This window comes from Mesorhizobium sp. P3_A10 (assembly GCF_056403175.1).
In genome coordinates, this window is record NZ_JBFUFZ010000012.1 from 1 (window position 1) to 55,573 (window position 55,573).

The window sequence follows — 55,573 nt, forward strand, 5'->3', positions numbered from 1 at the left end:
CCTTGGCCACATCGATGCCGACACGAAGCGCGATTTGTGTCATCTTCTGATCCCTTCCTTGCTGGTGCGGGGTCGAACCCTGGCAACCGTTCGGGCTATGGAAGATGCGGTCGGAGCTCCTTGCTCACCTGCGGACTCAAACCAAGGGGCACGCGGGCTTCCGCCGCAGCGAGTGACCCGGTCGTGACCCGGGTCACTCGCCAACCCGATCCTGCATGATTCGAAAGACACAAGGGGCAGCGCCAACGCCTGGAACTAAGCCGACATGCAGCGGTCCCTCGAAAAAAGCGCGTTGACACCCGTCGCTTGCCCGCTTACATGAGCCCGCACCAGCCCAGATGGCGGAATTGGTAGACGCGCACGGTTCAGGTCCGTGTTCCGCAAGGAGTGGAGGTTCGAGTCCTCTTCTGGGCACCAAATTCTCGTTTCGAGCCATTCGATATGGTTCAGACGCACTAACAAAAAGCCCGGTTCGCCGGGCTTTTTTGTTGCCTGTGGTTCCGTGGCGTCAGCGCTCGGACGAAGGCCGAACCGCCGCCCCGAGAATTGAACCCGTTGGCCCTCTTGCCCATAAGCGCATGTGGCCAGCCAGCGAGGATTTCCGTTGAGACTGTTTGGAAAGCTTCGCGCGCCGTGGCGTTCGTACGGGCAGACGGTCTTCAGCGGCGACTGGGCTTCCCGCCTGGAAGGGCTGTTCGAGAGCGGTATCGATTTCAGCGGCAAGCGCGTACTGGACGCCGGCTGCAATGTCGGGATCGTTGCCTATGAGGTGGCGAAGCAAGCGCCGGCTTTTGTCCACGGCGTCGACTATTTCCCCGAATTCATCGAAACCGCAAAGTCCGTGTTCCAGGGCTATCGCGCTCTCCCGCACAGCTTCGATGTGCTTGACCTCACCAAGCGGCGCCGGGTCGAGCAGACGCTTGCGGCCGACTATGACATCGTCATCTTCATGGCGGTGTGGCAGCACATTTACGAAAGGCATGGCGAAGCCGTCGCCGAGCGGGTAGCGATCGACCTCGCCAGACGGTGCGTGGGAACGTTCATTGCCCGGACGGCGCCCCTGGCGCTCGCCGAGGCGTTCTCCCGCATCATGCGACGGGAGGGCTTCGAACTCGCTCGGGAATGGCGCGGCACCCCGGCGAAAAGCGGTGAGCGTGTTTTGGCGATCTACAGCCGGGTTCATCCGCCGGTTTCGGATGGCGCCACGCAATATCGTTAATCGACCATCGGTACTTGTATTCTCGACTATTCGCCTTGCCCCAGGTCGACGTCACTAGATCAAGTGGACGATGACTTCCGTATGCCAATGAGATCAGAGTCATCGTGCCGGCACGCACTTGGCCGAATCGTCACCAGCGCGTCGACAGTGGTGATTGTGCGAATCGGCATTGGTACGAAGTCTTAAGATGTCTCACCTAGGGTTCGTCTTTGACTTCGAGAGCGTTGCATTAGACAGAAATAACTCTGTTCAGTTTACGTTCGCGGGTCACACAGAGCTACGCACTGGCTTGGATGGCTCAGAATGCGCGACGTCACTGCTTCTCGACCGCACCCGAGAACCTTGGGATGGATTGGCACGACGGCGCTCGCCATGGGTGGCAGCAATCAAAGCCTGTTTCTGATCACCGCTCTTTTTGTCGGCCAGGGGAACATTCCGGGGCAAGGAAGCGCTGCGGTTCCGCTGCTCGTCATTGGTCTGCTGCTTGGCTGGGCAGCCGCGCCGGCGTGGACCGAACTGGTTCTCATGTGGCCAAACCGCGTCGGCGGCATCTCTGCGGCATGCGCGGAAGCTTTCCGACCCTACAGTCCGGTTCTCTCGGCCTTGACGGGCACTTGCTATTGGTGGGGTTGGGTCCCGACCTGCGGACTGACAGCGGTTCTTTCAGCGTCTGCAATCCAGCAATGGTACTTGCCGGACCTCCCCGTGGAGGCGGTCGCCTGCGGGCTCGTCGCATTCTTTGCGGCAGTCAATTTATGCGGAATCAAGTGGGTGGTCCGACTGGCGATACCGGTAGCCACGGCCTCGGCAATGCTGGCGTTTCTCTCGTCCCTTGTCCCGGTCATCAGTGGCGAAGTCGACTGGCGGAAGGCGACGGATTTTACGCTGACCAGCCCGTTTGCCGGCCTGTTCGGCGATATCACGTCAGTGATGGCTGGGCTGTACCTGATCGGATTTGCAGCGCCGGCATTCGAGGCTGCAGCCTGCCATGTTGGCGAAACCATCGATCCCAACCGCAATATTCCCCGGGCGATGTGGGCCAGCGCGGCAATGGCCGGCATCTATTTCCTTGTCCTGCCGGTCGTCTGGCTGGGTGTGCTTGGACCTGAGCCGCTCGGAACGGACCTCGCCATGGCTCTCGGGCCGACATTTGCGCCCCTGTTGGGCAGTTTCGGCAAAGCGGCCGCCATCTGGTTCATCATGTTCAACATGTTCCATGGCACGTTGCAGCCATTGGCAGGCGCCGCGCGGACCCTTGCGCAGCTGAGCGAAGACGGCCTGCTGCCGAGATTTCTGGCCAGCCGCATCTCGACAACGGATTGCCCATGGGCGGCAACACTGCTCACAGCTGCCGCGGCAATCGGTTTCATGCTGTGCGGGTACCCGCTCTGGATGATCGCTGCAGCCAATTTCACCTACCTGATCAGCATCTGCATGCCGAACATCGCAGTCTGGCTCCTGCGCCGTGACAGCCCCGATGCCGAGCGGCCCTTCCGGGCTCCCAGAGGAACGATCATCCTTGGCGTGGGCGCGGCGGCAATCTGGCTGTTGACCGCCGTGCTGGGCTTCCAGCAGTTTGGCCTTCCCACCGTCCTGTTCGGACTGGCGCTGGCCTATTCGGGTGCCGCGCTTTACGCCTGGCGCGCCATGGAGGATCGCCACGCGTTGGGCCTGCCCTTGCTGCCGCATACGCTTCACCTGAAGCTTACGGGAGCCATGCTTTTTGTGCTGGTGCTTGACGGTGCCGGCTATTTCCTGGCGATCGGCAGCGTTCCCAACGCCGATGCTTCCCTGATCGCCGCGTTGGAGGACATTTTTGTCGTTGTCGCGTTGATGACCATCAGCGTCGGCCTGGTCATGCCGGGAATGATCACCCATTCGGCAACCGAGGTGAGCGACGCAGCGAAACGTTTGACATCCGGGACACTGAAAGACTTCTCTCTCGCCATGGCCGCTCTGGGGCGTGGAGACCTCGCTGCGGCGCATGCCTCCGTGAACATCATGCCGGTGAGGGTAAACTCTCGCGACGAACTCGGAGAGATGGCCGAAAGCTTCAACCTGCTTCAGGACAAGGTGAGGGAAGCCGCCCATGGCCTGGACGAAGCGCGCGAGAACATGAACGTAGCGCGCACCGAACTTATGGCACGGCACGAGCAAATCGCGCATCTCGCGCATCACGATCCGCTTACCGGTCTGGCGAACCGAACTGCGCTTGCAGCGCACCTAACCACGACGCTCGAGCGGGCAAAAGCAAAGCATGCCAGCTTTGCCGTGTTCAGCATTGACCTTGATCATTTCAAAGAGACCAACGACGTTTTTGGGCACGCGGCCGGCGACGATCTCCTGTGCACCATCGCCCGGCGTCTTCAAGCGGCGGCGCCGGAGGCCTTTATCGCCCGCATGGGCGGCGACGAATTCACTCTTGTCCTGGCCTTGGATGAACGACCGGCCGGAGCCAGGGAAGTAGCCGATCGTCTGTTCGAATCGGCGGCGGGCGAATTCGAAATCCGGGGACAGCACATTTCAATCGGGCTGAGCATCGGCGCGGCGATCTATCCGAGGGACGGAGACACTGCCGCGTCGCTGATGGCAAATGCCGACGCCGCGCTCTACCGAGCCAAGGCGGACGGTCGCCGAATGCTGCAATTCTTCGACCCGGAAATGGATCGGCGACTAAGAGAGCGCTATGCCTTGCAGCAGGATTTGCGATTGGCGGTCGCCCGTGGCGAACTTGTGCTCCACTATCAGCCGCAAGCCCGCATAGACGGCGAAATCTTTGGTTTTGAGGCACTTGCCCGTTGGCACCATCCAAAACACGGGCTCGTCTCGCCGACCGCGTTTGTCTCCCTTGCCGAGCAGGATGGCACGATCGTTGAAATAGGGGAATGGACGCTCCGGCAGGCCTGCAAGGACGCCGCCTCCTGGGCTTCACCCCTGCAGATCGCGGTCAATCTCTCCCCCGTGCAATTCCGTTTCGGGGATCTGGTCGGCCTCGTTCATTCGATCCTCTACGAGACCGGCCTGACGCCGGGACGCCTGGAACTGGAAATCACGGAAGGGGTCCTGATCCGCGATCGGGCAACCGCCTTGTCGGTCTTGCGGCGATTGAAGGCGTTGGGCGTCAGGGTCTCCATGGATGATTTTGGAACCGGGTATGCCTCGCTTTCCTCGCTGCAGTCGTTTCCATTCGACAAGATCAAGATCGACCGCAGTTTCGTTTCGGGCGTCAGTTCGAATGTCCAGTCGGCCGCCATCGTACGTACGATACTCAGCCTGGGGAATGCACTGACCTTGCCTGTCATCGCAGAGGGCGTTGAAACGGAAGATGAGCGTATCTTCCTGATGAAGGAAGGATGCCGCGAGATTCAGGGTTACCTGGTGGGGCACCCGCATCCGATTGCGCTCTACAAGGATGTGACGAATGGCCTCTTGGCTGGATCTGCCTTGGCGGCGCCCGAGGATTCCGCCCCGGCGGCAACCCAGGCGTTTGGCGTGACGCGGTAGTATTGGGCCGACGTCGTGGCCTGCGCGCTCCGCGCGCAAGAGATCGCTATCAAACGGCCAGCCTGCGCGCGGCCTCGATCGAAGCCTCCGCTATGGTTTCGAGCGCGGCGAACTGCTTGTAGAAATTGAGCCCAAACTGCTCCTGCATCTCGCGCCCGGTCGTTCCGCACAGCATCCAGCTGTTTCCGGATGGATTGATTTCGATCAAATGCAGCTTGCCGGTCGCCTCGTCACGCAGGATGTCCACGCCGAGCGAGGGAATGGTCGGCAGGACGGCATGTGCCTGGACAGCAAGGTCGAGCACGTCCTGGTCCGCGGCAAGTGCGACAGTGCAGCCCTTCGCCGAGGCTATGATCGATTCCCCCTGGCCATGCCGGAACCCGTCGGGTCGCTCCAGCGGGGTGAAATCCTTCCTGCCCTCATACTGGAGGGCCATCAGCGGCCTGCCCAGGTAAGTGAGGACGCGGTAGGCCCTTGGCCAGCGCCCGGTATGGACATAGTGCTGGGCAAGCATAGGCGAACGCCGTCCCGCATGCTCCTCGGGATAATCCGCCGGAGCAGTGTAGCGGACGCGACCGGTCTTGGTGATGCGCACGAAGGCGCCGCGCGCGCCGTGCGACGGCTTGACCACCACATACGGCCCCCAAACCGCCGGATCGAGTTTTGTCCCGGGCACGATCTCCACCCATTTGGGAACCGGCAGTCCCGCGGCCTCGAGAACGGCAAGCTCCCTGATCTTGCCCATATGCTGATGAACGAGCCGCGTTCCGCGCAGCGGCCGCAGCCATTTCAACCTGTCCATCTCGATGGAAAGGGTTGGCCGCATGGCCAGTGCCGCAGTGGGCAACGGGGTCAGCACGGAAGCGGTCGACAGGACACTGACCTTGATCTCCGGCGCGCGCGCCGAGATCAGGGCGCCGACCTTGCGGAAATCGTTGATCGCTTCCTTCTTGGGATAGCAGTAGAAAGCCAAATTGACCTGGACCATGCTGGATTTCGCCCGGAAAAATCGTAGGTTAGATGACGCATCGTGCCTGCTTGAGGTACCAAGGAATAGCTCCGCAGCGCCAACGCAATCTCTGCCAGCCATGAAATAGCAGGACAATCCGTCTTCGAGGGTCGGAAGGAAAAAGCTTTCGCATGATCGTCTATGTCGTCACCGCCCGGTTCAGCACGACAATTCAGCGCCTGATCCACGGCCTCGGCGCCGACGCAAGCGGGCTGTTGTCCTACATCACCTATGAGGAGCTGTTCTTCGAACGGGCGGCACCGCTGGCGCACACCATCTTCACCGACTTCGACCGGCTGTCGCGCTATGAGCTGGACTGCGCGGCGGCGGTAGCCTTGAGGCTGCAGGCGCAAGCGCCGGAGATCCGCATTCTAAACCACCCGCTGCACGCCCTCGAGCGGGTGCCGCTGCTGCACAAGCTCAACGCGCAAGGCATCAACGACTTTGCCGTCCAGCGTCTCGATACCGGGGCGCGACCGGCAAAATACCCGGTTTTCCTGCGCGCAGAGGACGGATATGGCGGACCCGAGACCGCTATCCTGCGATCCGATGCGGAGTTCGACGAGGCGGTCACACAGATGCAACGGAACGGCAGACCGTTGAGGGGACGGATTGCCGTCGGCTATGTCGGCGAGCCCGACGAGAAAGGCTTTTACCGCAAATACGGCGCCTTCAATATCGGCGGCACAATCGTGCCGCAGCACCTGATGTGCAGCGAGCAATGGGTGGTCAAGAAGAACTCCGCTGCGATCGGGCCGGCCGAGGTTGCGGAAGAGCTGGATTTCGTTCGTCGAAATCCGCATGCCGAACCGCTTGCCGAGGCATTCCGCATTGGTGGCCTCGACTTCGGGCGCGTCGACTATGGATTTTATCAAGGGCGGCTGCAGGTCTACGAGATCAACACCAACCCGAGCTTTCCCAAATTCGCCAAGAGCGATGCCCGCAGCGAACGCCGGCAGCTGATCCGAAACCAGTTCGTGACAGCCCTAAGGGCGATCAACACGCCGCATCCGCGCGGACGGATCGGCTTTCCCGAAATCCGGCCGCGGGCTCACGATCTTCGCCTGCCGCGCGTGCGCCTGCCGGTTAGTCTCGGCCGGCGGCTGCTGGACCGCGTCACCGGACGGGCGAAGTCCGCACCTCAGGACGAGCTATGATGGCAAGCGGCAACGCGCTCTCCGATCCCGCCACCTATGGCGAGGATCTGCCCGGAAATCTCCGCCGCGTGCTGGAGATTGCGCCGCGCCATTGCGTCGGTTGCGCGGATTACCACATACGCAGCTGCGCCCATCGCGCGACGGGCGAACGGTTCGGCATCGATACGGATCGCGACGCGCTGGTGGCGGTGCTCGAGGAGCTTGTCGGACGTGGCCTGTCGCGCCAACCGCGTCTCGACATCGTCATCGCCGGCTCGGCCGACACCGGCGTGTTTGCCACGGTCGCGCATGCGGTGGCCCGTCTCGGAGACGAAGCGCTGCGGCGCTGCCATTTCACGGTGCTGGACCTGTGCCCGACGCCGCTGCTTTTGTGCGAGCATTTCGCCGAAGAACACGGTCTCGATTTCAGCTATGCGGCGGTCGATCTCACCGCCCCGGGCCGGAAATTTCCCGCCGACATCATCGTCATGCACAGCGTCTTCCGTTTCATCGACAGAAGCGTGCAGCCAGCCGTGCTGGCGGAGTTGGGGTCGTGGTTGAAGCCGGGCGGCTCGGTGGTCTTTTCGAACCGCATCAAATCGGCGTCCCGAGAGGAGTCAGAAGCCGACCTTGCCAGTCGCGGCGCCCGCGACGAGCGTTTCGCCGCCATGACGGCGCAAGGCGAGCTCGATGTCGCCGATGGCCGTGAAGAGATCATGGTGCGGCTCGATCGCTCGCTGTACGAGCACGAAAGCCGCGCCGGCGAATTCAGGACCGTCGGTGACCTGAAAAAACTGCTCGAAACCGCATCGCTGGCGCTCATCCGCTTCGACGAGGTCGAGTGGGCAGTCGGCGGCAACGGGCGTCCCTACTACATGCGAAAACGCGTGATCGCGGTTCTCACCTCTCCCGTGTGAAGGCTGGTCAGTGAAACAGGCCGGCGCCGAGCAGACCGAACGGCAGCGGCCTGCCCATCAGCCCCTCGATCATCAGGGCTTGCAGGATCGCCACCACAATCAGGATCGCGGGCATCCATGCCCAGCGCCCGGCAAAGGTCTTTCGCACCGACGCGAGAAAGCCGAGCGACGCCGGCACGATGCCGACCACGGGAACGGCTGCCAGCAACAACGACAAGGCAAGACCCATGCGCAGCGAGATCGACGGCGACGGCGCCGGGGGTTCGCGCTGGATGCGCCATAAAGTGAAGAGCGACGCGCCGGTCAGGATCGCGGCGGACAGGATGGGCGCGATCCTGGACGTTCCGGTAAAGCCGGTAGCGGTGATGATGGCCCAAAGGCCGAGCGCGGCCATGCCGGCAAGGGCGCCGAAGGCCACTGGGCGAGAGCGCCTGGTCATGCTTTGCGGACCCTCCTGCGGTCGCCTGAGCCGCCACAGCACGGCCAGCAGCGCGCAGCCGAGCAGCAAGACGCCTGGCCGAAGCAGGGCCGTGGGTCCGAAAATCTGCAACGTCTTGCCCAGTGACTTCTCGACCATCGGGCCGATGACGAAGCCGAGCAGAAAAGGCGCGCGCGGAAGTCCGGCCAGAAAGAGTGCGACGCCGAGCAAGCCGCCGGCCGCGAACTGAACCAGTCCGAGCGAATTGGTCGCCGAGCCCAGAGCCGCGGTGACGACGGCGACCAGCGCGAAGGCCGCGATGGCCTTCGGCCGCAGGCCGGTGAAACGAACCAGCCAGGGAACGACGAGCAGGAACAGCGGGATGGTCAAGAGGTTGGCCAGAATGACCGTCCAGGCGAAGGTCATCGCCGTCGGCAAATGCGTCGTCAGCATGGTCGGCCCGACTTCGAGGCCGAGCATGGCAAAACCGCCGAGCAGAATGGCCATGCTCGAACTGCCGGGAATGCCGAAAAACACCGTGGGAATGAGCGCGCCGCCCTCCTTGGCGTTGTTGGCGGCTTCCGGCGCAACCACGCCGGCGATGGCGCCCTCGCCGAGCGGCACGTCGCCGCTGTGGCGGGCGGACGCGTCGGCATAGGCGATCCACACGGCAACGCTCGATCCGGCGCCCGGCATCATGCCGACGACGATGCCGATGATCGTCGAGCGCAGCATGATCATCTTGTAGCGAAAGGCCTCGGCCATTCCGGAAATCATACGCGGACGCTCGGCGGTCGTCGGCGGCAACGGCTTGCTGTCCGGGCTGCCTGCGAGCGCCAGCATCTCGGGAATGACGAACAGGCCGCCGATCACCGAGATGGTCTCGAGACCGTCCCACAATTCAAGCCTGCCGAAGGTGAAACGGGTTTGGGCGGTCAGCGCGTCCATTCCAACCGTCGAGGCGAGAACACCGAGTGCGGCGACCGCCAGCCCGGCACTCGGCTGCCGGTCGGAAAGCGACGAGACCAGGGCCAGCCCCAGCAGAGCGAGAACCAGGAATTCCGGCGCTCCCAGATTGCTGACGATCGGACGCACGACGGGGGCGGCGAGCATGAACACGATGGCGCCGAGGACGCCGCCCACCGCCGAGGCGGACAGGCTGGCGCCAAGCGCCTCGGCGCCCCGGCCCTTGCGCTGCAGCTGAAACCCGTCGAGCGCGGTTGCGGCCTCGGAAGCAGACGTCGGCAGGCCATAGGCGATGGGGGTTATCGACCCCGACGTGTGGACCACGGCGTGCAGCGAAATCAAAAACACCGCGCCCCCCAGCGGCCCGAACAGAAGCGCAAGCGGCAGGGCAAGCAACAGCCCGATGCGGCCGCCAATGCCCGGCACAATTCCTGCGATGAAGCCAAGCGCTACGCCGAGAAGCAGCCCGGGCAGAAGACCGGGATCGAACAGGGCCCGCAAAGCATCTAGAATCAAGCGATCACTCTGGTCCTGGCCTTTAAGAGGGGAAAATGATCGCTGCCTCGATCAGCAAGACCGGTCACCGTCGGCGCGGCGGCGGCCGCACTCCAGCGCGGCGACCATGCCGCCACGCAGCTCCAGCTTGCGGGCAAGCAAGGCGGTGACCTTCTCCTGAACCTCGGCCCCGCCCGCCGGATCGATCTGCAGCCTCTGGGCCTTGGCGTCGGCCAGGAAAGCGGGATCGGCAACGACCTTGTCGAAAGCCCCGCGCAGCACCGCCAGATCGCCCCCGTCAATGGAGGGTGGCGCTGCTATCCAGCGGCCCAGATTGTTGATCAGTTCGATCATGTCGATGAGCGATGCGAAACCGGCCGGCGCGATATCGCGCAGCAGCGGCACCGATGTCGGGACGGAGGGATGCGGCACCTCGTTCAGGCGAAGCAGCGCGACGGCTTCGTTGTTGTCGAGCATCTTCGCCTGGCTCGGATAGGAGCCGACGATCACCTGACCCTCGCCGCTCAGGAAGGCCAAAGCGCGCTGGCCGCCATCGTAGCCCGGTACCGGCTTTATCGGCAGGCCCAGCATGGCATTGAGCAGAAAACATTCCGAAGCACTGCGCGAAACGATGCTGCTCGCCGGAAAGATCGCCGGTTCGACCCGCTGCGACAAGTCCTCGACCGACTTTATGCCGCTTCGCGTGCTGGCGATGACGATCCGCTCATCGACCGCCATCTTGCCGATCCACTTGAAGGCGGCAAGGCTTTTGGTCGCGGGGTCGTCCTTCTCGATCTCCGAAGTGAGCAACGCACCCTCGAACAAGCCGATCGTCAACTCACCTGGCGCGGCCTCGGCGATGTGCTTTGCCGCAAGCCTGCCGTCGGCAGCCGGAACAACCTCGACCGTGAGCCGCGCATTGGGCAGAGCCATAGCGAGATGTTTTGCGAAAAGCCGGGCATAGAGTTCATAGCCGCCGGCTCCCTCGTTGCCGATCAGGAACGAAATCCTGCGGCCATCGAGCGCTTGCGTGCGGCCTATGGCAGGCGCCACCAGCAGCCCCGCGCCAACCGCCATAAAGGCACGGCGAGACAGCCGGCTAAATTCTCTTTTCTCAGACAAAGATTTCCTCCAAACCACATACCCGGCGGCAGCTTACCCCATGTCTGGTGGATTTGTCGCACGACAAAGGGCGTCGCCTCCCGACATCGGGAAAGGGCGTCGCTCGTTCGAGGATTGCAATCTGTCGGTCGGCTCAGTTGCCTCTTATTCCGCAGCTGCAAGCTGTCGGCCTTGGCTGTATTCATCCCAAGCCTGCCTCAAGATTTGAACGGACGAAGTCAGGAAAATTCCCGCCATCAGCGCGGCCACAACAAGATCCGGCCAAGCGGTGGATGTGCCCCACACTCCCAGCGCGGCAGCCATCACGACAACATTGCCGATGGCGTCATTGCGCGAGCAAAGCCAAACCGACCGGACGTTCGCGTCCCCATCCTTGTAGGGGCGCAGCAACAGCACGGAGCCGAGGTTTGCAGCCAGCGCCATAAAGCCGATGACGCCCATGACCTCCGCGCTTGGAAGGCCCAGGATCAAGGTTTGGTAGACTGTCGAACCGAACACCCACAGCGCCATGACCAACAGCGAAAGCCCCTTGAACAAGGCCGCTGTCGCCCGTGTTTGCAGGGTCGCACCAATCGCGGCCAGGCTCAGGCCGTAGGTGACGGTATCCGCCAGGAAGTCCAGGGCATCCGCCTTGAGGGCTTGCGATCCGGCAAGCTGCCCCGCAACCATCTCGGTGAGGAACATCGCGCCGTTAATCCCAATGACGGCCCAAAGCACCCGTTTGTAGCGAACGTCCATACCATCAAAAACAGCCACTCCGCCCGAGCAGCATGCGGCATTTGCCGCGCCACAACTTGCCGCCTCTGCCTTGGTGACCTTGGCTGGCAGCACCAGAGGCGGCGGGCCTGCGCAGCCAGCTGTTTCATGAGCGCAGCAATCGTCGGCCATTGAAAATCTCCACGTTTGCAGCCACTTTAGTTCCTCTAGCCACTAGAGGTTCAAGAGGCTTTTTATGGATTTTTCGATCGGCGAACTTTCGCGGCGAACGGCGGTGAAGGTCCCCACCATCCGCTACTATGAGCAGATCGGCCTGCTGCCGGCGCCGCCACGCACCGAAGGACAGCAGAGACGCTACGCGAAGGCCGCTGTTTCGAGACTGGCCTTCATCAGGCACTCCCGCGAACTGGGCTTCGAGGTCGAGGCCATTCGCGCGCTGCTGTCACTTCAGGACCACCCGGACCAATCCTGTGCGACAGCTGACGCGATTGCCAAGGCCCGCCTGGCGGAAGTCGAGAGCAGAATCATGAGCCTCAACGCCCTGCGACTGGAATTGACACGCATGGTCGATGAGTGCGCATGCGGAAGAGTGGCGGAATGCAGGGTTATCGAAACTCTGGCGGATATGAGCCATGGACACGGCCACCTGGCCTTGCCCTGAAGGCGGGCCATGCCCATCCGCAAGCGTAGCGGCTGTCAACCAACCTCGCCTCGCGGCTAGGCGCCGAACAAACCACTTCAAACTCGACAACCGCTTCGGTACGGTCGAACCATGGCTCAACCCACCAACCCGACCGTCACCCGCCGCGACCAGATGTTTCCCATCCTCGCCGATGTGGACATCGAGCGCATGCGCCGTTTTGGGCAAGCCAGCGCCTATGCCGCCGGCGCGCCCATCGTCAAAGCCGGCGATGTGGCGCCCGGCTTGATCGTCATCCTGTCGGGCAAGGCGGATATTACCCAGGGCGGCGAGTTCGGCCGGCGCGAGACGATCGTCACCCACGGCCCGGGCAATTTCCTCGGCGAGCTGGCGCAGCTTTCGGACCGCCCCTCGCTGGTCAATGCCGAGGCGGTCGAACCGGTCGAGGCGTTCGTCATCGCGCCGCAGCGGCTGCGCGACCTGATGGTGCAGGAGGCCAATCTCGGCGAGCGCATCATGCGGGCGCTGATCCTGCGCCGCGTCGGGCTGCTGGAAAGCGGCAGCAGCGGGCCGATCATCATCGGCCCCGCCGGCAATGGCGACACGCTGCGGCTGCAAGGCTTTCTGGCGCGCAGCGGCCAGCCGCACCGGGCGCTCGATTCCGACGCCGATCCGTGCGCGACGACGCTGATCGAACGCTTCCAGGTCGACCCGCACCATCTGCCGATCGTGTTGTGCCCGAACGGCAAGCTGCTGCACAATCCCGGCGAGAACGAACTCGCCCGCTGCATCGGCCTGCTGCGGCCGATCGACGCCAGCAAACTCTACGACGTGGCGATTGTCGGCGCTGGACCGGCGGGGCTGGCGGCGGCGGTCTATGCGGCGTCCGAAGGGCTGTCGACGATCGTGCTCGATTGCCGCGCCTTCGGCGGACAGGCGGGCGCCTCCTCGCGCATCGAAAACTATCTCGGCTTTCCCACGGGGATCTCGGGAATGGCGCTGATGGCGCGCGCCTACAACCAGGCGCAAAAATTCGGCGTCGAAATGGTGATACCCGACGAGGCCAAGCTACTGAGTGCAGCGACCGACCCGTCCGGCGCCCGCTGCCGGCTCGATGTCGGCGACGGCGAGAGCGTGCTGGCGCGCACGGTGGTGATCGCCAGCGGCGCGCGTTACCGCCGCCTCGCTATCGCCAATCTGGCGCAATTCGAGGGGACGTGCGTGCACTATTGGGCGTCGCCGATCGAAGCGCGGCTGTGCGGCGGGCAGGAGGTGGCGCTGGTCGGCGCCGGCAATTCGGCGGGCCAGGCGGCGGTCTTTCTGGCCAGCCATGTCCGGAAGGTGGCGCTCTTGGCGCGCGGCGGCAGCCTCGACGCGACCATGTCGCGCTATCTGGTCGAGCGCATCAGGGCACAGCCCAACATCGAGGTGCTGACCGGGACCGAGATCGAAGCGCTGGACGGCGACGCGGGCAATCTGAGCAGCATCCGTTGGCGCCACCGTGCCAGCGGCGTCGAAACAACGCGGCCGATCCGCCATCTCTTCCTGTTCATCGGCGCCGACCCGAATACAGACTGGCTGGCGCAGTGCAACGTGGCGCTGGACGCCAAGGGTTTCGTGCGCACCGGACCGGACATAGGATCGGGTGTGATGGAGACGAGCCGCAGCGGCGTGTTCGCCATCGGCGACGTTCGCTCCGGCTCGGTCAAACGGGTCGCCGCGGCTGTCGGCGAAGGCGCCCAGGTGGTGGCGGCCTTGCACGCATATTTGGCGCAAGGCGACGCCGTCGCGCCACAAACGGCCAGGAGAAACTGATGGCGGATGAATGCAGACATGCGCATGACATCAAGGATGTGACGCCGAGCGCGCTCGGCTGCGAGGAATGCCTGAAGAGCGGTTCTGAGTGGGTGCATCTGCGGATCTGCCGCACTTGCGGCCATGTCGGCTGCTGCGACGACTCGCCCAACCGTCACGCCACCAAACATTTTCACGCCACAAGCCATCCGGTCATCGAAGGCTACGACCCGCCGGAAGGCTGGGGATGGTGCTATATCGACGAGGTCTTTCTCGACCTCGGCGAGCGGGTCACGCCACAGAACGGCCCGATCCCGCGATTTGTTTGAGGCGGCAGCCCAGCCCGTCGTCTATCGCACTGAGCCGGTGACGGTCCGATCAATGGCGTCGGGATTGCGTTCGTTGCCGGCAAGGGCCGCTATGAGCAGCAGGCTGGCAACCACCGGCACAAACAGGATGGCAACGCGGGCTTGCACATAAAAAATGGCGCGCCATTCGCTGCGCTTTTCGGGGCTGTCGTCCATCATACTCACTCTGTCAGGCCCCCCAGGGCGTGACATAGAGGCCAACGGTTAAACAAAGACTTCCGAGTTTGTTAACTCTCGGACTTTGAACCCTGGAAATCGCACGGCGATCAGCCGCCCGGCAATCCAGATAGCTCGAACTATAATGACAACGTCATTACGAACTGCTATTCTCATAGGATGAAACACGAATCTCCAAGTGAAGCTTCCAAGAGAAGCACGCTGAATATCCGTATCAAGCCCGAAGAGCGCGGCTTGATCGACGAGGCCGCGCGCGTGCTCGGAAAGACGCGGACGGATTTCATCCTCGATGCCGCCCGGCGCATGGCCGAGGATACACTGCTCGACCGGACGCTGATCAAAGTCTCTCCGGAAGCCTATGCGGAATTCCTCGCTTTGCTCGATGCACCGCCCAAGCCCAACGAGCGGTTGTCCAGGCTCATGAACGCTCGCTTGCCGTGGGAGACAAAGTGACGCTGCAGGCGCCGATGCCCCTGGAGCGCATCCATGACCTGTCGTCGTTTTCCTCCGGCGTGCCGGCCCTCGATGACTGGCTCAAGCGTCGGGCGCTCGCCAATCAGGATAGCGGCGCGACGCGCACTTTCGTCGCCTGCCGAGACGGCAACAAGGTCATTGCCTACTATGCGTTGGCCTCGGGCGGTGTTGCCGCCAGCCATGCGCCGGGCCGGTTCCGGCGCAACATGCCGGATCCGATCCCGGTTGCCATTCTTGCCCGCCTTGCCATCGATATTTCGCATCAGCGTCAAGGGCTGGGTTTGGCGCTCGTCCAGGATGCGGCACGCCGGGTGATGAACGCAGCCGGGACACTTGGCATTCGCGGCATCCTGGTACACGCGATTTCCGAGGAGGCTCGGGCCTTTTACATGGCGCTCGGCTTCGATCCGTCGCCGCTCGATCCGATGACGTTGGTGATCTCGCTGGCCGATTTGCGTCACGCTGAGAACGGCGCTTGATCGCTCTTCGATGGCGGCTGGGAGATCCAGTTGGCGCTTCGCAAAAAGCTCAGTCGCCTTTCAACCCAAACAGCCTCCCACCGGCCGGCACAACGTCATTCACGCCCGCCAGCCGCAGGCAGTGCCAGGCCATGGCGTGGTTGCTGGAGGTGACGGGAATGCCGATGCGCTGTTCCAGCCCGGTCACCGCTTCGGCGACGCGCAGGCTGGTGCAGGAAATGAAGATCGCATCGACGCCCGGCGTCGCTGCCATCCGCTCGGCGGCGGCTTCGATCGAGGCGACGGAGATGCGGGCGGCTTCGCGGTCGTCCTGCCGGTCGAAGGTGGCGACGGCGGCTATGTCGAGGCCACGGCCGGTGAAATAGGCAACGAGGCCTTCATTGATGCGGGGCGAATAGGGCGTCAGCAGGCCGATGCCTTTGACGCCGAGCGCCCGGAACGCGGCAAGGGCCGCGGTGACCGGCGTAGTGCAGGCGATGCCGGGCCGCGCCTTTCTGATTTCGGCGAACACCGCCTCCTCGCCGAGCGTCATCGTCGCCGAGGTGCAGCCGAAGCCGACGACGTCGAGCGGGATGCCGGGCAGGATGAGGTCGACGCATGGCGCGATCCTCGGGCCGATGGCGCGCAAAGTGTCTGGGGTGATGTCGTGGTCGTTGAAGACGCGGGCCTCGTAGAAGGCGACCCCGGGGATGCGAACGAGAGCGCGGAATTCATGCTCCAGCGTCTGGTCGGTGGCCAGTACTGCAAGGCCGATCGCGGCGCGCGACGCCAGGCCGCCGTCGAGGTCTGACGGCAACACGCCGAGGTCGACCGGTCCTGAGGCGGTTGGGCGGGTAGCAGCGTTGAGAGGCATAGTATTCCCCTTCTAGTTTGAGCATGACCTTGTCCAAAAACCGGTTCCCGTTTTTGGGATCATGCTCTCAGTTCAAAAGACCATCCATGGAAATGGCCGGAGTCTTGCCGGCGATCAGGTCGGCGGTGATGCGGGCCGAGCCGTGCGACATGGTCCAGCCGATATGGCCGTGCCCGGTGTTGAGGTAGAGGTTGCGCAAGCCCCGGCGACCGAAGGCGGGGAGATTGTTCGGGGTCATTGGCCGCAGGCCCGCCCACATCTCGGCACGGTCGTAGTCGGCGCCTTCGGGATAAAGCTCCTGCGTCACGCCTTTCATGAAGGCGAAATCGGCCGGCTTGTGGCTGGTGTCGTAGCCGGCGAACTCGGCTGTGGCGGTGACACGGATACGGTCGCCGAAGCGCGAGATGGCGACCAGATTGTGCTCGTCGACGGAAGCGATGGTCGGCGGCGCCGGGCGATTGCCGACCGGAATGGTCAGCGAATAGCCCTTGATCGGATAGATCGGCAGGTTGATGCCGATCTTGCCGGCAAGCTTTGGGCTGTGGCTGCCGAGCGCCAGCACGTAGGCATCGCCCTTGAAGGCGCCCTTGTCGGTCAGCACCTGGGCGACGCCGTCGCCCGATGTCTCGATGCCGGTGATGGTTGTTTCCGTGTGGATGGCACCGCCGCGCTCGACGACCTTGGTGGCCAGCGCCCGGGTGAATTTTGCCGGGTCGCCGGTCTCGTCGGTCGGGCAATAGATGCCGCCGGCGATCTTTTCCCTGGCCGAGGCCAGTGACGGGTCAAGTGCGACGACTCCGTCGCGGTCGAGCACTTTTATCTCCTGTCCGTCGGACTCGAGCAGCTTCATGTGCTCGACACCCTTGTCGAGCGCCTGCTGGCTGCGGTGAAAATAGACGATGCCGCGATCGTTGCGGTCGTAGTCGATGTCCTCGTCGGCAATGACATCGCGCAGGACGGTCTGCGAATAGGCGGCAAGGCGGTGCTTGAGCAGCGTGTTGCGGCGCGCCTTGGCGGCGGTGCACTCCATCAGGAACAGCCACGACCAGGAATAGAGGCGTGGGTCGACCGAGAATTTGAAGCGCAGCGCCTGGTCCTTGAGCAGCAGCGATTTCAGCAGGATCATCGGCGCCCTGGGCGACGACCAGACGAAGGAATGGCCCGGCGCGATCATGCCGGCATTGCCCCAGCTGGTCTCGGCGGCGACCTGTGCCTGGCGCTCGATGAGCACCACGTCGTGGCCGTCCTTCTGCAGCTGATAGGCCGTGGTGACGCCGACAACACCGCCACCCAGCACGATGACGCGCATGACGCCTCCGGAGATCGCAAAGTCATCACAGTGTAGAATGTAAGTCGCGGTCCGCAAGTGCAGAACCTTGTGGAGACGCCGGCGGGACAGCGCCCCCCTCTGCCCTGCCGGGCATCTCCCCCACATGGGGGCGAGATCGGACGTCATGCCGACTTTCGCCAATCGCCAACGTTGCAGGAACGAGCGAAGCGCTGGAACCGCCAATCTCCCCACTCGTGGGGAGATGTCCGGCAGGACAGAGGGGGGCGCGAAGGATCACCACGAGCCGTGTCTGGCCTGCTCTGGCACTCAGCCCTTCAGCGCCTGCTCCAGATCCGCGATCAGATCATCGCCGTCCTCGATGCCGGCCGACAGCCGGACCAGCGAATCGGAAATGCCGATGGCCGCGCGTTTTTCTGCAGGGATCGAGCCGTGCGTCATGATGGCGGGATGCTCGATCAGGCTTTCGACGCCGCCGAGGCTTTCGGCCAAAGTGAACAATTGCGTACGTTCGAGAAAGCGTTTGGTCGCCGCGAGGTCGCGATCGAGCTCGACTGATATCATGCCGCCGAAGGCATGCATCTGCTGGACGGCGATGGCGTGCTGCGGGTGGCTGGCGAGACCGGGATAGATGACGCGGCGCACGTCCTTGCGCGCCTCCAGCCATTGCGCGATTTTCAGGCCGTTCGAGGAATGGCGCTCCATCCTGAGCGCCAGCGTCTTGATGCCGCGCAGCGCCAGAAAGCTGTCGAAGGGGCCTGATATGGCGCCGATGGCGTTCTGCAAAAACTTCAACTGGGCGGCGAGCTCCTTGTTGTCGCCGACGATCGCCACGCCGCCGACCATGTCGGAATGGCCGTTGAGATATTTGGTCGTCGAGTGGACGACGATGTCGATGCCGAGTTCCAGCGGCCGCTGAATGTAGGGGCTGCAGAAGGTGTTGTCGGCAACGGTGAGAACGCCTTTGCGCTTGGCCAGTGCGGCGACGGCTTCGAGGTCGACGATGCGCAGCAGCGGGTTGGTCGGCGTCTCGACCCAGAGCAGTTTCGTTTCCGGCCGGATCGCCGCCTCGACGGCGGCGAGGTCGGTGAAATCGACGAAGGAGACCTGCAGATTGGCCGAGCGTTTTCGTACCCGCTCCATCAGGCGGAACGAGCCGCCATAGATGTCGTCGGTGGCAACGATATGGGCGCCGGCATCGAGCAGCTCCAGCACGGTGGCGATCGACGCCAGCCCGGAAGCGAAGGCGAAAGCGGCCGAGCCGCTTTCGAGATCGGCCACCGCGCGCTCGAAGGCAAAGCGGGTCGGGTTCTGGCTGCGGGCATATTCAAAACCCTTGTGCACGCCGGGCGACTGCTGGCCATAGGTCGAGGTGGCGTAGATCGGCACCATCACCGCGCCCGTCAGCGGGTCGTGGCTCTGGCCGCCATGGATGGTGCGCGTCGAAAAGGCCAGGCGGTTCTTGCCCGATGGCGGTGGGTGTGCAGTCATCGTGCGCGCCTCAAATGGTTGATCAGGTCGATACGGGTTATCAGGCCAACGAACTCGTCGCCATCGAAGATGATGGCGACCTCGTTGCGGTCGAACACCGGCAACAGCGCATCCAGCGTCTGGCTGGCCTGCAGCGTGTGCAAATTGGAGGTCATTGCCGTGCGCACCGGACCGTTGAAACGCTCCCAGCGGCCGTCATAGGGGCCATCGACCTTGGCCAGGATGTCGCTTTCGTCGACGATGCCGACTAGCTTGCCATTGTCGAGCACGGGCAGCTGCGAGACATCGGAGCGGCGCATGCGGCCATAGGCGTTGAGCAGGCTTTCGTCCGGACCGACGGAGACAGTGTCGCCGGTGCGATGCGAGCGCATCACCAGGTCGCGCAGATCGCCATGCTGTTCCTGCTCGGCAAGACCTTGCTCGGCCAGCCAGAAATCGTCGAACACTTTCGACAGATATTTGTTGCCGCTGTCGCAGACGAAGGTGACGACCCGTTTCGCCACCGTCTGTTCGCGGCAATAGCGCAAGGCAGTCGACAGCAGCGTGCCAGAGGACGAGCCGGCGAGGATGCCTTCCTTCGACAAGAGATCGCGCACCGCCAGCATGCTCTGCTTGTCGGGGATGGAATAGGCCTTCTTGACCAGCGACAGATCGGCATTGGGCGGCACGAAATCCTCGCCGATGCCTTCGACGGTCCAGCTGCCGGCCTCTTCCAACTTGCCGGTCTTGATCAGCGGCGCCAGCACCGATCCCACGGGGTCGGCCAGGATCATCTCGGTCTTCGGCGAGACTTTTGCAAAATAACGGCCAAGCCCGGTCAGCGTGCCGCCGGAGCCGACGCCGACGACCACGGCATCGACGTCACCTGCGAGCTGCGAGAAGATCTCGGGTCCGGTGGTGGTTTCATGCGCCGCAGGATTGGCCGGATTGGCGAACTGGTTGGCGTAGAAGGCGCCGGGCACTTCGGCGGCGATCTTTTCGGCCATGTCCTGATAATATTCGGCATGGCCCTTGCCGACATCGGAGCGCGTCATGCGCACTTCGGCGCCGAGCGCACGCAGATGCTGGATCTTTTCGCGCGACATCTTGTCGGGCACGACGAGAATGATGCGGTAGCCCTTGGGGATGCCGACCTGGGCGAGGCCGAGGCCTGTATTGCCGGCGGTCGCCTCTACAATGGTGCCGCCGCGCTTGAGCTTGCCCTCCCGCTCGGCGGCGGCGATCATCGACAACGCGATGCGGTCCTTGATCGAGCCACCCGGGTTCTGGCTTTCGAGCTTGATGAACAGCCGGCACTTGCCGGTGTCGAATTTGGTCAGTTCGACGATCGGCGTCTGGCCGATCAGGTCGAGAACCGACGCATAGGGCGGGCGCAGGCGCGACAGCGCGCCGTCGGGTGAAGCGATCTTGTGCTCGCTCATGTCGATGCTCCATGGTCAAGGCGAGCGACCGCCGGGGGCGAGCGGTAGCCTATCCTCTTCTCCTGCCCTTTGCAGTCGGAAAGAAGATAGATCGTACCAATCAACCGGCCAGATGCGGAATGAAATTCCGGGTTTGGGTATAGGCCGCTAGCGTACGGCTGTCGGTGTTTCACGGTTGCGCAATCGTTCGAGGTTCGCCGAGGCCTCTTGCGTTCGTCATCCTAGGGCGGAGCAGGAGCGAAGCGACGTCGCGGAGACCCTAGGATCCATGCCGGGACTCTTGAACGCCGCGACGGTGCAGAGTTTTGCAGTGCCAAGACGATCCTCATTCTCAACCGCTGTGTTCCTTGCCGCCCGTCGCGGCATGGATCCTAGGGTCTGCGCTGCGTCGCTCCGCTCCTTGCTCCGCCCTAGGATGACGAACGCGTGGGTGCCTTGCTCAACAGCTCAGCCCAGCAATTGCTTGCTCAGCCTTGCGCACTGGACGCGAATATCCGGAATGGCGTCGATCTCGAAAAACGTGCCGCGCGTCAGCGGTCCGACGGCGAGGATCTTGGCCGACACCGAACCGTCGCTGGCGATGATCTCGCAATTGCCGGTGACATCGAGGCCGAGCCGCAGCGGGTCCGGTCGGGCCAGTCCACGGTCGACCAGCGAACGCACCACGCTGTTCGAGGTGGTCGAGATGTCCCTGGCGATGCCGGTGCAATCATAGAGGCGCGCGGCTTCGAATGTTTCGAGGCGCTGCGTGTGGCGGGACTGGACCTCCACCGTGTAGCCGTCCCCCGCCTTGATGCCGACGATACGCCCGGCGACGGGACGGATGCGGCCCGATTGCACCGCCTCGGTGACGCGGGCGTAGACCTCCGGCGCCATGCGATGCCTATGGATGTCCCACCACGCCTTGGTGTGTTCGACAAAGCGGCGCTTGGCCGAGGATGGCCAGTTCTGCCAGATCTTCTGGTTGAACGGCCGCAAGCCGTCGACCACGTCGCGCCAATCGATGCCGGCCTTCTGGTTCTCGCGGATCAGGTCGCGGAACCAGGCGACGAAATAGGACAGCTGGGTGCCGAGTGGAATGTCGGCGACGTCGAGCTTGATCGGCTTGCCCTTGCGGTGCGGCGAGGGCAGCAGGCCGCGCCTGGACAGAGCGACGATCTCCCCGCGATGGCCGCGCTGCTCCAGCGCCAGGAAGGCATCGACCATGCTCAGGCCGGTACCCAGCACCAGCACGCGGCTGTCCGGGTCGAGCGCGGTGTCGGCCTCCGATCCCATTCGGATCGCGTGGCCCTGGCCGGCGCCCGGCTCCTCGTCATGACCGGTCGCCAGCACGGCAAGATGGGCGACGACGCTGGTGCCATTGGCCAGCGTCACCTCGACCCCGGAAGCATTCGGCGCGATCGACAGGCTCTCCTCGCGGATCAGGCGCAAGCGTCCCGTCTGCTCCTCGCGCGCCTCGAGCTCGTCCAAGAGTTCCTTGAGGTAGCGGGCATAGACGCTGCGCGGCGCATAGACCGGCGCCTGCTCCTGGGTTGCCAGGTCATTTTCGAGCAGCCAGCGCCAGAAATTGCCGGGATCGTCGGCATAGGCGCTCATGCCGGTGGCGGCGACATTCAGCACATGGGCGGAGAGCAGCGTCGAATAGGCCATGCCCTGGCCGAAATGCGGGCGCTTTTCGATCAGCGTGACGCGCAGATCGGGATTGGCCGATTTCAAGAGATGCGCGGCAAGCACGACGCCGCTGGCGCCGCCGCCGACAATGATGATCGAATTGGGGATGTTGGCGCGCCCGGTCATGAGCGCACCGGCAATAGTCGAAGGGTCAGGCCTTGACCTTCACCGCGATGTCCCTCGCGACTGGAAGGTCGTCGATGGCGATGTCGCGCATCTCGGCGAGGCTGCGCTGGTCGAGCACCTCGGCGATCGCCTGCCGGACCTCGAGCATCAGATGTCTGACTTGGCATGTCGCCTCATTGCAGTCTTCACAGCGCTGATACTGGGTGCGGCTGGCGCAAGGGATCGGCGCAAGCGGCCCGTCGAGTACGCGCACGACGTGGCCGACCTTGATTTCATCGGCCGGGCGGGCGAGGCGATAGCCGCCCTCCTTGCCCTTGCGGCTCTGGACGAAACCGGCATTGCGCAATTCGCCAAGAATGGCGTCGAGAAATTTCTTCGGGATGTTGTTGCCGCTGGCGATGTCGCCAACGAAGGCCAGCTGTCCGACCGGCAACTGCGCCAGATGGACGAGCGCCTTGAGGCCGTACTTACCCTTTTTTGTGAGCATAAACCGAACGTTTCTCTGTCCTGCGATGGTTTTCGGCCATCGGTTGCGAAACGCCTGGCGTGCCTCCCCGCCGCGTCCAAGCTGTCACGACACATAAATTCTAGTGACATGATATACAAGCCAAGGACGTTGATTTTGCTCGATTTTCAAGCTGCTGAGGCCGTTTTTGCCGGCCTTTGTGCCTTTGAGAGCACAGAAATGCGGTTGGCCGGAAGCAGGGCGACAAAGGACGGCGCGCTGGAAGCCCGATAGATGCCGCGCACGATCATGGTGATGCGGTGGTCGCTCATCGTCGCCTCCAATTCGTCAATGTCGATAAGATTACTATACTTATCCGCGAAGACGCGAAAAGGGTTTTCAAATCCATGGCTTTTTGGGGCATGGATTTGCCATGCGATGGCCGGCTCGGGAATTCCGGTTCGCCGCCGGCTCGGCGACTTGGAAGACGCCGATCTCTATCTCAGCGTCCTGAACGTCAGATGCGCGAGCGGTTCGCCCAACCCAACCCGACAAGGCCGACCAGCGTGGTGACGATGCCGATATAGAACCATTGCGTCTGGTCGGTCATGAAGCTGCCCCTGACATAGCCGAGGCCCTGCAATGACCACAGCACGCCGATGGCCAGCACAATCAACGCCAGCAGATTCCTGATCAGTCTCATCGTTGGAATTCCCCTCGCAAGTCGATCGTCAACTGCATCATGGCCGCGATGAAAGTGCGAAAGGAAGCGATCCAGTCGCGCATACTTTTACTTGCATAATAACGTTGAACCTTGCCGAAAACATCCCCGATATTGCCACGATAATCACCGGAAATACGCCGGCATATGGTTAAAGATTCCTGACAAACTGTTTCCTTGCGACTCCAAACGTGTGCTGCCGCCACGGAACTGCCCGGGGTTTGCCGCATTTCCTGCCTTATTCGACACATAACGGCTGGGGTCTGTAAGAAACGGAGCCAATCCCCAAAGATGAAGAAGAACAACCAGACCGCGCTTGTCGCGGTGACGATGGCGGCTGGCCTGATGGTCGGCGCTTCCGTCTCCCCCGCCGCCGCGCAATGCGGCCGTGCCTCCTGGTACGCACTGCACTCCAAGACCGCTTCCGGCGAGCGCATGAACCCGTCGGCGATGACCGCCGCGCATCGCAGCCTGCCGTTCGGCACCAAGCTCAAGGTCACCAATCAGAACAATGGCCGCAGCGTCGTCGTGCGCATCAACGATCGCGGCCCGTTCATCAAGGGTCGCATGCTCGATTTGTCGAAGGGCGCCGCCAGCCAGCTCGGCTTCATCAGCTCGGGCTATACCGCCGTCTGCGTGGCGCGCGTTTGACCTTTCGTCGTGTCCAGCCCAGCCGGGCACGGCCTATTTTGTCTTGATGCATGCCGTCGTCCCAAAACCGCTGCACACTTTTGGGCGACATGCATTGGCCTTCGCAGCCGCACATTGAGCCGGCTCCGGCTTTCGAGGCGGATTCTCAAAGCCTTAGACGAAAGAATGAGCATATTTCACGCCACGTGACGTATTGCATCGCAGCAATTAGTTGTTAACCTTGCCGCGAGACATTCAAGGATCGGCGCTGCTCGTCGCCCCTTTGGGTCGCATGCAGCAGCGGGGTTCTTGATGTTCTACCAGCTCTACGAACTGAATCATGCCGCCTTGCAGCCCGCCCGCGCCTACGCGGATGCGGTGCGAATTTTTTACCGCAATCCGCTCAATCCGTTTTCGCATACATCCTGGGGCCGCTCGGTGGCGGCGGCGGCCGAATTGTTCGAGCGCACCACGCGCCGTTACAGCAAGCCGCATTTCGACATCACCAAGACCGTGGTCGACTGGAAAAATGTCGAGGTCACAGAAAAGACGGTGTGGTCGCGGCCGTTCTGCAATCTCCAGCGCTTCGAGCGCGCCGTTCCTGCCGGGCGCAAGCCCGATCCGAAGCTTTTGATCGTGGCGCCGATGTCCGGCCACTATGCGACGTTGCTTCGCGGCACCGTCGAAGCGATGCTGCCGCATGCCGACGTGCACATCACCGATTGGGTAGATGCTCGCATGGTGCCGCTTGCCGATGGCAGCTTCGACCTTGACGACTATATCGACTACATCATCGACATGCTGCATGCGCTGGGGCCTGACACCCATGTCATGGCTGTGTGCCAGCCTTCGGTGCCGGTGCTGGCGGCGGTGGCGCTGATGGAAACCCGCGGCGACCCCTTCGTTCCCTCGACCATGACGCTGATGGGCGGGCCGATCGATACACGCCGCAATCCGACGGCGGTCAATCTGCTGGCCAAGGAAAAAGGCATCGACTGGTTCGCCGACAACGTCATCATGAATGCACCCTGGCCGGTGCCCGGTTTCGGCCGCGAGGTCTATCCCGGCTTCCTGCAGCTTTCGGGCTTCATGAGCATGAACCTCGACCGCCACATCACGGCCCACAAGGACTTCTTCATGCATCTGGTGAAGCATGATGGCGACAACGCCGAGAAGCACCGCGATTTCTACGACGAGTATCTGGCGGTGATGGACCTGACGGCAGAGTTTTATCTGCAGACCGTCGATACCGTGTTCGTCCGCCACGCTTTGCCGAAGGGCGAGATGATGCATCGCGGCGTCGCCGTCGATACGTCGGCGATCCGCAATGTTGCGCTGTTCACGGTCGAGGGCGAGAACGACGACATTTCCGGCCTCGGCCAGACCCAGGCCGCGCACGACCTCTGCCCCAACATTCCCGCCGAGCGGCACGCCCACTACATGCAGCCGGCGGTCGGCCATTACGGCGTCTTCAACGGCTCGCGCTTCCGCTCCGAAATCGTGCCGCGCATCGTCGACTTCATCACCAGCTATGGCCGCCAGAACCGCGTCGCGGCAAAACCAAGGCTGGTCCGCTCCGCCAAGGGCTGAAGCAAGGGCGCCGCCAAGCGGATATCAAGGCCCCGGGATGGTGGCATCCGGCGCGCCCGGACCAACCTGTTGCACAAGTGCCGCGTCAGGATCGCGGTGGTAACCATCCCGTCAATGACTCGGCTGTGTCTAATTGACACGGAGTGTAAATCCCCCTTAACGTTTCGTTAACAACAAGGGCGAACGGGGACAATGATTTCCTCACCGATGGCACGGACGCTGCGCTTGTGTGCAGTCGCAGGGCTGGCGATTTCGGGATGCTGGGCTGGCCCGGCATCGGCGGCAGCGTCAATGGCGACCGGAGGCCCGACCTCCCAGCCAATCGGACACTATGATTTCTGCAAGGCCCATCCGGGCGAATGCTCGATCCGGCCGACCAATCTCGCTCCCGCCACCATGACCGACGCGTTCATGCGCAAGCTGATTAGTGTCACCGCGCAGGTCAACGCCGCCGTCAAGCCGATGAGCGACTACGACATTTACGGCAAGGACGAGGTCTGGGCCTATCCCGACAACGGCGTCGGCGACTGCGAGGACTATGTCCTGGAAAAGCGCCGCGACCTGAACCGCCTGGGCGTGTCGCTAGCCGACCTTCTGATCACCGTCGTACGCAAGCCCGACGGCGAGGGCCATGCGGTGCTGACCGTGCGCACCGACAAGGGCGACTACATCCTCGACAATCTGACCGACAAGGTCCGCTCATGGGACCAGACCGGCTACCGCTTCCTCAAGCGGCAGGCGATCGACAACACCGGTCGCTGGGTTTCGATCCGCGGTGGCCAGCAGGTTCTGGTCGGCGCCGTTCAGTAACGGACTGGGCGGCTTCCATCGTTTCGACCACCTCAAGCGCGCCTCACCGCCATCTGAAAATTCTCTGTCTTCTCCATGAACCATTTCCTCTCGGCCAACGACACATGGCCGTAGACGGAAACCAACCATGGAGAATTCACATGACTGCACTTTTGCGAAATGCCTTTCTTGCCGCCGTTGCGGTATCGGCCCTGACCGGATCCGCTATGGCGGATCAGACCATCACCTGTTCCAACACCCAGACCAACGACCCGTGGGCCGGCCGCTGTTGCAACGCCGGCGACTCGAACTGCCTGGGCGGCGGTAACAATGGCCACGAGCATGGTAATCCCGGAGGTCGCGGTGGCCCTAACGGTCCGGCCGGCGCAAAGTAATCGCGCCATGCCCGCTGGCTCCCCGCCGGCGGGCATCGCTTTCGGAGTGAAATAGACGTCCGGCGCGAGTGGGTTGACATGGCTGTCGGACTTATGCCGGCCGGCCGAGTGCCGCCCGGATCGACAAGCTGATGCGACGCAGCTCGGCTTCGTCGAGTTTTTCGATGTTTTCGGCCAGCAGATTGGCGAGTTCGGTGGCGGCGGGGGTGAGACCCGACGTGTCGATCCTGACGCGCGGATGCGAGGCCTCGGCAAGCCGCGCCAGCTCCTCCGCATCATCCCAGATGACATTGAAATAGCCGATGATCTTCTGGATCAGCGTCCAGGTCGGCGCGCCCCGGCGGCCATGCTCCAACGCCGACAGATAGGCGGCGCTGACGCCGATGGCCGAAGCCATGTCCTTCTGGCTGACGCCGCGTTCCTGCCGCAGCGACCGCAGCTTTTCGCCGAACGGGGTCATAGCCACGCCCTCATCAGCGCAGCCGCCGCAAGCGGATGTAGAGCGCGCCTGAGCCGCCATGGTTGCGGGCGGCATGGTCGTGGCTGGAGACCAGCGGCCGGAACGCCGGCGTCGACAGCCAGGCCGGCACGGCGCGGCGCAGCACGCCGTCACCACCCGACGACGAGCCCTTGCCGGTGATGACCAAGACATAGCGGATGCCGCCGGCATGGGCCCGGTGCAGGAACGAAAACAGCAGCGAATAGGCTTCGTCCTGGGTCATGCCATGCAGGTCGACGCGGCCTTCGATCGGCAGCCGGCCCTTCTTCAACTTGTCCAGCGTCGGCTCGTCGAGCGCATGCGAAACGTGCTGCGCCTTTGGCTTTACCGCCAATGCGGGGCTGGCGGCGGCTTGAACCAGCGGCTCGGCCGGCTTGGCCTCGACGCCGATATCCGGAATGTCGACGGCAGTTCTGCCCCTGAGCGGCTTGGCGGTGCGCGCCACCAGGTTCCACAGCACCCGGTCGTCCTCGCTCAGCCTGTCCGTCTTCCGGATCATGGATTCGCCCCCGAAACGAGCGCGCGCGGGAGCAGCGCGTAGAAATCGGCGGCATTGCGGACGACGCCGGCGATCTCGCCGGCCGCATCGCCCGATCCGGCGAACAGATCGCCTCGCGCCGGCCCGGTGATGGCCGAGCCGGTGTCCTGCGCGATCATCAGCCGCCGGAACGGTTTTGCCTCGAAAGCCGTCAGCGTCGGCGCGTCGATGTAGAACGGCGTGCCAAAGGTGTGCAGCAGCCGGTCGACCGCAACCGAGCGGCCCGGCGTCAGCGGCACCTTGGCGGCGGCGATCGGCCCGAGCGTCGCGTCGTCGACCGCCGCTTCGCGGAAGAAAATATAGGAGCGGTTCTGCCAGAGGATCTCGTCGATGCGATCCGGGTGTGCCTTGAACCAGGCGCGGATCGACTGCATCGTCACTTTTTCCAGCGGGATCTCGCCTGTTTCACTCAAGATCCTGCCCGGCCCGGTAAAGCGCTGGCCGGATTTGGCGGCGTAGGTGATGCGGCGCAGCCGGCCGTCGGTCATGTTGAGCCGGGCGGCACCTTGCACATGGATAAAGAAGGCATCGACCTTGTCGGCCAGCCAGGCGATTTCCAGGCCCTTGCCAGCCAACGCTCCGCGTTCGATGGCGCCACGGTCGAAATATTCGACTGGCCGGTCAAACGCCTCGCGCGCGAAGGCGAGATAGGGATCCATGCCTGAGGGACGGTTGGCGTCGTCAATGTCGATGAGGTCGGCCGGGCGCGACAGCAGCGGTACGTTGAACCGCTCCGTGCGCACCGGCGAGGCCTCGACCTGTGGCTCGTAGAAACCGGTAACGAGGCCGGCGCCACCGTTTTCGGCTTCTATACGGGCAGGAGCAAAAAACCGTTCGAAGAAAAGACGCGCTTCGGACCGATTCGGCAGCGAAATGGTCCGCGCCTCATCATAGGCGCTGGCAAAGGCGGTGAAGTCGACGCCGAGCGAGCCGCTGCGGTAAGGTTTGGTCAGGACATGGACGGCCGAACGGCGAAAGGCGGCAAAGGCCGCCTCATGGTCGTCATCGCCCCAGCCGGGGAGATCATCGAAGGATTTTTCCTGGAAAGACCGGGATAGCGACACGACCGGGCCCGCCGCCGCTGGATTTCAGTCTTCTTCTTCGGTGGCGACGAGCTTCCAGTTCGGATCGCGCGAGCGCGTGTCGCGGGCAAAGGTCCAGACATCCTTGACCTCGGCGACCGTTTCAGGATCGCCATCAATGACCGCGCCGGCCTTGTCGCGGGTCGCCGAAATCAGTTCGCTGATGATGCGCAGCGTGACATGGGCCTCGCCGCCCTTCATTTCGGCCGACACGATGTCGGCCTTGTCGATGCCGACGAAGGAGGACTGGATTTTTTCCGCTTTCGCCTCACGATCGCCGATCGCGGCGACAAAACCGTCGAAAACCTCGCGCGACAACAGGTTCTTCAGCGTCTTGCGGTCGCCGTCGGCATAGGCCATGACGATCATCTCGTAGGCCATCTTGGCGCCGTCGACGAAGGTCTTTGGCTCAAAGGTCGGATCGTTGTCCTTGATGGTCCGCAGGCCCTTGTTGAGGTCGGTGTCGGGCTTGGCGAAGGCATCGATAGCAGCATAGGTGTCGCCAACCGGCTCGCCCGGCGCCCGCTTGCGCGGCAGCGAAACAACGTTTTCGGGTTTCTGGGTAGCGTCCTTGTCGGCGGCGCGGCCAGCCGTATAGGGATCGAAGGGCGGACGTTCGCTGCCCGTACGGCGACCGAGCACATTGCGCAGCTGGAAAAAGATCACCACCGCCGCAATCAGAAAGAAAATTGTGCCGAAGTCGAAAAAACCCATATCTTCCGCCAATCAATCCCTGGCCTGGCCGGACCGTCGGCCATTCAACAGGCCAAGGTCGCATAGCGTTCAACATCCAAAGCATATAGAACGCAAGGCGCCATCATTCAAATCAAAGGCAGGCATACCTATCTAACGGGCTCAGTGCCAGCGGCGATTGCTCGCCGACCGGCAAAACATGGAACCGATCGGTCAAGACTTGCGTATTTCGTTCCTTCCCCTGTTCCTGCTTGCGCTTCCGTTGCTGGAAATCGCCGGTTTCGTTGTTGTCGGCCGCCAGGTCGGCGCGCTGGCGACAGTCGGCCTGGTGCTGGCTTCGGGCGTGGCCGGCGTGCTTTTGCTCCGGCACCAGGGATTCGGCGTGATGGCGCGGGTGCGCGCCGAGATGGACGCCGGCCGCGATCCCAGCCATCAGCTTGCGCATGGCGCCATGATCGTGGTCGCCGCGATCCTGCTGATCATCCCCGGTTTCATTACCGATATTATCGGCCTGCTCCTGTTCCTGCCGCCGGTGCGCGACCTGGCCTGGCGCAGCCTCAAGGGCCGCATTGTGGTGGCGACCAATTTCACCAGCGGCGGTTTCCGCGGCAGGTCGCGCGACAAGGTCATCGACCTCGACGATGGCGACTATTCGCGCGCGGACGATTTCAAGCGCGGCCCGGACCATAACTCGCCCTGGCGGCGACTGAAGGACGACTGAAGTCGCCTCGAGGATGATCAGGTCGCAAATTCCCGCTGCCGGCGGCGTCATTCCCCGGAGAAGCGCCCGTTCGTAAACGCGAAGGCGGCAAACCTTGTCTTGTCATGCCGGCCATGGTAGCGAACGCCCGATTTCAATTCGGGCCGCATCGTCGCCCAGGCAAAAGGACAACGGCTAATGGCCAGCAAAGATGACGCGCCGGTCGGCGCCGCCAACGGCAACGGCGAGACAACGCAGCCTTCGCTCAACGTGCTCGCCCAGTATGTGAAGGACCTGTCCTTCGAAAGCCCCGGCGCGCCCAATTCGCTGCGCGGCCGCGACAAGGCCCCCGGCATCGCCATTAACGTCAATGTCAACGCCAACCCGCTTTCGGACAAGCAGTTCGACGTCAATTTGACGCTGAACGCCAAGGCTTCCTTCGATCAGGAAGTGCTGTTCAATGTCGAGCTGGTCTATGGCGGCGTGTTCGCCATCGCCGGTTTCCCGCAGGAGCACATGCTGCCGATCCTATTCATCGAATGCCCGCGGCTTTTGTTCCCGTTCGCCCGCCAGATCATCGCCGAAGCGACCCGCAATGGCGGCTTCCCGCCCCTGATGCTCGACCCGATCGATTTCGCCCAGATGTTCCAGCAGAAGCTGGCCGAAGACCAGGCAGCCTCCAAGGTCAAGGTGAGCTGAGGCTGCTCTGCACGGTGATTTGAAAAGCCCGGCCTTGTGCCGGGTTTTTTGTTGGATGTAGGAGGGTAAGCTGCCGATCTGTTCCGGTCAGCCCGCCGCAACCTTCAGCCAGAGCGCCTTTTCACCGAGCGTCCCGACCATGCCGGCATGCGCGGCGCGCTCGGCGTCGGTCAGGCGCGGGGCCAGCGGCACCGGCCGGGCGCCGATCGAGATGTCGATATAGTCGACATCCGACCTGCCGGCAGAGGGCGATGCGACGCTGTCGAGGATCAGCGCGGCCTGCTTGCCGCCGATAAGTTCGATATAGACCTCGGCCAACAATTCCGAATCGAGCAAGGCGCCGTGCTTGGTGCGGTGGGCGTTATCGATGCCGTAGCGGCGGCACAGCGCGTCCAGCGAATTGGGGCCCATCGGATGCTTGCGACGCGCCAGGGCCAGCGTGTCGACGACAAGCCCATTGTCGATGACCGGGTGGCCCAGCCGGCCGAATTCGACATTGAGGAAGCCGATGTCGAAAGTGGCGTTGTGGGCGACCAGCTTGGCGCCGTCAGTGAAGGCCAGCCACTCCTCGGCAATCTCGGCAAAGGTCGGCTTGTCCTTCAGGTCCTCCGCACTGATGCCGTGCACCGCCTGCGCTTCGGCGTGAACCGCGCGTCCCTGCGGATTGATGAATTTGTGGAAGGTGCGGCCGGTCGGAAAGCGGTTGACCAGTTCGACGCCGCCAAGCTCGATAACGCGGTCCTCGCGGTTGTCGAGGCCGGTGGTTTCGGTATCGAAGATGATCTCGCGCATCGAATCAGTCTGCTCCTAGGCAGCAGAATCATACACCGGAACAAAATGGCAATGGGCAATGCTGACGGCCTGGCGTCAGGAGCCCGACTTGCCGGACTTATCCCCGGAGACTTCGGCAATGATCGCATCGACCGCCGCCTGCGCGGCCTCAAAACCCTGCCCGGTGTCGATGACAAAATCGGCCTGCCGGCGCTTTTCGGCGTCCGGAACCTGCTTAGCCAGGATCGCCGCCAGTTTCTCTTCGCTCATGCCCGGCCGCGCCAGCACGCGGGCGCGCTGGATTTCGGCCGGCGCGGTGACGACCACGACCTTGTCGACGCGGTTGCGGCCGCCGGTTTCGAAAAGCAGCGGAATGTCGAGCACGACGAGCGGCGTGCCGGCGGTACGGTTTTTCGCCAGAAAGGCATCCGCCTCGGCACGGACAAGCGGGTGGACGATGGCTTCCAGTTTTTTCAGCGCGGCGGCGTCACCAAGCACGCGTCCGGCCAATGCCATGCGATCGATCTCACCGGATTTGGCCACTCCGGGAAAGGCGGCTTCGACCAGCGGAACGGCCTTGCCGGAATAGAGGCGATGCACGGTCTCGTCCGAATCATGAACAGGCACGCCCGCCTCGGCAAACATTTTTGCCGTGGTCGACTTGCCCATGCCGATCGATCCGGTGAGGCCGAGCACGATCATGCCTTGGCGCCGATATCGGTGACGATCATCTGGCGCAATTCGGCGGTGACCTCCGGCCTGATGCCGAACCAGCGCTCGAAGCCGGGCACCGCCTGATGCAACAACATGCCGAGCCCGTCGACCGTTTTCAGCTTCCTGGCGCGCGCCGCGGCCAGCAGCGGCGTCTCCAGCGGCACATAGACGATGTCGGTGACGATGGCCTTGGCGGGCAGTCTGGCCGGGTCGGCGGACAGGCCTTCATTGCCATGCATGCCGAGTGCCGTCGTGTTGACCAGCAGGCCGGCGCCGGCAAGCAATTCGTTGGTCGCGCCCAGGCCATGAGCGGTCACGCCGGCACCGAAACGATCGCGCAATTCCTGCGCCCGCGCGAGTGTGCGGTTGACGATGCGGATGTCGCCGACGCCGCGCTCGATCAGCGCATGGATGACGGCGCGCGACGCGCCGCCGGCGCCCAGCACCACGGCCGGACCATTGATTGCCCAGCCCGGCGCATGGTCGTCGAGGTTGGCGGCAAAGCCGTGGGCGTCGGTGTTGCCGCCCCACAGATTGCCGTCCTCGAACCACAGCGTGTTGACGGCGCCGATCTGTTCGGCGGCCTCGTCGCGACGCTCGACCCGGGCGAAAGCGGCCTCCTTGTGCGGAATGGTGACGTTGCCGCCGCAATAGCCGTTCTTGCGCAGTCCGGCGAGGAATGCGGCAAAGTCCTGTGGCGCGACGTCAATGGCCTGATAACTGCCGTCGATGCCGTATTTTTCCAGCCAATGGCCGTGGATCCTGGGCGACCTGGAATGGGCGATCGGATGGCCGGTGACAAAGGCTTTTTTCGACATTTCAGCCATCGATAGCCCCGAGGCTGCGAAGTTCGGCCAGCACCGGCAGAAGCGGCAGGCCGACAATGGTAAAATAGTCGCCCTCGATCCTCTCGAACAGCTGGATGCCCTCGCCTTCGATCTGGTAGGCGCCGACGCTGGACAGGGCCTTGGCGCCGACGCGGGCCAGATGGCGGCCGATAAAGGCCGGATCGAGCTTGCGCATGGTCAGGCTGGCAATGCCGACATGCCGCCACAAAACCTTGCCGTCGCGCATGAGCACCGCAGCACTGTTGAGCTGGTGGGTTTTACCTGAGAGGGCCAGGAGGTGCCGCCGCGCGCTTTCCATGTCGGCCGGCTTGTGGAACACTTCGTCGCCAAGCGACAGCGTCTGGTCGCAGCCAAGCACCAGGGCGCCAGGCTTGCGCTCGCTAACCTCGGTGGCCTTGGCTTCGGCCAGGATGGCGGCAACGTCTTCGGGCGCGACGCCTTGCAAAGGCGCCTCGAGCGCACGTTCATCGACGTCGGCCGGAACCGCCTGGATATCGAGCCCGGCGTTGATGAGCAACGCCTTGCGGAACGGGCTGCCGGAAGCGAGGATGATTGTTTCAGTCATGATTTTTGGCGCCCGATTTGGCTGCGACGCCTAGCGCGTCTTGCCGCGCAGGGCAACGATAGCCGCCGCGGTCTCCTCGATCGAGCGGCGGCTGACATCGATCATCGGCCAGCCGTGGCGGGTGCAGATCTGGCGGGCATAGGCGAGTTCCTCGGTGATGGCGGCGCGGTCGACATAGTCGCCAGCTTCGTAGTCGCTGCTGTTGCCGAGGACGCGGTTCTGGCGGACATGCGAAATGCGTTCTGCCGTGGCGATCAGACCGACGATCAATGGCGTCTTGGCGCTGATCAGACTTTCCGGGATCGGCACGCCAAGTACGATCGGGATGTTGGCGGTCTTGATGCCGCGATTGGCGAGATAGATGCTGGTCGGCGTCTTCGACGTCCGCGAGATGCCGATCAACACGATGTCGGCGTCATCCATATTGGCGGGCAGCTGGCCGTCATCATGCTCCATGGTGAAGTTGAGCGCGTCGATGCGGCGGAAATACTCGGCGTCGAGAACATGCTGCGCGCCGACGCGGCGGCCGGCCGGCGTGCCGAGATAGGACTGGAACACGGTGAGCACCGGCTCCAGCACCGAGACGCAAGGCAGGCCCATGGTCGCGCAGCGCTCGTCGATGCCCCGCGCCAGCTTCTGGTCGACGACGGTGTAGAGAATGATGCCTGGTTCCTCCTCGATGTCCTCGAACACTTTGGCCACCTGTTTTTCGGTGCGAATGAGCGGATAGATATGCTCGATGGCGCGCGCATCCTTGTACTGCGCCGAAGCGGCGCGGCCGGCGGCGAGCAGCGTTTCGCCGGTGGCGTCGGAGATCAGGTGCAAATGAAAGAAGCTCTGGGGTTTGTTCACAGGGTCCATTCCAGGCTGTGGGCGAATGTGGATAAACCGGGCCGAAAATTCGGCCGGCTGGAAGCGACTGTATCAGATGGCAGTTTGTCCACAATTCGATGCGCTGTCGGCTTCGTCGGGCGGCTGGGGACAAGTCCGGGGACGCTTTTTTTCATCCATGCCTCATCCACAGCGGCAATTTCTTTGGCCGGGCGACAAACCATTGACTCCAGTTGGAAATTCCCGACTTTCCACAAAGTCCTGCAATCCTTTTGGAGAAGCGCGCGACAATATGCTGGCTGGCCTTTATCGGGCCAAAGCGGGACAGGTGACAACCACCGATACCAACAGACTCTTAGAATCAGAAGATTCTAGAAATAGACTCTTTAATTATAGAGAAGGCTTAGGAAGCGAGCGCTCAATGCCCGAAGTCAGGACCATGCTGGACGTGCTGAAGGGGCAAGCGGTGTTTCCGCCGCCACTCTGGATGATGCGTCAGGCCGGCCGCTATCTGCCGGAATATCGCGAGACGCGCCGGCGGGCCGGTTCGTTCCTCGATCTTTGCTATGATCCCGATCTGGCTGTCGAAGTGACGCTGCAGCCGATCGAACGTTTTGGCTTCGATGCCTCGATCCTGTTCTCCGACATCCTTGTCGTGCCGCATGCGCTTGGCCGCGACGTACGCTTCGAGGAGGGAAGAGGCCCGCTTTTGACGCCGATCTCCGCGCAAGAGATTCTGGCTCTGGAGAGCGACGTGTTTCACGTGAATCTCGAACCGGTCTACGAGACGGTGCGCCGATTGCGGGCAAAGCTGCCTGTGGAAACGACGTTGATCGGTTTTTGCGGCGCACCGTGGACGGTGGCGACCTACATGATTGCCGGCCACGGCACGCCCGACCAGGCGCCGGCACGGCTGTTTGCCTATCGCGAGCCCGAAGCTTTTCGGCAATTGCTGAAGGTGCTGGCCGATCACTCGGCGCAATATCTCATCCGGCAGATCGAGGCCGGCGCGGATGTGGTGCAGATTTTCGATTCGTGGTCGGGCGTGCTCGACGACGCTTCCTTTGACCTATTCTGCGTGCAGCCGGTGGCCGAGATCGTCCGACAAATTCGGGCCGTTTATCCGAAGGTTCCTATCATTGGTTTTCCCAAAGGCGCTGGCGCCCGCTATCAGACCTATCGCCAGAAGACCGGTGTAACGGCCCTGGGGATCGACTGGACGGTGCCCCTGACGGTAGCGAAGGAATTACAGCGCTCGGGTGCGGTTCAGGGCAATCTCGATCCCTTGCGGCTCGTGGCTGGCGGCAAGGCGCTATCCGATGGCGTTGAGGCAATCCTGAAAGCGCTGGGCGGCGGACCGCTGATCTTCAATCTCGGCCATGGCATCACGCCGGAGACGCCGATCGCCCATGTCGAGGCGATGGTGAAACAGGTACGGAGCGCGACACGCTGATGACCGATCCCACGAACAGCACCAGCCAGGCGATGATACGGATGACGGTGGGCATTGCCCTGTTGGTCGTTCTCACGGCGCTTTTGTATTTCGTCGCGCCCGACGGCTTCTACCCCTGGGCAAAGGCAATCCACATCCTTGCTGTCATCGCGTGGATGGCCGGCATGCTCTATCTGCCGCGGCTGCTGGTCTACCATGCCGACGCCGAAAAAGGCTCGGTTCAGTCGGAGACCTTCAAGGTGATGGAGCGCCGCCTGTTACGCGGCATCATCAATCCGGCGATGATCGCCACCTGGGTGTTCGGGCTTTGGCTGGCCTGGAAAGGTTTTGCGTTCCAGGGCGGCTGGCTGCACGGCAAGATCGCCTTGGTGCTTCTGCTGTCCGCCGTGCACGGCTATTTGGCGGGTGCGGTGCGCAAATTCGCCGAGGATCGCAATGAAAAGCCGGCGAAGCACTGGCGGATCGTCAACGAGATCCCCACATTGCTGATGATCGGCATCGTGATCCTGGTTGTCGTCAAGCCGTTCTAGACCCTTATCGGTCCTGTAAAAACGCAGCTTGCTCTTTCACCCGACCGACGATAAAAGACGGGTCTTCCTTCCCGTCATGCGCCGCCCATTTTTCGCTTTCGGCCGCGCCCGGCATTTGTCGCATCCCGCCGATATATTTTCCCCAAAGCAGATTCAGAGTCCGTCTATGCAAGAAATGAAACTCGCAGAGTTCAAGAACAAGAAGCCACCAGAGCTGATCGCCTATGCCGAATCGCTCGAGGTGGAGAACGCCAGCGTCATGCGCAAGCAGGAGCTGATGTTCGCCATCCTGAAGAAACTGGCCGCACAGGACGTCGAGATCATCGGCGACGGCGTGGTCGAAGTGCTGCAGGACGGCTTTGGCTTCCTGCGCTCCGCCAACGCCAACTACCTCCCCGGTCCCGACGACATCTACATTTCGCCGTCGCAGATCCGCCGCTTCTCGCTGAAGACCGGCGATACGGTCGAAGGGCCGATCCGCAGCCCGAAAGAGGGCGAGCGCTATTTCGCGTTGCTCAAGGTCAACACGATCAATTTCGACGACCCGGAAAAGATCCGCCACAAGATCCACTTCGACAATCTGACGCCGCTCTATCCGACATCGCGGCTGAAGATGGAAATGGAGGTTCCGACCTCCAAGGACATCTCGGCCCGTGTCATCGACCTGGTGGCGCCGCTCGGCAAGGGCCAGCGCGCCTTGATCGTGGCGCAGCCGCGCACCGGTAAGACGGTGCTGCTGCAGAACATCGCCCACTCCATCACCACCAATCACCCGGAATGCTATCTGATCGTGCTTTTGATCGACGAGCGGCCGGAAGAAGTCACCGACATGCAGCGTTCGGTGAAGGGCGAGGTCGTGTCCTCGACCTTCGACGAGCCGGCGGTGCGCCACGTCCAGGTCGCCGAAATGGTGATCGAGAAAGCAAAACGCCTGGTCGAGCATGGCCGCGATGTCGTCATCCTGCTCGATTCGATCACCCGCCTCGGCCGCGCCTACAACACCGTGGTGCCGTCATCCGGCAAGGTGCTGACCGGCGGTGTCGACGCCAACGCGCTGCAGCGGCCGAAGCGCTTCTTCGGTGCAGCCCGTAACATCGAGGAAGGCGGCTCGCTGACCATCATCGCCACCGCGCTGATCGATACCGGCAGCCGCATGGACGAAGTCATCTTCGAAGAGTTCAAGGGCACCGGCAATTCGGAAATCGTGCTCGACCGCAAGGTCGCCGACAAGCGCATCTATCCGGCCATGGATATCCTCAAGTCCGGCACCCGCAAGGAAGACCTGCTGGTCGCCAAGCAGGATTTGCAGAAGATCTTCGTGCTGCGCCGCATCCTGGCGCCGATGGGAACCACCGACGCGATCGAGTTCCTGATCGACAAGCTGAAGCAGACCAAGACCAATGCGGATTTCTTCGATTCGATGAATACGTAACGACCAAGCCGAAGCTTTCGGCCTATGCATTGAAACCCCATTCCGGGAAACCGGGGTGGGTTTTTTATTGCCTGGCAGCAGGTCGCATTCCCGATATCGGGTGGCCGTATGCGGCGGCGCATCACTCGGCCTCCATGCGACTACTCTCTTTCCGAAGGCAGGAACACGCGACGTGAAGAAGACAATCCCGACCCTGGTCGGCTTTTCGGCCATCCTGACCTGGTCGTTTCTGGCGCTGCTTTCGACCGCGGCAGGCCCGATCCCACCTTTTCAGCTGGCGGCGATGACGTTTTTGCTGGGCGGGCTGGTCGGAGCGAGCAGCTGGATTTTTCGCCCGGCTGCCATCCGGTCGCTGCGCCAGCCATGGCAGGTCTGGGCACTCGGAACCGCGGGGCTGTGCATCTATCACTGCGCCTACTTCTTCGCCATCCAGTCGGCTCCGCCGGTCGAGGTCAGCCTGATTGCCTATCTCTGGCCGTTGCTGATCGTCGTCTTCGCCGCTTTCCTGCCGGGTGAAAGGCTGAAGGCGCACCATGTTGCGGGCGTGGTTCTCGGTCTTGCCGGCGCCATCGTCGTGATCACCAAGGGCGGCACTATCGGCCTGGCCAATGGCATAATGAAGGGCCATGTCATCGCGCTGTTCTGCGCCTTCATCTGGGCTGGCTATTCGGTCCTGTCCCGCCGCTTCGGCCAGGTGCCGACCGATGTTGTCGCCGGCTACTGCTTCATCACGGCCGCGGTCGCATTCGTGCTGCATTTGACGCTTGAAACCACGGTCTGGCCGCAGACGCCAACGCAGTGGAGTGCGATCGTGGTTCTTGGTGCGATCCCTCTCGGCGCCGGTTTTTACGCCTGGGATTATGGCTGCAAGCACGGAGACATCATGATTCTTGGCGCCCTGTCCTACGCCGCACCTCTGTTTTCGGTGATCGTGCTGTTGCTGGCTGGGTTTGGCGTGTTCCATTGGTCGGTCGCGCTTGCCTGCGTCCTGATCACGGTCGGTGCGGTGATCGCCGCCAGGGATCTGTTGTTCAAGCCTCGGCAGACTTTGTTTGTTGCCGACGCGTTTGTAGCCGACACGTCAGTGCTGTCGCCTGGGTCGCCGGTGGAGGCAGACGCGCCCTGATCTATAGGCGCCGCAGGAGGCGGCCGAGCTCTTCTGGATCCGTTATCACCGGCAAACACACCTGCCCCGTGCACAACCAAGCGCCCGGTTTGTCAGTCGGCGGTAGGACGCCACCCGGCAAAGTTGGTCGATTCGCCTCCGAACCAATTGGGACGACGATATCGACTCGCCTCGGATCCGGGCTTCGATTCGTAACCGGAACGAGTCCCGGATCGGCTAGGTTGTCTATTAGCACCAGCTTCAATGGCTCGATCGCGAGGGCACAAGCATTGACGATGCCAGCCTGGCCATAGGGCTGGTGCGCGGCGCGGCCGGCGGCATGTTCAGCGACTGTCCAGGCCTTTTCCTGGAGGTTGAGATCGCCGGTGACGGAGGCCAGCCGAACCAGAGCCTCGAGGATCTGGCCGGAGGCGGAGGTTATAGCCTCGTCGACATCGCCCCTGATGCGGATCGGTACATCGGTGCTGTCGGATGCGGTCAGATAATAGCCGGTCTTGTCGCTGTCCCGATGCCAGTGGTCGAGTTGTTCGATGAATTGGCGGGCCTGCTCGACATAGGTCCAACTGCCCGTCGCCTCGAACAGCGAGATCGCGGCGTTGGTCATCGCGGCATAATCGCTCGACAGCGCCGGAAACAGCTTTTTGGCGCCGAGCATCGAATGCGGCAGGCGTCCGTCCCGGCCGGACTCGGCGATATGGGCGAAGGCCTCTTCCGCTGCGTCGATCCAGTCTGGCCGGCCCAACGACCGCCCGGCTTCAGCGAGCGCAGCGATCATCTGGCCATTCCAGTCGGTGAGCGCCTTGCCGTCGCGCCCGGGCCTGACGCGATGCTCTCGGGCGGCGAGAACCTTCGCCTTCAGCGGATTGAGCTGATCGCGATCGACAACACTTTGCGTCTGCTGGGCCGCGCTCTGATGGACGATCGGCTTGCCCTCCCAGCCGTGCGGGCCGGAAAGCGTGAAGTGCTTGAAAAACAAAGCTGATTCGTCGCCTAGGACCGATTCGATCTCATCCTTGCTCCAGGTGTAGAACAGCCCCTCCTCACCGTCGCTGTCGGCGTCGAGGCTGGCGGCGAACGCGCCGCCATCGACGCGCATTTCGCGCAACAGCCAGTCGATTGTCTCTTCGATTCGCACCCGGAACAATTCATTGCCGCTCGCTGCATAGGCCCAGTTGCACAGGCGGATCAGCTGGGCATTGTCGTAGAGCATCTTTTCGAAATGCGGCACCAGCCACTCGGCGTCGGTCGAGTACCGGCTGAGCCCGCCGCCGATATGATCGTAGATGCCGCCGGCCAGCATCTTTTCGAGGCTGAGCAGGACGGCGTCGCGATGCGATGTGCTGCCGTCGCGCAGCCAGGACAGCCACAGCGTCTGCATGAACGGTGCGTTGGGAAACTTTGGCGCGCCGCGCAGGCCGCCGAGATTCCTGTCGATCATGCCGTCGATGCCATTGGCGAGATTGGCCAAGGTGTCGCGGTCCAGCACAGCCTTGGCATGGGTGCCCGCCAGCCGCGCCTCCACATGGTTGGTCAGACCGTCGGCGCTCTGGTCAAGACTTGGTCGCTTTTCGCGCCAGGCCTTGTCGACCGCTTCCATCACCTGAACGAAGCCGGGGCGACCGTAGCGCGCCTCGTGCGGAAAATAGGTGCCGCCCCAGAACGGCTTGCCGTCCGGGGTCAGGAACATGGTCAGCGGCCAGCCACCCTGCTCGCCCATCGCCGAAAGTGCGGCCATGTAGATCTGGTCGATGTCCGGGCGTTCCTCGCGATCGACCTTGATATTGACGAACAGCCGGTTCATGACGGCGGCCACAGTGTCATTCTCGAAGCTTTCATGCGCCATGACATGGCACCAGTGGCACGCGGCGTAGCCGACAGAGAGCAGGATGGGCCGCTGCAGCGCCTTGGCTTCGGCCAGAGAAGCAGGCGACCAGGCCCGCCAGTGCACCGGATTGTCGCTGTGCTGCTGCAGATAGGGGCTGGCCTCTTCGGCAAGCAGGTTTTGCGCGGGCAATGTCACGATGGGCAACTCGGGCGAACGGGATGAGGATTGAGCAGCGACGCTAGGGCGGTTCGACAGAGCGGGCAAATGATTTCAGCTGAGTCCATCGTTGCGCTTTCAAGCGGCCGCCTGCCCGCCGGCATTGCCGTTATCCGCATTTCCGGCCCGAAGAGTCGATTCGTAGTCGAAACGATTGCCGGCGCTAAGGTTAAGGACCGTGTCGCGACCTTGCGAACGCTGCGGGCGCCGGACAAAACCGTGCTCGACAGCGGCCTTGTCGTCTTCTTTCCTGGTCCCGACAGCTTTACCGGCGAGGATGTCGCCGAATTCCATGTCCATGGCGGCCGCGCCGTGGTGACCAGGATTCTGGAGACGATCGCCGGCTTCGACGGCGTCAGGCACGCCGTATCAGGCGAGTTCACCCGCCGCGCCTTTCTCAACGGTAAGCTCGACCTGGTCGAGACCGAGGCGCTGGCCGACCTCATCAACGCCGAAACTGAGGCGCAGCGGCGCTTTGCCGTGCAGAACGCACAAGGTGTGCAGAGCGAACTCTATCTCGGCTGGCGCCGCCGGCTTATCCATGCGCGGGCGATGATCGAGGCCGAGATCGACTTTGCCGATGAGGACGATGTTCCCGGTTCCGTTTCGGATACGGTCTGGTTGGACGTTCGAAAGATGATCGACGAGATCGATCGCCATGTTGCCGGGTTCCGCGCTGCCGAGATTATTCGTGATGGCTTCGAGGTCGTCATCCTCGGCGCGCCGAATGCCGGGAAGTCGAGTCTGTTCAACGCGCTGGCGCAACGCGATGCGGCTATTGTAACGGATGAGCCCGGCACCACCCGGGACCTGCTCGAGGTAGTGCTGGACCTGGAAGGAATGCGGGTCAGGGTGACCGACACGGCGGGTCTGCGCGAGGCGCCGGGCAAGGTCGAGTCCATCGGCATCGAGAAGGCCCGCACGAAGGCGCACAGCGCCGACCTTTTGCTGGTGCTGGAGGATATGCTGACCCCGGTGGGAGTTGGCGCCATGCCGGCCGATGTTCCGACGCTGAGGATCGGCACAAAAGTCGATCTGGTGCCGCAGGCCTCGGCGTCGCACTACGACGCGGTCATCTCGACCAAGGATGGAACAGGGCTGACGGGGCTGTTGGCGGATATCGGGCGTCGCGCCGCGGCGCAGATCGGTCAGATCGGCGATATCTTGCCGTCGCGGCTTCGCCATGTCGAACTCCTCAAAGAGACGAAGCGTTTTCTGCTGTCGGCCTTGTCGGCAGAGGGGAGCGGGCAGGAATTGCGCGCCGAGGATCTGCGGCTGGCGGCTGACCGGCTGGGCCGCATCGTTGGCGCCGTCGACGTCGAGGATTTGCTGGATGTCATCTTTTCGCAGTTCTGCATCGGTAAATGACTCACGTGAAACAGGGTCCGGCGATTGACAAATGACTCACGTGAAACAGTGCGAAGCCGCTGGGGTGCCGTGACTAAGTGAAACAGAGTGCCTGGAGCCCGCCGATGTTGTTTCACGTGAAACGAGGGGCCGTGCATTCTTGACAGCACGCGCATGCGGGCACATGTGTCGGGCGAATTGAAATTCGGGATTCTTGCAATGAACGATGTGGTTGTGGTGGGCGGCGGCCATGCCGGGTGCGAGGCGGCGAGTGCGGCCGCGCGCGCCGGGGCGAAGACGGCGCTGGTGACGCTGCGCTTCGACACGATCGGCGTCATGTCGTGCAATCCGGCGATCGGCGGCCTCGGCAAGGGCCATCTGGTGCGCGAGATCGACGCCATGGATGGGTTGATGGGCCGCGTCGCTGATGCCGCCGGCATCCAGTTCCGCCTGCTCAACCGCCGCAAGGGCCCAGCGGTGCGCGGACCGCGCACGCAAGCGGACCGCAAGCTCTATCGCCTGGCGATGCAGGCGGCGATTCGCGAGCAAGCCAATCTCGAGGTGATCGAAGGCGAGGTTCTCGATTTCGAGATCGCCGACGGTCGCCTGTCGGCCGTGCTGCTGGCGAATGGCCGCAGACTCGCTTGCGGCGCCGTGGTGCTGACCACCGGCACTTTTCTGCGCGGGCTGATCCATATCGGCGAGAAGAAGATTGTTGCCGGCCGCATGAACGAGCAGGCTAGCCTCGGCCTGTCGGCGACGATGAGCCGCGCCGGCTTCAAGCTCGGTCGGCTGAAGACCGGTACGCCGCCGCGGCTCGATGGCCGCACCATTGACTGGGCGTCGCTGGAAAGCCAGGCGGCGGATGAACACCCCTCGCCGTTTTCTCTGCTGACCGACCGCATCGAGAACCCGCAGATCCATTGCGGCATTACCCGCACGACGCCGGCCACGCACGATCTGATCCGCGCCAATCTCGGCCGTTCCGCCATGTATTCCGGCTCGATCGAAGGCGTGGGACCACGCTACTGCCCATCGATCGAGGACAAGATCGTCAAGTTCGGCGACCGCGAGGGTCACCAGATCTTCCTTGAGCCGGAAGGTCTGGACGATGACACGGTATATCCGAACGGCATTTCGACCTCCCTGCCCGAGGATGTCCAACTCGACATTCTGAAAACCATTCCGGGGCTGGAGCATGCGGCGATGCTGCAGCCCGGCTACGCCATCGAATATGACCATGTCGATCCGCGTGAACTCTTGGCGACGCTGGAAACCAAGCGAATTCAAGGGCTTTTCCTGGCTGGACAGATCAACGGCACCACCGGCTATGAGGAGGCCGGGGCGCAGGGCCTGCTCGCCGGTCTCAACGCGGCGCGCAAGGCTTCGGCCAGCGCGCAAATCGTTCTCAGCCGCACCGAGGCCTATATCGGCGTGATGGTCGACGATCTGACCAGCCGCGGCATCAGCGAACCCTACCGCATGTTCACCTCGCGGGCCGAGTTCCGGCTGTCGCTGCGCGCCGACAATGCCGATGAACGGCTCACGCCGCTGGCCATGAAGCTCGGCATCGCTTCACAGAAGCGGAGGCAGCGGTTCAACGATGTCGTGCAGGATCTCGACAAGGCACGGCAACTCGCGCTTGGCACCACCATGACCCCCAACGAGGCGTCTGGGCACGGGCTGCAGATCAACAAGGACGGGGTGCGCCGCTCCGCCTATGAATTGCTGGCCTATCCGGGCGTTGACGTCGCCTGGCTGTCGCGAATTTCCCCTGCTTTTGGCGAAATCGATGGCAAGACGGCCGAGCGACTCGAAACGGAGGCGAAATATTCGGTCTACCTTGACCGCCAGCAAGCCGATGTCACCCAGATCCGGCATGAAGAGAGCCGCCTGATCCCTGTTACAGTCGATTTTGCCGATGTTCCAGGTCTTTCTAATGAACTGAAACAGAAGATGCTGGCGCGTCAGCCGCGCTCCATCGCCGATGCGCAGCGCATGGAAGGCATGACGCCGGCCGCACTTGCGATCATCGTCGCGCATGTTCGCAACGCCGAGGCCTCCGCGCAAAGGGATGTTGCGTGAGCGCTGCCACATGGAAAAGCCTGCAGGAGGCCGCAGGCCCGGTTTCACGTGAAACATTCGATCGTCTGGTCGAATTCGAACGGGTCTTCCAGAAGTGGAACAGCCGCATCAATCTGGCCGCGCAATCGACGCAGGACGACGTCTGGCGCCGGCATATATTGGACAGTGTGCAGCTGGCGCGACTCGAGCCAATAGCGACGCGCTGGGTGGATATTGGTTCGGGCGGCGGCTTTCCCGGCCTGGTCATGGCCTTTCTATTGGCTGAGCGCGCCGGTGCCAGCATCGATCTGGTGGAAAGCAACCGCAAGAAAGCATCGTTCCTGCAAGCCGTCGTCGGGCAATTCAATCTGCCCGCCCGTGTCATTGCACGTCGCATCGTCGACAGCTATGCGCTTGTTTCCGCGCCACAAATCGTCACGGCGCGAGCGCTTGCCGCGCTCCCTGCCCTGCTCGATCTGTCAGCGCCGTGGCTGACAAAAGGCGCCCGCGGCCTGTTCCACAAAGGCCGGGATTACCGCGCCGAGGTGGAAGAAAGCGCTCACCGATGGTGCTTCGATCTGGTAGAACATTCGAGTGTCACCGACCCGCATGGGGTCATCCTCGAATTGTCAGCTTTACGCCCGGCGAAAAATGAACTTCTGGCATAAATCCATGATGAAGAATGGCCCTCGAATCATCACCGTAGCCAACCAGAAGGGCGGTGTCGGCAAGACGACGACCGCCATCAATCTGGCCACGGCGCTGGCGGCGATCGGTGAAAAAGTGCTGATCGTCGACCTCGACCCGCAAGGCAACGCCTCGACCGGTCTCGGCATCGACCGCAAGGACCGTACTGTCTCCTCCTATGACGTTTTGACCGGCGAGCTGGACCTTGAAGCTGCAGCCATTCCGACGGCGGTTCCCGGCCTGTCGATCGTGCCGTCGACGCTCGATCTGCTCGGCATCGAGATGGAGATTGCCTCGGCGCCGGACCGGGTGCTCAAGCTGCGCAATGCGCTGCGCGCCGCGACCGAGCGCGGGGCCCCTTTCGGCTATGTGTTGATCGACTGCCCGCCGTCGCTCAACCTTTTGACGCTGAATTCGATGGCGGCGGCCGATTCGGTGCTGGTGCCGCTGCAATGCGAGTTCTTTGCGCTGGAAGGTCTCAGCCAATTGCTGGAGACGGTCGAGCAGGTGCGCCGCTCGATCAATCCGGATCTGACCATCCAGGGCATTGTGCTGACCATGTATGACGGGCGCAACAATCTCGCCAACCAGGTGGTGCAAGATGTCAGGGCGCATATGGGCGACAAGGTCTACGAGACCATCATTCCGCGCAATGTGCGCGTTTCCGAGGCGCCTTCCTACGGCAAGCCGGCGATCCTCTATGATCTCAAATGTTCGGGCAGCCAGGCCTATTTGCAGCTCGCCTCCGAGGTTATCCGCCGCGAGCGTAAATTACGCGCAGCTTAAGTAACCAAAAGCCGATTCGATACCGAAACGATCTGGACAGAGAATGAGCGAAGACCTTTCAAGAAAAAGACTGGGGCGGGGACTGGCAGCGCTAATCGGCGAAATCGATCGCCCGGCCGCACCGGAAAAACAGGGCCTGAACGCCGACGGCAAGGTGCCGATCGAGTTCCTGACGCCGAATCCGAAAAACCCGCGTCGGCACTTTGGCGATGCCGAACTCACCGATCTGGCGCAGTCGATCCGCGAGCATGGTGTCGTGCAGCCGGTGGTGGCGCGGCCCTCGCCGACACAGGCCGGCCGCTATGAGATCATCGCCGGCGAGCGGCGCTGGCGCGCGGCGCAGCGCGCCGGGCTGACCGAGATCCCGATCATTGTGCGCGACGTCAACGATCGCACCGCGCTTGAGCTGGCGATCATCGAAAACGTCCAGCGTACCGACCTCAACCCGGTCGAAGAGGCGCTCGGCTATCAGCAGCTGATTGACGATCACGGTTACACTCAGGCCGATCTCGGCCAGGTGATCGGCAAGAGCCGCAGCCATGTCGCCAACACGCTGCGGCTCTTGAAGCTGCCGGACGTGATCCGCGACATGCTGGTCGACGGCGCTCTGTCGGCCGGCCATGCCCGCACGCTGGTAACGGCCGAGGATCCGGCGGGTCTCGCCAAACGCATCGTCGAAGAGGGGCTGTCGGTCCGCCAGACGGAAGCGCTGGCGCAGATGCCGGCGGGCAGCAGCTCGAACGGAGCGCGCCCAGCGGCGAAGCCGGCGGACAAGGACACCGACACGCTGGCGCTGGAAAAGCTGATGACCGATACGATCGGCATGATTGTTGCCATCGAGCACAAGGGCAAGGGCGGCGTGCTGCGGGTGAACTACCGGACGCTGGAGCAGCTGGATGAGTTGTGCCGGCGGCTGAAGCAGGAGCGGTAGTTAGCCGGCGAATAATTTACACTGAGGGTTGATTGGCACATGTCGAAAGGGCTGGCGATTGCCGGCCCTTTCCTTTTGCGGCGTTTGGATTTGGCGAAGGCGGCGGAGTTGGATTTGGCGAAGGCGGCGGAGCTGCTAATCTCCCCCCTCGTGGGGGAGATGCCCGGAGGGCAGAGGGGGGCGCGAAGGAATACCAGCCTCTGTGCCTCGCAGAGCCACCGTGAATCAGCCGAGAGCGAGATTGCCATAGGTCGATAGGTCGGAGGGACAGCGCCCCCCTCTGGCTTGCCAGCCGTTCGTCGCTCGAAAAGCCAAGCAATTGGCTTTTCGTCCGCTGCGCGGACCACTCCTCAAGCCCCACGAGGGGGGAGATCGGCCAACCTCCTACCGCTGCGCCAGCCGGCTGCTCTCCACGGCAATGCCGAGTAGCGCCTGTCTTGCCAGCGCCACCGACAAATCCGGCCTTCGCCGCGTCTGCAGCACCGCTGCCTGCAGTCTGGTCAAAGCGCGGCCGAGCGCTTCGCCGCTCCAGCGCTCCAGCGCCTTTTCCACCACCTTGCGCCGCGAGAAAAACACCGGCGGCCGCGCCGCGGCGACGACCGAGGCGGCGTTGCGGCCGCCGGAATCCATCTGGCCGCGCATGGCCTGGATCGCCTGCAGCTGCCGCATCGCCGAGGACAGCACCAGAAAGGGCTGGCCGGACTGGCAATGGCGGGTGAAGGCGGTGTCGAAATCGCTGATTTTCCCCTCGAGCAGCGCGTCGACGGCGTCGTCGAAGGAGGCGCCGGAAACGTCGCCCGACATCGCCTTGACGTCGTCGAGGCCGATCTCCTTCTGGCCGTGCGCGTAAAGCACCAGCTTTTCGATCTCGCCGCGCGAGGCCAGCCGGTCGCCGCCAAGATTGCGGCGCAGCGCCTGCCGGGCATCCAGCGCCATGGTCATGTCGGCCTTGCGCAATTCGTCGTCGATCACGCTGTCAATGTCCCTGGCTTCGTCGGCGTAGCACGGCAGAGCCATGGCGGTGTCCGCCGCTTCGACGATGGCGCGCAGGCCGGTGCCTTTCTTGAGATCGCCGGCTTCGATGAGAATGATCGCATCGCGGGGCGGTTCCGCCGTCAGCGCCTTGACGTCGTCGGCCAGCGCCTTCTGGCCGCTGGCATTGCGCACCCAGAGCAGGCGCCGGTCGGAAAACATCGGCACGGTGCGGGCTTCGTCGAGCAGGCGGCCCTCGTCGCGGTCGACCTCCGAACCGTCCAGCCGGACCACCGAGAACGGGTCGTCGAGCGGTAGTCCGGTCTTGCCGGCAAAGGCCTTGGCGCGCTCGGCGACCAGCCCGCGGTCCGGACCGTAGAGCAGGACGATCGAAATGCGCGCGTCCGGCTTCGCCAGCCACGAATCGACCTCATATCCCTTTTTCTGCGCCATGGTGGGTGGTTAGCATGAGGAGAGGACGGAGTGAACGGCGGAGCGCGTGATCTCCCCCCTCGTGGGGGAGATGTCCGGCAGGACAGAGGGGGGCGCTGTCCCGCCGGCCTATCCATCGATCCCGACTGTGCCCCGGGACATGCTCCCGACTGGTCGCAGGTGGCCAAGATGGCGTTCCTTCACGCCCCCCTCTGCCCTGCCGGGCATCTCCCCCACGAGGGGGGAGATTGGCAGCTCCGGCCGCAGCGCCAGTCTCGAGTCACCCCCAATCACCTTATCTGATGGAAAACCCTCCGCAATCTTGCCCCTAATTGCGCGCCGCTACCCAACATCGACAAGAAATTTCGCAGACATATCTTCATCTTGTGCGCGGGAGGCAGCATCGGCCGGCGCGGCCGGGACCGACGACCGAAGGCTTGCCCGACGAATTGACACTGGTCTGGCGGCACAGATGTGCAAATATCCTGGCCAGGCAACATTGGAGGACCGAGGTCATGGCCGATGCTGGAATGTTGCGCTTCCATGTGCCCGAACCGGAGGTGCGGCCGGGCGGGACGCCGGACTTCTCCAACGTGCCGATTCCCGAGGCCGGCTCGGTGCCGCGGCCGGAGATCGATGTCGACCCGCGCACCATCCGCGACATGGCGTTCTCGATCATCCGCGTCCTGAACCGCAACGGCGAGGCCGTCGGGCCGTGGGCCGGGCTGCTTTCCGATGACGAGTTGCTCACCGGCCTGCGCCACATGATGACGCTGCGCACTTTCGATGCGCGCATGCAGATGGCGCAACGCCAGGGCAAGACCTCGTTCTATATGCAGCATCTGGGCGAAGAGGCGGTGGCCTGCGCCTTCCGCAAGGCGCTGGCCCCGGGCGACATGAACTTTCCGACCTATCGCCAGGCCGGCCTGCTCATCGCCGACGGCTATCCGATGGTCACCATGATGAACCAGATCTATTCCAACGAGGCCGACCCGCTGAAGGGCCGGCAATTGCCGGTCATGTATTCGTCGAAGGAGCATGGCTTCTTCTCGATCTCCGGCAATCTGGCGACGCAGTATATCCAGGCGGTCGGCTGGGCGATGGCTTCGGCGATATCGAACGATTCGCGCATTGCCGCGGCGTGGATCGGCGACGGCTCGACCGCCGAGTCCGACTTTCATTCGGCGCTGGTCTTCGCCTCCACCTACAAGGCGCCGGTCGTGCTCAACGTCGTCAACAACCAGTGGGCGATCTCGACCTTCCAGGGCATTGCGCGCGGCGGCTCCGGCACGTTTGCGGCGCGTGGTCTCGGTTTTGGCATCCCGGCGCTGCGCGTCGACGGCAACGACTATCTCGCCGTGCATGCGGTGGCCAAATGGGCCACCGAGCGCGCGCGCAAAAACCTCGGGCCGACGCTGATCGAATATGTCACCTACCGCGCCGGCGCGCATTCCAGCTCCGACGACCCGTCCGCCTACCGGCCGAAAACCGAGTCCGACGCCTGGCCGTTGGGCGACCCGGTGATCCGGCTGAAGAACCATCTCATCGCGCGCAAGGTCTGGTCGGATGAGCGCCATGCCCAGGCCGAGGCGGAGATCCTCGACATGGTGATTGCGGCGCAGAAAGAAGCCGAGAGCCACGGCACGCTGCATGCCGGCGGCAAGCCGTCGACGCGCGACATGTTCGAAGGGCTCTATGCCGAGATGCCGCCGCATCTCCGACGCCAGCGCCAGCAGGCGGGGGTCTGACCATGCCAAGACGGACCATGATCGAGGCCATTCGCGACGCCATGGATGTGTCGATGGCACGCGACGAACGCGTCATCGTCTTCGGCGAGGATGTCGGTTTTTTCGGCGGCGTGTTCCGCTGCACGCAAGGCCTGCAGGCCAAATACGGCAAGAGCCGCTGCTTCGATGCGCCGATCAATGAATCCGGCATTGTCGGCTCGGCCATCGGCATGGCCGCCTATGGGCTGAAGCCGTGCGTGGAAATTCAGTTTGCCGACTACATGTACCCGGCCTATGACCAGCTTACGCAGGAAGCATCGCGGCTGCGCTATCGCTCGAATGGCGATTTCACCTGCCCGATCGTGGTCAGGATGCCGACCGGCGGCGGCATTTTTGGCGGCCAGACCCACAGCCAGAGCCCGGAGGCGCTGTTCACCCATGTGTCCGGCCTGAAGACGGTGGTGCCGTCCAATCCGCATGACGCCAAGGGGCTGTTGATCGCGGCGATCGAGGATCCGGACCCGGTGATTTTTCTCGAGCCGAAGCGGCTCTATAACGGCCCCTTCGATGGGCATCATGACCGCCCGGTGACGCCATGGTCGAAGCATGAACTCGGCGAGGTCGCCGATGGTCACTACACGGTGCCGCTCGGCAAGGCGGCAATCCGCCGGCAGGGTTCGGCGATCACCGTGCTGGCCTATGGCACGATGGTCTATGTCGCCCAGGCGGCCGCCGAGGAAACCGGCGTCGATGCCGAAATCATCGATCTGAGGACGCTGCTGCCGCTCGATCTCGAGACCATCGTCGCCTCGGTCAACAAGACCGGGCGCTGCGTCATCGTGCATGAGGCGACGCTGACCTCCGGCTTTGGCGCCGAGCTGTCGGCGCTGGTGCAGGAAAACTGTTTCTACCGTCTCGAAGCGCCGGTGGCCCGCGTCGCCGGCTGGGACACGCCCTATCCGCACGCGCAGGAGTGGGACTATTTCCCTGGACCGGCCCGCGTCGGTCGGGCGCTCCTCGAAACGCTGGAGGCCTGAGATGGGCGAACACATCATCAAGCTGCCGGATGTCGGCGAGGGTGTGGCCGAGGCCGAACTGGTCGAGTGGCATGTGAAGGTCGGTGACCTGGTGCGCGAGGACACCGTGCTGGCCGCTGTCATGACCGACAAGGCAACGGTCGAGATTCCTTCGCCGGTCGATGGCGAGATCCTGTGGCTCGGCGCCGAGATCGGCGACACGGTGGCGATCGGTTCGCCGATCGTGCGGCTGAAGGTGGCCGGCGAAGGCAATGTGAAGCCGGCAAGCGGCGAAACGCCTGTCGAAGCCGAAGCGCCGGCCAAGCTCCCAACACCGAAGCCTGAGGCTGCTGCGTCAACTCCGAAAGCATCGCCAAAGGCGGCCGAGGCGCCGGCGAAACCCGCGCCGTCCCCAGCTGCTGTGAAAAGCACTGCGCAACCTTTCGGCGCGCCGCGGCCCGAGGGTGAGAAGCCGCTGGCGTCGCCGGCTGTCCGCCTGCGGGCAAAAGAAGCCGGCATCGATTTGCGTCAGGTCGCGGGAAGCGGCCCGGCCGGCCGCATAAGCCATGAGGACATCGAGGCGTTCCTACGGCGTGGTCCGCAGGTGGCGAAGGCGTCCGGCCTTGCCCGCAACGATGCGGTCGAGGACATCAAGATCATCGGGCTCAGGCGCAAGATCGCCGAGAAGATGACGCTGTCCAAGTCGCGCATTCCGCACATCACCTATGTCGAGGAGATCGACGTCACCGCGCTTGAGGATCTGCGCGCCGCGCTGAACAAGGAAAAGCGATCAGACCGGCCGAAGCTGACGCTGCTGCCGTTCCTGATGCGGGCGATGGTCAAGGCGATTGCCGCCCAGCCCAACCTCAACGCGCTGTTCGACGACGATGCCGGCATCGTCCACCAGCATGGAGGCGTCCATATAGGCATCGCCGCGCAGACGCCGTCAGGGCTGGTGGTGCCGGTGGTCAAGCACGCCGAGGCGCGCGACATCTGGGATTGCGGCGCCGAGGTGAACCGGCTGGCCGAAGCGGCGAAATCCGGCACGGCAACGCGCGACGAGCTTTCAGGATCGACCATCACCATCACCTCGCTCGGCGCCATGGGCGGCGTGGCGACAACGCCGGTTATCAATCATCCGGAAGTGGCCATCATCGGCGTCAACAAGATGATGGTGCGGCCGGTGTGGGACGGCACCCAGTTCATTCCGCGCAAGATGATGAACCTGTCGTCGAGCTTCGACCATCGCGTCATCGACGGCTGGGATGCCGCGGTGTTCATCCAGCGCATCAAGACGCTGCTGGAGACGCCGGCGCTGATTTTTGTGGATTGATGGGAACGATCGAAATGATGGCGGGACAGCGCCCCCCTCTGCCTTGCCAGGCATCTCCCCCACAAGGGGGGAGATCGGACGTCGCCGCGGCTTTCGCCAATCTCCACCGTCGCAGGAATGAGCGAAGCGACGAAGCTGCCAATCTCCCCCCTCGTGGGGGAGATGTCCGGCAGGACAGAGGGGCGCGTGAAGGATCGCTACAGAGCGTTCCTTTCGATCAGTATCGAGCGCAGCCACGCATTGGGGGCACGTCATGAAAGAAATCTCCTGCAAGCTGCTCGTCATTGGCGCCGGTCCGGGCGGCTATGTCTGCGCCATCCGCGCCGGCCAGCTCGGCATCGATACGGTGATCGTCGAAGCCGGCAAGCCTGGCGGCACCTGCCTCAATGTCGGTTGCATCCCCTCCAAGGCGCTGATCCATGCGGCCGAGGAATTCGAAAAGGTTTCGCATATGGCCGGCGGCAAAAGCCCGCTCGGCATTTCGCTGTCGAAGCCGGCGCTTGACCTCGCCGCAACGATCGCCTGGAAGGACGGTATCGTTAGCCGGCTGACCAGTGGTGTCGCCGGCCTGCTGAAGAAGGCCAAGGTCAAGACCGTGTATGGCTGGGCGACGTTTCGCGACGGCAAGACCGTCGAGGTCGAGACCGAGATCGGCGTGCAGGTGATCCGTGCCGAAACGGTGGTGATCGCGACCGGCTCGGCGCCGGTCGAATTGCCGTTCCTGCCGTTTGGTGGGCCGGTGATTTCATCCACCGAGGCGCTGGCGCTCGGCGACGTGCCGAAAAAGCTGGCGGTCGTTGGCGGCGGCTATATCGGGCTGGAGCTCGGCATTGCCTTTGCCAAAATGGGCGCCAAGGTGACCGTGGTCGAGGCGCTGCCGCGCGTGCTGGCGCAGTATGATGCCGAACTGACGCGGCCGGTGGTCAAGCGGCTGGGCGAACTCGGCATCGAGGTGCTGGTGAACGCCAAGGCCAAGGGAATTTCGACCAAGGGTGATGCGCTGCTGGTCGAGACTTCGGACGGCAAGAGCACGAAAATCTCTGCCGACAAGATTTTGGTCACGGTCGGGCGCAAGCCAGTGACCGAGGGCTGGGGGCTCGAGCAGATCGACCTCGACCGGGCCGGCAAATTCGTCCGCATTGACGACCAGTGCCGCACCTCGATGCGCGGCATCTTTGCCATTGGCGATGTCACCGGCGAGCCGATGCTGGCGCACCGGGCAATGGCGCAAGGCGAAATGGTCGCCGAGATCGTCGCCGGTCATAAGCGCAGCTGGGACAAGCGATCGATCCCCGCCGTCTGCTTCACCGATCCGGAGTTGGTCACGACAGGCCTGTCGCCGGAGGAGGCAAAGGCCCAGGGCGAGATCAAGATCGGCCTGTTTCCCTTCGCCGCTAATGGCCGGGCGATGACCAAGCTTGGCGAGGAAGGATTCGTTCGCGTTGTTGCACGCGCGGACAACCATCTAGTGCTCGGCATCCAGGCGGTCGGGCATGGCGTGTCGGAACTGGCGGCGGCCTTCGGCCTGGCGCTGGAAATGGGGGCGCGGCTGGAGGACATCGCCGGCACCATCCATGCCCACCCGACGCAAGGCGAAGGTTTTCAGGAAGCGGCGCTAAAGGCGCTCGGCCACGCCCTGCATATTTGAGTGCTTAGCGGCCTCCTTTCCTCTCTCTCCGGAGGGGGGAGAGGAACGGCGCGAACCTATTCCTTCAGGCTCCCTTCCTCCTCCAGCAGACTCCCATCCTGCTCCCACAAGGGGAGAACGTAACGTCGCGCTCCTCACTTCGCCCGCCGGCCCGCCGTCGATTGTCGCAAATCAGCAGGTGTATTAAGTGTCCGGCCATGGACACCAGACTGAAGAAATACATCGCCATTCGCTACAACGCCGCCACCGGCTTCAAGCCGAGCCAGGGGGATGGAAAGGGCCGCGCCAATCTCGACCCGGTATGGCTGGTTGAGCGGTTGGCGTTGTTTGACAGATATTGCGCGCCTTCGCTCGAAGGCCAATCGCTGAAGGATTTTACCGTCCTGGTGGCGTTCGATGCCGAGACGCATGAGAACTATGTTCGGACAGTTTGCAATTGTGTGGCCGGAATCGACGTCAGGCCGGTCCTCGTTGAGGCTGGCGACGACTATAACAATCGCTTCAATGCGTTCGTCCAGAGCGATAGCGATGCCGAGTATGTCTCGCTCACGCGGCTCGACAGCGACGACGCGCTGGCGCCGACCTTCATGGAGCGCGTGGAGCACTACGCGCGTCGGGAGATCGAGAAGGGTGCGGTGGACGTGCAGTCCCTCTACATTGCCTTTCCGGACGGCCAGAATTTCGACACGGCAACCGGCCGCTACACGCTCCACGAATATGTCACGTCGGCATTCGGCACGCTGGTCGAGAAGAGATCACCGGCGATGAGCGGCATCTACAGCGAGCACCACGCAAAGATGGCGACGCGCTTCAACACCGTCGTGGCGGCGTCGAAGGGCGCGCAATGGTGCATCGTCATCCACGACAACAATGCCGCCAATGTGCTGAGGGGCAAGCCGGTCGCGGAGCCGTCTTTCGCCGTCGGTCGACCCGGCATCGAAACCAAGGTGCGGGAGCCCAGCCGAAAGAAGAGCGCGCCGCGACAGGCGGCGCGGTCCGGCATGGCGCCACGAACCGCGGGCAATGCTATTCGGTTTCTGCTCGGGCGACCGCTGCTGTTGCGCAAGTAGGAGCGCTCTAACCCTCCCCCTTGTGGGGCGCTCCAGGCTCCTTCCTCTCCCTCCGGAGGGGGAGAGGTGGCGCTGCATAGCAGCGACGGAGTGGGGGAAGGCGGTCCGCAAATGCGGCGCCGCTGGACAACTCACCACAGAGTCGCAATTGGGGTTGGCCCCGCCCGGCTTGAAATAACGACG

Annotated in this window: 53 protein-coding genes and 1 tRNA gene; 29 read left to right on the forward strand and 25 right to left on the reverse strand. The window is 63.2% G+C overall.

What is annotated here, in order from left to right:
• Positions 1–332: 332 nt before the first annotated feature.
• The 3 genes from AC1DXU_RS29455 to AC1DXU_RS29465 all read left to right on the forward strand — a co-directional run bounded on the left by AC1DXU_RS29455 (position 333) and on the right by AC1DXU_RS29465 (position 4,723).
• Positions 333–417, forward strand: a tRNA-Leu gene (locus AC1DXU_RS29455).
• Positions 418–604: 187 nt separating this feature from the next.
• Positions 605–1,219, forward strand: coding sequence for a class I SAM-dependent methyltransferase (locus AC1DXU_RS29460; RefSeq protein WP_477374612.1), 615 nt, complete (start codon positions 605–607; stop codon positions 1,217–1,219).
• Between the two features lie 303 nt (positions 1,220–1,522).
• A complete protein-coding gene (locus tag AC1DXU_RS29465) occupies positions 1,523–4,723 on the forward strand; it encodes an amino acid permease (RefSeq protein ID WP_477374614.1) in 3,201 nt (1,066 codons plus the stop codon).
• A 49-nt stretch (positions 4,724–4,772) separates the two neighbouring features.
• Here the strand turns inward: AC1DXU_RS29465 and AC1DXU_RS29470 are convergent, their stop codons facing one another.
• A complete protein-coding gene (locus AC1DXU_RS29470; protein ID WP_477374616.1) occupies positions 4,773–5,711 on the reverse strand; it encodes an ATP-grasp domain-containing protein in 939 nt (312 codons plus the stop codon).
• 152 nt (positions 5,712–5,863) lie between these two features.
• On the opposite strand from AC1DXU_RS29470, the gene AC1DXU_RS29475 reads away from it, so the two are divergent.
• Together AC1DXU_RS29475 and AC1DXU_RS29480 are read left to right on the forward strand one after the other, a co-directional pair.
• Positions 5,864–6,889, forward strand: coding sequence for an ATP-grasp domain-containing protein (locus AC1DXU_RS29475; protein ID WP_477374618.1), 1,026 nt, complete (start codon positions 5,864–5,866; stop codon positions 6,887–6,889).
• Complete coding sequence (locus tag AC1DXU_RS29480) at positions 6,889–7,785, forward strand: class I SAM-dependent methyltransferase (protein ID WP_477374620.1); 897 nt, start codon at positions 6,889–6,891, stop codon at positions 7,783–7,785. The genes AC1DXU_RS29475 and AC1DXU_RS29480 overlap by 1 nt, the downstream gene beginning before the upstream one ends.
• 7 nt (positions 7,786–7,792) lie before the next feature.
• On the opposite strand, the gene AC1DXU_RS29485 is transcribed toward AC1DXU_RS29480, so the two are convergent.
• The 3 genes from AC1DXU_RS29485 to AC1DXU_RS29495 form a co-directional block, all read right to left on the reverse strand.
• Positions 7,793–9,685, reverse strand: a complete 1,893-nt coding sequence (locus AC1DXU_RS29485; protein ID WP_477374622.1) for a tripartite tricarboxylate transporter permease — start codon at positions 9,683–9,685, stop codon at positions 7,793–7,795.
• 51 nt (positions 9,686–9,736) lie between these two features.
• Positions 9,737–10,786, reverse strand: coding sequence for a hypothetical protein (locus AC1DXU_RS29490; RefSeq protein WP_477374624.1), 1,050 nt, complete (start codon positions 10,784–10,786; stop codon positions 9,737–9,739).
• A 144-nt stretch (positions 10,787–10,930) separates the two neighbouring features.
• Positions 10,931–11,674: a cation efflux transmembrane domain-containing protein gene (locus AC1DXU_RS29495; protein ID WP_477374626.1), complete on the reverse strand. Its 744-nt coding sequence runs from the start codon at positions 11,672–11,674 to the stop codon at positions 10,931–10,933.
• A gap of 64 nt (positions 11,675–11,738) precedes the next feature.
• Here AC1DXU_RS29495 and AC1DXU_RS29500 point away from each other — a divergent pair, with 64 nt between their 5' ends.
• From AC1DXU_RS29500 to AC1DXU_RS29510, 3 genes are all read left to right on the forward strand, one after another.
• Positions 11,739–12,164, forward strand: coding sequence for a MerR family transcriptional regulator (locus AC1DXU_RS29500; protein WP_477374628.1), 426 nt, complete (start codon positions 11,739–11,741; stop codon positions 12,162–12,164).
• A gap of 111 nt (positions 12,165–12,275) precedes the next feature.
• A complete protein-coding gene (locus tag AC1DXU_RS29505) occupies positions 12,276–13,958 on the forward strand; it encodes an FAD-dependent oxidoreductase (RefSeq protein ID WP_477374630.1) in 1,683 nt (560 codons plus the stop codon).
• On the forward strand, positions 13,958–14,266 hold the full coding sequence (locus AC1DXU_RS29510) for a UBP-type zinc finger domain-containing protein (protein WP_477374632.1): 309 nt from the start codon (positions 13,958–13,960) through the stop codon (positions 14,264–14,266). The genes AC1DXU_RS29505 and AC1DXU_RS29510 overlap by 1 nt, the downstream gene beginning before the upstream one ends.
• 21 nt (positions 14,267–14,287) lie before the next feature.
• Here the strand turns inward: AC1DXU_RS29510 and AC1DXU_RS29515 are convergent, their stop codons facing one another.
• Positions 14,288–14,461 carry a hypothetical protein gene (locus tag AC1DXU_RS29515; RefSeq protein WP_477270125.1) on the reverse strand — a complete coding sequence of 58 codons (174 nt, stop codon included), beginning with the start codon at positions 14,459–14,461 and terminating at the stop codon, positions 14,288–14,290.
• 180 nt (positions 14,462–14,641) lie between these two features.
• Here AC1DXU_RS29515 and AC1DXU_RS29520 point away from each other — a divergent pair, with 180 nt between their 5' ends.
• Together AC1DXU_RS29520 and AC1DXU_RS29525 are read left to right on the forward strand one after the other, a co-directional pair.
• Positions 14,642–14,935 carry a type II toxin-antitoxin system TacA family antitoxin gene (locus tag AC1DXU_RS29520; RefSeq protein WP_477374634.1) on the forward strand — a complete coding sequence of 98 codons (294 nt, stop codon included), beginning with the start codon at positions 14,642–14,644 and terminating at the stop codon, positions 14,933–14,935.
• Positions 14,932–15,435: a GNAT family N-acetyltransferase gene (locus AC1DXU_RS29525; RefSeq protein WP_477374636.1), complete on the forward strand. Its 504-nt coding sequence runs from the start codon at positions 14,932–14,934 to the stop codon at positions 15,433–15,435. The genes AC1DXU_RS29520 and AC1DXU_RS29525 overlap by 4 nt, the downstream gene beginning before the upstream one ends.
• A 49-nt stretch (positions 15,436–15,484) precedes the next feature.
• Here AC1DXU_RS29525 and AC1DXU_RS29530 read toward each other — a convergent pair whose 3' ends face one another.
• From AC1DXU_RS29530 to AC1DXU_RS29565, 8 genes are all read right to left on the reverse strand, one after another.
• The gene (locus AC1DXU_RS29530; protein WP_477374637.1) at positions 15,485–16,288 is read right to left on the reverse strand and encodes a maleate cis-trans isomerase family protein; all 804 of its coding nucleotides are present in this window, start codon (positions 16,286–16,288) and stop codon (positions 15,485–15,487) included.
• Positions 16,289–16,355: 67 nt separating this feature from the next.
• Entirely contained in the window at positions 16,356–17,597 is a 1,242-nt protein-coding gene (locus AC1DXU_RS29535) for a D-amino acid dehydrogenase (protein WP_477374638.1), read from the reverse strand.
• A gap of 288 nt (positions 17,598–17,885) precedes the next feature.
• Positions 17,886–19,067 carry a cystathionine gamma-synthase gene (locus AC1DXU_RS29540; protein WP_477374640.1) on the reverse strand — a complete coding sequence of 394 codons (1,182 nt, stop codon included), beginning with the start codon at positions 19,065–19,067 and terminating at the stop codon, positions 17,886–17,888.
• Positions 19,064–20,488 (reverse strand): pyridoxal-phosphate dependent enzyme, encoded by a 1,425-nt coding sequence (locus AC1DXU_RS29545; protein ID WP_477374642.1) that lies wholly within the window; start codon positions 20,486–20,488, stop codon positions 19,064–19,066. Before AC1DXU_RS29545 ends, AC1DXU_RS29540 begins: the two co-directional genes overlap by 4 nt.
• Before the next feature lie 447 nt (positions 20,489–20,935).
• Positions 20,936–22,285, reverse strand: coding sequence for an FAD/NAD(P)-binding protein (locus tag AC1DXU_RS29550; protein WP_477374644.1), 1,350 nt, complete (start codon positions 22,283–22,285; stop codon positions 20,936–20,938).
• Between the two features lie 25 nt (positions 22,286–22,310).
• Positions 22,311–22,772: an RrF2 family transcriptional regulator gene (locus tag AC1DXU_RS29555; protein WP_477374646.1), complete on the reverse strand. Its 462-nt coding sequence runs from the start codon at positions 22,770–22,772 to the stop codon at positions 22,311–22,313.
• 146 nt (positions 22,773–22,918) lie between these two features.
• Positions 22,919–23,062 (reverse strand): hypothetical protein, encoded by a 144-nt coding sequence (locus AC1DXU_RS29560; RefSeq protein ID WP_477374648.1) that lies wholly within the window; start codon positions 23,060–23,062, stop codon positions 22,919–22,921.
• 185 nt (positions 23,063–23,247) lie between these two features.
• Entirely contained in the window at positions 23,248–23,433 is a 186-nt protein-coding gene (locus AC1DXU_RS29565) for a hypothetical protein (RefSeq protein ID WP_477374650.1), read from the reverse strand.
• 309 nt (positions 23,434–23,742) lie between these two features.
• Between AC1DXU_RS29565 and AC1DXU_RS29570 the strand changes: the two genes are divergently transcribed.
• The 3 genes from AC1DXU_RS29570 (at position 23,743) to AC1DXU_RS29580 (ending at position 26,481) form a co-directional block, all read left to right on the forward strand.
• Entirely contained in the window at positions 23,743–24,102 is a 360-nt protein-coding gene (locus AC1DXU_RS29570) for a septal ring lytic transglycosylase RlpA family protein (protein WP_477374652.1), read from the forward strand.
• A gap of 291 nt (positions 24,103–24,393) precedes the next feature.
• Entirely contained in the window at positions 24,394–25,671 is a 1,278-nt protein-coding gene (locus AC1DXU_RS29575; protein WP_477374654.1) for a polyhydroxyalkanoate depolymerase, read from the forward strand.
• Between the two features lie 192 nt (positions 25,672–25,863).
• Positions 25,864–26,481: a transglutaminase-like cysteine peptidase gene (locus AC1DXU_RS29580; protein ID WP_477374656.1), complete on the forward strand. Its 618-nt coding sequence runs from the start codon at positions 25,864–25,866 to the stop codon at positions 26,479–26,481.
• Positions 26,482–26,513: 32 nt separating this feature from the next.
• On the opposite strand, the gene AC1DXU_RS29585 is transcribed toward AC1DXU_RS29580, so the two are convergent.
• The 5 genes from AC1DXU_RS29585 to AC1DXU_RS29605 all read right to left on the reverse strand — a co-directional run bounded on the left by AC1DXU_RS29585 (position 26,514) and on the right by AC1DXU_RS29605 (position 29,688).
• On the reverse strand, positions 26,514–26,804 hold the full coding sequence (locus AC1DXU_RS29585; RefSeq protein ID WP_477374658.1) for a hypothetical protein: 291 nt from the start codon (positions 26,802–26,804) through the stop codon (positions 26,514–26,516).
• 142 nt (positions 26,805–26,946) lie between these two features.
• Complete coding sequence (locus tag AC1DXU_RS29590; RefSeq protein WP_477311871.1) at positions 26,947–27,315, reverse strand: helix-turn-helix domain-containing protein; 369 nt, start codon at positions 27,313–27,315, stop codon at positions 26,947–26,949.
• A 13-nt stretch (positions 27,316–27,328) separates the two neighbouring features.
• Entirely contained in the window at positions 27,329–27,853 is a 525-nt protein-coding gene (locus AC1DXU_RS29595) for a Smr/MutS family protein (RefSeq protein WP_477374660.1), read from the reverse strand.
• Entirely contained in the window at positions 27,850–28,956 is a 1,107-nt protein-coding gene (gene mltA / locus AC1DXU_RS29600; protein ID WP_477374662.1) for a murein transglycosylase A, read from the reverse strand. The genes AC1DXU_RS29595 and mltA overlap by 4 nt, the downstream gene beginning before the upstream one ends.
• Positions 28,957–28,980: 24 nt before the next feature.
• Positions 28,981–29,688, reverse strand: coding sequence for a Tim44/TimA family putative adaptor protein (locus AC1DXU_RS29605; RefSeq protein WP_477310284.1), 708 nt, complete (start codon positions 29,686–29,688; stop codon positions 28,981–28,983).
• A 199-nt stretch (positions 29,689–29,887) separates the two neighbouring features.
• On the opposite strand from AC1DXU_RS29605, the gene AC1DXU_RS29610 reads away from it, so the two are divergent.
• Positions 29,888–30,388: an FxsA family protein gene (locus AC1DXU_RS29610; protein ID WP_477310282.1), complete on the forward strand. Its 501-nt coding sequence runs from the start codon at positions 29,888–29,890 to the stop codon at positions 30,386–30,388.
• Positions 30,389–30,565: 177 nt separating this feature from the next.
• Positions 30,566–31,066 carry a protein-export chaperone SecB gene (gene secB, locus AC1DXU_RS29615; RefSeq protein ID WP_477240168.1) on the forward strand — a complete coding sequence of 167 codons (501 nt, stop codon included), beginning with the start codon at positions 30,566–30,568 and terminating at the stop codon, positions 31,064–31,066.
• Positions 31,067–31,153: 87 nt separating this feature from the next.
• On the opposite strand, the gene dnaQ is transcribed toward secB, so the two are convergent.
• The 5 genes from dnaQ to AC1DXU_RS29640 all read right to left on the reverse strand — a co-directional run bounded on the left by dnaQ (position 31,154) and on the right by AC1DXU_RS29640 (position 34,816).
• A complete protein-coding gene (dnaQ, locus tag AC1DXU_RS29620) occupies positions 31,154–31,858 on the reverse strand; it encodes a DNA polymerase III subunit epsilon (protein ID WP_477374664.1) in 705 nt (234 codons plus the stop codon).
• 75 nt (positions 31,859–31,933) lie between these two features.
• Entirely contained in the window at positions 31,934–32,539 is a 606-nt protein-coding gene (coaE, locus tag AC1DXU_RS29625; RefSeq protein ID WP_477374666.1) for a dephospho-CoA kinase, read from the reverse strand.
• Entirely contained in the window at positions 32,536–33,378 is an 843-nt protein-coding gene (locus tag AC1DXU_RS29630) for a shikimate dehydrogenase (protein ID WP_477374667.1), read from the reverse strand. Before AC1DXU_RS29630 ends, coaE begins: the two co-directional genes overlap by 4 nt.
• A complete protein-coding gene (locus AC1DXU_RS29635) occupies positions 33,371–33,964 on the reverse strand; it encodes a Maf-like protein (RefSeq protein WP_477374669.1) in 594 nt (197 codons plus the stop codon). Before AC1DXU_RS29635 ends, AC1DXU_RS29630 begins: the two co-directional genes overlap by 8 nt.
• Positions 33,965–33,994: 30 nt before the next feature.
• On the reverse strand, positions 33,995–34,816 hold the full coding sequence (locus tag AC1DXU_RS29640) for a pyruvate, water dikinase regulatory protein (RefSeq protein ID WP_477374671.1): 822 nt from the start codon (positions 34,814–34,816) through the stop codon (positions 33,995–33,997).
• Between the two features lie 400 nt (positions 34,817–35,216).
• On the opposite strand from AC1DXU_RS29640, the gene hemE reads away from it, so the two are divergent.
• The 4 genes from hemE to yddG all read left to right on the forward strand — a co-directional run bounded on the left by hemE (position 35,217) and on the right by yddG (position 39,336).
• Entirely contained in the window at positions 35,217–36,248 is a 1,032-nt protein-coding gene (hemE, locus tag AC1DXU_RS29645) for a uroporphyrinogen decarboxylase (RefSeq protein WP_477374795.1), read from the forward strand.
• Positions 36,248–36,778 carry a protoporphyrinogen oxidase HemJ gene (gene hemJ, locus AC1DXU_RS29650; RefSeq protein ID WP_477374673.1) on the forward strand — a complete coding sequence of 177 codons (531 nt, stop codon included), beginning with the start codon at positions 36,248–36,250 and terminating at the stop codon, positions 36,776–36,778. The genes hemE and hemJ overlap by 1 nt, the downstream gene beginning before the upstream one ends.
• Positions 36,779–36,944: 166 nt before the next feature.
• Complete coding sequence (gene rho / locus AC1DXU_RS29655; protein ID WP_136621617.1) at positions 36,945–38,210, forward strand: transcription termination factor Rho; 1,266 nt, start codon at positions 36,945–36,947, stop codon at positions 38,208–38,210.
• Between the two features lie 172 nt (positions 38,211–38,382).
• Positions 38,383–39,336 (forward strand): aromatic amino acid exporter YddG, encoded by a 954-nt coding sequence (gene yddG, locus AC1DXU_RS29660; protein ID WP_477374675.1) that lies wholly within the window; start codon positions 38,383–38,385, stop codon positions 39,334–39,336.
• Between the two features lies 1 nt (position 39,337).
• Here yddG and AC1DXU_RS29665 read toward each other — a convergent pair whose 3' ends face one another.
• Entirely contained in the window at positions 39,338–41,356 is a 2,019-nt protein-coding gene (locus AC1DXU_RS29665) for a thioredoxin domain-containing protein (protein WP_477374677.1), read from the reverse strand.
• Between the two features lie 69 nt (positions 41,357–41,425).
• Between AC1DXU_RS29665 and mnmE the strand changes: the two genes are divergently transcribed.
• The 5 genes from mnmE (at position 41,426) to AC1DXU_RS29690 (ending at position 47,192) form a co-directional block, all read left to right on the forward strand.
• Positions 41,426–42,745 carry a tRNA uridine-5-carboxymethylaminomethyl(34) synthesis GTPase MnmE gene (gene mnmE, locus AC1DXU_RS29670; RefSeq protein ID WP_477374679.1) on the forward strand — a complete coding sequence of 440 codons (1,320 nt, stop codon included), beginning with the start codon at positions 41,426–41,428 and terminating at the stop codon, positions 42,743–42,745.
• Positions 42,746–42,943: 198 nt separating this feature from the next.
• Positions 42,944–44,809, forward strand: coding sequence for a tRNA uridine-5-carboxymethylaminomethyl(34) synthesis enzyme MnmG (mnmG, locus tag AC1DXU_RS29675; RefSeq protein ID WP_477374681.1), 1,866 nt, complete (start codon positions 42,944–42,946; stop codon positions 44,807–44,809).
• Entirely contained in the window at positions 44,806–45,456 is a 651-nt protein-coding gene (rsmG, locus tag AC1DXU_RS29680) for a 16S rRNA (guanine(527)-N(7))-methyltransferase RsmG (RefSeq protein WP_477374683.1), read from the forward strand. Before mnmG ends, rsmG begins: the two co-directional genes overlap by 4 nt.
• A gap of 4 nt (positions 45,457–45,460) precedes the next feature.
• Positions 45,461–46,261 (forward strand): ParA family protein, encoded by an 801-nt coding sequence (locus tag AC1DXU_RS29685; protein WP_477240144.1) that lies wholly within the window; start codon positions 45,461–45,463, stop codon positions 46,259–46,261.
• A gap of 43 nt (positions 46,262–46,304) precedes the next feature.
• Positions 46,305–47,192: a ParB/RepB/Spo0J family partition protein gene (locus tag AC1DXU_RS29690; RefSeq protein WP_477240142.1), complete on the forward strand. Its 888-nt coding sequence runs from the start codon at positions 46,305–46,307 to the stop codon at positions 47,190–47,192.
• Positions 47,193–47,576: 384 nt separating this feature from the next.
• Here the strand turns inward: AC1DXU_RS29690 and holA are convergent, their stop codons facing one another.
• On the reverse strand, positions 47,577–48,617 hold the full coding sequence (gene holA / locus AC1DXU_RS29695; protein ID WP_477374685.1) for a DNA polymerase III subunit delta: 1,041 nt from the start codon (positions 48,615–48,617) through the stop codon (positions 47,577–47,579).
• A 494-nt stretch (positions 48,618–49,111) separates the two neighbouring features.
• On the opposite strand from holA, the gene AC1DXU_RS29700 reads away from it, so the two are divergent.
• From AC1DXU_RS29700 to AC1DXU_RS29720, 5 genes are all read left to right on the forward strand, one after another.
• Positions 49,112–50,344: a thiamine pyrophosphate-dependent enzyme gene (locus tag AC1DXU_RS29700; protein WP_477374687.1), complete on the forward strand. Its 1,233-nt coding sequence runs from the start codon at positions 49,112–49,114 to the stop codon at positions 50,342–50,344.
• Between the two features lie 2 nt (positions 50,345–50,346).
• Entirely contained in the window at positions 50,347–51,360 is a 1,014-nt protein-coding gene (locus tag AC1DXU_RS29705; protein ID WP_477374689.1) for an alpha-ketoacid dehydrogenase subunit beta, read from the forward strand.
• 1 nt (position 51,361) lies between these two features.
• Complete coding sequence (locus tag AC1DXU_RS29710) at positions 51,362–52,672, forward strand: dihydrolipoamide acetyltransferase family protein (RefSeq protein ID WP_477374691.1); 1,311 nt, start codon at positions 51,362–51,364, stop codon at positions 52,670–52,672.
• A 253-nt stretch (positions 52,673–52,925) separates the two neighbouring features.
• Positions 52,926–54,320: a dihydrolipoyl dehydrogenase gene (lpdA, locus tag AC1DXU_RS29715; RefSeq protein ID WP_477374693.1), complete on the forward strand. Its 1,395-nt coding sequence runs from the start codon at positions 52,926–52,928 to the stop codon at positions 54,318–54,320.
• Positions 54,321–54,517: 197 nt separating this feature from the next.
• Positions 54,518–55,390, forward strand: coding sequence for a glycosyltransferase (locus AC1DXU_RS29720; protein ID WP_477374695.1), 873 nt, complete (start codon positions 54,518–54,520; stop codon positions 55,388–55,390).
• Positions 55,391–55,573: the final 183 nt, after the last annotated feature.

Excerpts from the sequence above, each read along its gene's own strand:
- AC1DXU_RS29685 (WP_477240144.1), top strand. The coding sequence starts at position 45,461 with ATGATGAAGAATGGCCCTCGAATCATCACCGTAGCCAACCAGAAGGGC.
- AC1DXU_RS29500 (WP_477374628.1), top strand. The coding sequence starts at position 11,739 with ATGGATTTTTCGATCGGCGAACTTTCGCGGCGAACGGCGGTGAAGGTC.
- AC1DXU_RS29585 (WP_477374658.1), bottom strand. The coding sequence starts at position 26,804 with ATGCTCGTGGCCATTGTTACCGCCGCCCAGGCAGTTCGAGTCGCCGGC.
- hemJ (WP_477374673.1), top strand. The coding sequence starts at position 36,248 with ATGACCGATCCCACGAACAGCACCAGCCAGGCGATGATACGGATGACG.
- AC1DXU_RS29570 (WP_477374652.1), top strand. The coding sequence starts at position 23,743 with ATGAAGAAGAACAACCAGACCGCGCTTGTCGCGGTGACGATGGCGGCT.
- AC1DXU_RS29535 (WP_477374638.1), bottom strand. The coding sequence starts at position 17,597 with ATGCGCGTCATCGTGCTGGGTGGCGGTGTTGTCGGCGTCACCACGGCC.
- AC1DXU_RS29510 (WP_477374632.1), top strand. The coding sequence starts at position 13,958 with ATGGCGGATGAATGCAGACATGCGCATGACATCAAGGATGTGACGCCG.
- AC1DXU_RS29540 (WP_477374640.1), bottom strand. The coding sequence starts at position 19,067 with ATGACTGCACACCCACCGCCATCGGGCAAGAACCGCCTGGCCTTTTCG.
- AC1DXU_RS29705 (WP_477374689.1), top strand. The coding sequence starts at position 50,347 with ATGCCAAGACGGACCATGATCGAGGCCATTCGCGACGCCATGGATGTG.
- AC1DXU_RS29575 (WP_477374654.1), top strand. The coding sequence starts at position 24,394 with ATGTTCTACCAGCTCTACGAACTGAATCATGCCGCCTTGCAGCCCGCC.
- AC1DXU_RS29470 (WP_477374616.1), bottom strand. The coding sequence starts at position 5,711 with ATGGTCCAGGTCAATTTGGCTTTCTACTGCTATCCCAAGAAGGAAGCG.
- AC1DXU_RS29505 (WP_477374630.1), top strand. The coding sequence starts at position 12,276 with ATGGCTCAACCCACCAACCCGACCGTCACCCGCCGCGACCAGATGTTT.
- rho (WP_136621617.1), top strand. The coding sequence starts at position 36,945 with ATGCAAGAAATGAAACTCGCAGAGTTCAAGAACAAGAAGCCACCAGAG.
- mnmE (WP_477374679.1), top strand. The coding sequence starts at position 41,426 with ATGATTTCAGCTGAGTCCATCGTTGCGCTTTCAAGCGGCCGCCTGCCC.
- AC1DXU_RS29710 (WP_477374691.1), top strand. The coding sequence starts at position 51,362 with ATGGGCGAACACATCATCAAGCTGCCGGATGTCGGCGAGGGTGTGGCC.
- AC1DXU_RS29475 (WP_477374618.1), top strand. The coding sequence starts at position 5,864 with ATGATCGTCTATGTCGTCACCGCCCGGTTCAGCACGACAATTCAGCGC.
- AC1DXU_RS29635 (WP_477374669.1), bottom strand. The coding sequence starts at position 33,964 with ATGACTGAAACAATCATCCTCGCTTCCGGCAGCCCGTTCCGCAAGGCG.
- AC1DXU_RS29630 (WP_477374667.1), bottom strand. The coding sequence starts at position 33,378 with ATGGCTGAAATGTCGAAAAAAGCCTTTGTCACCGGCCATCCGATCGCC.
- coaE (WP_477374666.1), bottom strand. The coding sequence starts at position 32,539 with ATGATCGTGCTCGGCCTCACCGGATCGATCGGCATGGGCAAGTCGACC.
- lpdA (WP_477374693.1), top strand. The coding sequence starts at position 52,926 with ATGAAAGAAATCTCCTGCAAGCTGCTCGTCATTGGCGCCGGTCCGGGC.
- AC1DXU_RS29495 (WP_477374626.1), bottom strand. The coding sequence starts at position 11,674 with ATGGCCGACGATTGCTGCGCTCATGAAACAGCTGGCTGCGCAGGCCCG.
- AC1DXU_RS29700 (WP_477374687.1), top strand. The coding sequence starts at position 49,112 with ATGGCCGATGCTGGAATGTTGCGCTTCCATGTGCCCGAACCGGAGGTG.
- AC1DXU_RS29550 (WP_477374644.1), bottom strand. The coding sequence starts at position 22,285 with ATGACCGGGCGCGCCAACATCCCCAATTCGATCATCATTGTCGGCGGC.
- AC1DXU_RS29555 (WP_477374646.1), bottom strand. The coding sequence starts at position 22,772 with ATGCTCACAAAAAAGGGTAAGTACGGCCTCAAGGCGCTCGTCCATCTG.
- AC1DXU_RS29580 (WP_477374656.1), top strand. The coding sequence starts at position 25,864 with ATGATTTCCTCACCGATGGCACGGACGCTGCGCTTGTGTGCAGTCGCA.
- AC1DXU_RS29480 (WP_477374620.1), top strand. The coding sequence starts at position 6,889 with ATGGCAAGCGGCAACGCGCTCTCCGATCCCGCCACCTATGGCGAGGAT.
- AC1DXU_RS29590 (WP_477311871.1), bottom strand. The coding sequence starts at position 27,315 with ATGACCCCGTTCGGCGAAAAGCTGCGGTCGCTGCGGCAGGAACGCGGC.
- AC1DXU_RS29515 (WP_477270125.1), bottom strand. The coding sequence starts at position 14,461 with ATGGACGACAGCCCCGAAAAGCGCAGCGAATGGCGCGCCATTTTTTAT.
- AC1DXU_RS29520 (WP_477374634.1), top strand. The coding sequence starts at position 14,642 with ATGAAACACGAATCTCCAAGTGAAGCTTCCAAGAGAAGCACGCTGAAT.
- AC1DXU_RS29530 (WP_477374637.1), bottom strand. The coding sequence starts at position 16,288 with ATGCCTCTCAACGCTGCTACCCGCCCAACCGCCTCAGGACCGGTCGAC.
- secB (WP_477240168.1), top strand. The coding sequence starts at position 30,566 with ATGGCCAGCAAAGATGACGCGCCGGTCGGCGCCGCCAACGGCAACGGC.
- AC1DXU_RS29565 (WP_477374650.1), bottom strand. The coding sequence starts at position 23,433 with ATGAGACTGATCAGGAATCTGCTGGCGTTGATTGTGCTGGCCATCGGC.
- AC1DXU_RS29545 (WP_477374642.1), bottom strand. The coding sequence starts at position 20,488 with ATGAGCGAGCACAAGATCGCTTCACCCGACGGCGCGCTGTCGCGCCTG.
- dnaQ (WP_477374664.1), bottom strand. The coding sequence starts at position 31,858 with ATGCGCGAGATCATCTTCGATACCGAAACCACCGGCCTCGACAACCGC.
- hemE (WP_477374795.1), top strand. The coding sequence starts at position 35,217 with ATGCCCGAAGTCAGGACCATGCTGGACGTGCTGAAGGGGCAAGCGGTG.
- AC1DXU_RS29605 (WP_477310284.1), bottom strand. The coding sequence starts at position 29,688 with ATGGGTTTTTTCGACTTCGGCACAATTTTCTTTCTGATTGCGGCGGTG.
- mnmG (WP_477374681.1), top strand. The coding sequence starts at position 42,944 with ATGAACGATGTGGTTGTGGTGGGCGGCGGCCATGCCGGGTGCGAGGCG.
- AC1DXU_RS29560 (WP_477374648.1), bottom strand. The coding sequence starts at position 23,062 with ATGAGCGACCACCGCATCACCATGATCGTGCGCGGCATCTATCGGGCT.
- AC1DXU_RS29690 (WP_477240142.1), top strand. The coding sequence starts at position 46,305 with ATGAGCGAAGACCTTTCAAGAAAAAGACTGGGGCGGGGACTGGCAGCG.
- AC1DXU_RS29720 (WP_477374695.1), top strand. The coding sequence starts at position 54,518 with ATGGACACCAGACTGAAGAAATACATCGCCATTCGCTACAACGCCGCC.
- AC1DXU_RS29595 (WP_477374660.1), bottom strand. The coding sequence starts at position 27,853 with ATGATCCGGAAGACGGACAGGCTGAGCGAGGACGACCGGGTGCTGTGG.
- AC1DXU_RS29465 (WP_477374614.1), top strand. The coding sequence starts at position 1,523 with ATGCGCGACGTCACTGCTTCTCGACCGCACCCGAGAACCTTGGGATGG.
- holA (WP_477374685.1), bottom strand. The coding sequence starts at position 48,617 with ATGGCGCAGAAAAAGGGATATGAGGTCGATTCGTGGCTGGCGAAGCCG.